Here is a 57,671-nt window from a genome sequence, read left to right as displayed (position 1 = left end):
AAGTATTTTCCACAATGATCTTTATAGCTCATCGGAATGGGCAGAGAAATACCATATATCAGAAAGCACTGTTCTTCGCTATTTACGGAAAGTGCAACCGATTTTTTCTTTCTATCGTTTAGAGATTCAAACCAATCCTATTTGCTTTCTCGGTGAGGAGATCAATATTCGCAAGTTTTTCCATGATTTCTATTATGAATCAGAAATTACTGCCCATACGATCTTTCCGCCGATCGCCATCCAAAATATCACTGCTAGTGCTTTTTCAAGATGTTATCAACTCGACCAACATGCTTGTTCATTTGGTGAATTCAATTATTACTTGTATATCACCTTTGAGCGCCATTGTGCAGGTCAACGTATCGAGTTGCCTAAGCAAATAAAAAAAATATTCGAGCAGTATAATGATTTTCGGCTATTTTCTGAAATCAACGAGGCAATGAGTGAACAATACCAAAAAGAACTTCCCTATGAGGAAGTCCTTTATTTGTTCTTACTAGTGAAAACCCGTCGCTCAATCAGCAACTTGGCGATCGAACAAACCTTTTGCAGAGAGTATAATCATTGGCCTGAAATTAAGCAGCTTGCGGCAGCCTTTGTCAAAGATTGTTTACCGGATACACAAGATAGCGCTCGTGACCGGCTCTTAGTGGAGTCCTTTTTTACGGTAGCAAAAATCAAGCAATTATTATCCCCTTTATTAAACCATATGATTTCTGATACCGTTCAATTTGTCGAAGAGGCATATACGGATGATTACCATCTATTTAAAAACTATCTGTTGACGCAACCATTAGCCAGAGAAATTTGGGACAGTAACACACTGGAACACTTAGGAACGAGTCTTACGATGTATGTTACTTCTATTAAATCTTTGTACTGGCAAGCAAAGAAAAATATCGCTTTTTTATTCGAAGGCCCCTTTTATTTATGCCAATTATTAAAATGCAAATCTGTTCGTTATTTGCGCAGCTCTCGGACCTTTTATTTTCCGGACTCCAATGAATTGTCCGCAGGCTATTTGGAAAAAAATCAAATTGATTTGATCGTTACCAACTATACGGAATATATTACCGAATATGCCCAAGACATTGATTATTTGCTATTCAAAACCTTTCCCGATGAGCACGACTGGGAAGCATTAGAAGAGAAATTGAATGCCAATTTCAATCCTTGATAATCGTGCACCCTCTGTTCTCCTCCTTCTGACCAATCTGTTCAAAAAATGCTCCTGAGAACGATCGTAAGAGCTTGTGAGCAGTTTAACAATAAATCCAGAGCGGTACGTTCGTGTCAGCACTGACGCAGCGACACGCTCTTTTCTTATGCATTCCTCCATTAAAAGCAAAAAAAGAAGCAGCCACTTCATTCAGTGAGCTGCTTCTTGCTAGTTAATTGATTAATCAAGAATCGTTACTTTTACTTGACGACGTCCCCATTGTCTACATTGTGCGACGTTATCAAAGTGAACATCAATGATGTTTCCTTTGATTGCACCACCCGTATCAAGCGCTAGTGCTACGCCATAGCCTTCAACATTGACTAAGGTGCCTAACGGAATCACGCTTGGATCAACGGCAACTGCCATTGGATTTTTACGTAAGTCTGTCCCACTTGCTGTAAAGAAACTAGAGCCAGCTTCTTTATAAGAGTAAGCAGTTGATTCCATCATCAATGTTCGACCACTACTTGTATTGCTGTTGTTGCTATTGTTATTACTGTTGTTAGTTGTATTGCTTGAGCTGCTGTTCGAGCTATTGTTGTTGCTTGAAGAGCTGCTCGATGATGAGCTGCTGCTTTCAGTCGTATTGCTGCTCGATGAAGCAGACGCTTGTGATTCAGAAGCGCTTGAACGTTCGGCAGCCTGGGCTGCTTCTTTTTCAGCTTTTTCTTTCGCTGCTTGTTCCGCCGCTTCTTTGGCTGCTCGTTCTTCTGCTGCTATTTCAGCAGCTAAGCGAGCTGTTTCAGCTTCTTTGCTGGAAGCAATTTGTGCCAAAGTTGCTTCGTTTTCTTTCAATTGGGCTTGTAGATTCGCAATTTTTGAATCCAGTGTTTTGGCTTCTGATTCTAATGCGGTTTGATTTTCTTTCAATGATTGCTGTGTTGACTGTGCTTTTTCTTCTAAAGCTTCCAGCTTTTCTTTTTCTGCTGTCAATGAATCGATCTTTTCTTTTTCCAAGTTTTGTAACATCGTCATCGCATAGGCACGATTGATAAAATCTTGGATGTTGGATGATTCTAACAGTACCGTCCAGTCTCTGGTTGCCCCGCCATTGACTTGGATGTCTTTCATACGTTCCGCAACGACTGCTTCACGCTTTTCAATTGTTTCTTGTGCAGTTTTGATTTCTGCTTTGGTTGTTGCTAATGATTCTTCATTTTCAGCGATTTGAGCTTTTAGCTCTTCTACCTCACTGTATTTCGCATTCACATCAGTCAATGCAATCTGTACTTCCGTACTGATTTCCTGACTTTGCTGCATGACGGCACTTTCTTGCTCTTGCAATGATTCAAGTGACTCAGCCTGCGCAAAGATTGGAGAAACGATTCCTGCCGCAAAGACAGCGACAACGATTGTTCGTAGTTTCTTTGCCTTCAAAAAATTCCCTCACTTCTCACTATGGTTTCCAACATATCCTATTATACAAATTCTTAAGAAGAATTTTATTGCAGGACCTTTACAATTTATTACAAATTATCGTAAAAGTGGGTGTTTTCATCGTCTTTTCCGACTGAAATTAGTCAGAAGTGGGAAGAATCAGCATTGATAAGGGTTTATTATTTGTAATCTAACCGTAACAAACCTATTTTTTCTTACGAATGGCTTCAATAAATCGAGACAATTCCTGACTGCTTTTTATCTGATTGATTTCTAACTTTTGAAAGTTTTTTAAGAGTCTTCTTTGATGGAAATTCAATCTCGGTAGATTTTGTTTTAAAACGCGCCATTCTTCTGGAAACGCTGCGAAGCGCCCTTGCCAATCGTTTTTATATTGCTCAATATTTTCAGCCAATTCTTTTTTGTGCTGTTCAAAGGCTTGATTGACCTGTTGCACCGCTTTCTGAAAGGCAACCAAGTTAGCTAGGGTATAGCCCATATCAAAAGAGAGAACCATTAATAAGAAAACTGGCAATAAGAATCCGACTCGAGCACTCAATGTTTGAACAATCTCCAGCATTTGCGGATGAACAAATCGAACAATCAGCACACAGCACACGCCCCAAAAAAGAGAAATCGGCAATGCCACCCGTCCATTGATATTCAATGGGACTTCTTTATAATCCCACCATGAGGCATGAAAAAAACGCTCAAGTAAATAACTTGTCACATATTCAAGCACGGTAACCAACAACGCTGCCGCAAAGAACAGTGGAATCACTTGCTCATGCAATGGCCGTAAAAAATAGACAACGCCAAGAATCCCAAAGCCGTAGATGGGTGTGATCGGACCAATAAGGAAGCCCCGATACACAAAGTGCTTGGCTTTTAGTGAGCAATAAATGGTTTCCCAAAGCCATCCGATAAATGAGTACAAGAAAAACAATAAAATGATCCGTTCAAATTGAACCATACCTCTCCGCTCCTTTTCAAACTGTTGCAATGATCTGTGCAATCGTACTTGTCATCACAATCATACCACAAATCAATCGGTCTTATTTTGAATCAGTGTAGGAGCTTATTCCTCGTTTGAACGGTCTTTTTTGTTGCTTATTGATCACCAAAAATAATTGATGGGTGCACCTGTTCTTTCAAACTATAGCCACACAGTTCTTTGTTAAAGGTAAAATGATCTTGTTCCACATTGGCAATGATCTCATCTTCGGAAAATCCGTGAAAATCGTAGTCATTGATGTAACTGCGAAGTAATACTAATTTTGCATCGATCAAGAGAACTCGTTGGATGTCCATCCAAAAAGCCATGTCTTTGTTTTTCAATATTTTTTTCAATTCTGCTTCCTGTGCTAACCAGTATGCATAGACTGATGGCATTTCACCTTTAATGGTTTCAGCAGATAATCCTTCTCTCATTTTTACTAGATACTCATTTACTGATTGATAAAACAATTTCCTTCCCCCTAGTTCCATTATTTTTAAACGTTGATCCTATGTTTCTTCTATTTCCTCGCCGCTTTGAGCTATCTTTCTCTATCCGACTGTTGCTGATGTCGCCTTTTTTGTATCGAAAGAAGCCATAGTATTTCGCAACAAAATTCTGACAATTATTCAAAACAAATAGATACATAAAAAACACACTATTATTTTATAGATATAACCGACACAATTTTTAACTTCACTATTCTTTTAATGCTTCCTTTCTTTTCTAAAGCATAGCAAAAGTCGCCCCGTATTTATAATCAACTTTTGCATCAATCTAAGAAAAAAGTGAAAATAAGCGTTAATAGTCAGTTATTTCCGCTTCATTTTTTTAAATTTACTATTTAACATTCCTTTATTTTTTTCGATTCATGCAATAACTGAGAATATTTTATTGCGTTATTTCCTTTCCTATTATACGATTAACTAAATAATGTTGGTTATTTGAAAATAAAAAACAAAGGGGAACGTGAAAATAATGAAAAAAAGTGTTGTTTTTAGTTTATTGGGGTTCACACTTCTTTTTGCTGGCTGCACGCCAAAAGAGGAGAAACCAGCTTCAGAAAGTACGGAAAATGCAAGTGCTACAAGCTTATCTATGACTTCGACAACAGAAGTCGCCCAAGAATCGACGGTCTCTTCGAGCGAAGCGGCTTTACCAAGTTCGGAACAGACCATCACAGGCGTGAGCGGAACAAACTATACCATCGATTTACCTAGCAATTGGCAAGAGGTACCTGATTTCACTTCATTGAATCCTGACAATGATTTCATGTTGTCCGATGCGTTAGAAACAAAATACTTAGCTGCAGTCGTTGAATCGAAACAAGATTTTGCCGATTTAGAAACTTATCTCGGATTGGTTCAAGAAAATTTGGCAACGAGCTTCGATACGACTGCCACCTTTTTACCAATTCCTGACACGAAGGCCTATTTCGTTGATTTCCCAGCGACAGTTGAAGGGCTAAATATCCACTATATTTATTATGTACTTGAAACCGAAAATAATTACGTTCAGTTGTATGGTTGGACGTTAGAAAGCTTATACGACTCTTCAAAAGAGGAACTAACAGCGATCATGAACAGCTTCAAAGAAGAATAAACAAAACATCTGCACCCATTTTGGCAAATAGCCGCAAAAATGGTTGCAGATGTTTTTTCTTTTTATCTACGGACTACAAGTCGTTGCCCTACAAGAATCAATGAGCCAGAAAGATTATTCCACTGCATCAACTGATTGACAGTCACACCATAGCGTTGCGAAATCCCCCATAGAGTGTCTCCCGAACGCACGGTATAGGTGGTGCTGTTTGATGAGGAAGCGTTCGTTTCTTGAACATACGCTGCACTTACCCAGCCACGCCCTTCAATTCGATACCAGACATTGTTACCATTGACGCTGGTTCCGGTCTTTTGCGCAACTGCGCGAAAAGAGGAGTTGTTTAACAAAGATCCAACAATTCTAGCACTGGTAGACGCATCAGAGCGAATATTCAATGTTGCGGTGGTGCGAAACTCTTTATTGATGCTTTGTTCAGAGCTATTACTTCCAGCGGTCACTTCTGTCACGTACGCAGCGCTCACCCAGCCGCGTCCTTGGATTCGATACCACACATTGTTGCCGTTGACACTCGTTCCCGTCTTTTGAGCGACTGCTCGAAATGTTGCATTGCTTGCCAAGGAGCCGACAACAGAAGCGCTAGTCGATGCGTCGGAACGGATGTTCAAGGCGGTGGTGGTGCGAAACTCTTTGTTGATGCTTTGTTCGGCATTGTTGTTATTGTTATTATTATCGTTGTTATTATCATTATTATTGTTGTTATCATTCCCACCCGTATTCGATGAGATCTCCGTCACGTGAGCGGCACTTACCCAACCACGTCCTTGAATTCGATACCACGTCGTATTGCCGTTCACACTGGTGCCGCTTTTTTGCGCTACTGCTTCAAATGTTGCGTTGGCAGCCAATGAACCCACGATCGAGGCGCTGGTGGAAGCATCTGAACGGATATTGAGTGCTGCATTTGTTCTGAATTGCTTATCGATCGCCTGTTCAGAATTGTTATTGTTGTTATCATTGTTATCATTTGAACCGCCACCACTTGATGTATCGTACTGGGTCAAATTGTGCGTTTCAATCAAGTTGTTTAGCTTACTTGCATAAGAAGTATCGGTGGCATAACGTCCTTGCAGCCATTGAGTCGCGTCACGATAAGAATTTGTATTAGACTTCCATGCCCCATGGTAGAAGAAAACACCCGGCGAAAATGAGGTAGTTCTCAAAACATGCGCATTGTCTTGAAAAGATTCTTTTAATGAGGGGTATTTACGAAACCTAGCAATAATCGGATAGAGATTGCCATTCCCGTCATCTTCCATGGTTTGCATCTCTACAAATTGTCCATTGTAAGATCCCTTGATACCAAACATATTATTTGCAAGAGTGGTCAGCGTGGATTGCCCCCAACCCGATTCTAAGATCGCTTGGGCAATCATGACCGAAGCGTAGAGGTCATTTGCCCCGGCAACTTCTTGTGCCATTGGTCCTACTTGCTGAATAAATGCTTGCTGATTGTTGGAACGTGCCATTGGATTGTTATAGTTGGGCATGACCTTCGTTTCAATGGCGATCCGCTCTTCTTCTGACAGAACAGGAATATCACTATCGGTTTCTGCTTCATTCTGTTCAGAAGCATCATCTGCTGGTGCATTTTCGGGTACCTCTTGGATGTCTACTCCATCCGCACTTTCAGCTTCTGATGGATCGGTACTATCTTGAGTTGCTGGTGATCCCTCGTTCACTTCTTGATCTTCTACAATGCTCACTGAATCATGCGTCGATGTGTCTTGGGTTGACTCTGCTGTTTCAACTACTTGAACACCATTTTGGGCTTCTGCTGACTCGAGTGTATCTGCTAAAACATTCATCGGCAAAATATTCACCGTACTAACAAGTGCAGCGGTTGCCGCCGCACTTTTACGGTAAAGAAGCCCTCTTTTTTGTTTCTTCGCACGATAACGAAGTTGTTTTCTTTCTTCCATTTGTCTCTCCTTAAAACTACAGCTAGCTACTTCTTACATTCTTACTGCAAAGCTAGGTGTAAAATGAGCGGTGCTGCCAACAGAAACATTTTGTCCTGGGCGTGGTGCATGAATGTATTGTCCGCCACCTAAAGCAATGGCTACATGATAGGTGCTACCTGATGAACCCCAGAATAAAAGATCTCCTGGTTGTGCTTGGCTAACGGAAATCACTGTACCGGCTGTTTCTTGTGGCACCGTCCATCCACCAATATCTCTCCCTGTTACTTGTAAAAAGACATAGCGAGTAAACCCAGAACAGTCAAAGCTGTCCGGTCCTTTGGCACCCCACACATAGGGTTTTCCGATATGCTTATAGGCTTCTGCCACGATTGCAGCACCATTTGTTGATGCTGGTGCAGAAGGTGCTGGCGGCGTCACGATCGGTGCAGGTGACGGAGCAGGCGTTGGCGCCGGTGTTGGTGTAACTGGCGTCGGTGCTGGCGTTGGTGCAGGAACTGCAGGTGCACTGTCCGCTGGCGTCTCCGGTGCTGCAGGTGTCACTGGTGTTTCTGGCTCATGAATTTCTGGTGTATCTACTGGTGTTTCCTCTGGAACCTCTGGTGTTTCAACCGGTTCAGATTCTTGCGTTTCCTCTGGTTGCGTTTCTGCTGGTGCTTCTGGCTCTTCCACTGGCGCTGGGCTCTCTGTTTCTGCGTCAGGTTCTGTGCTCTCTACTTGAACAGCTGCTTCATTCAAGGCTGCTTCTTCCGCTGCAGCTTGTTCTGCCTGCTGTTGCGCCGCTTGTTCCGCTTGGGCTTGTAAAGCAGCTACTCGGGCAGCTTCTTCACGAATTCTCGCTTGCTCCGCTTCATAGGCTTCTTTTTCCGCACGCAGCTGTTCTTTTTCTTCTTCTTTCGTTGCTTCTTCGTAGGCTAAATTACTAACTAAGACATTTAATTCTGCTTGGCTTGCTTCCAAAACACCTTTTTGTGCTTCCAGATGGCTCTGTGCTGCTTGCAATTCTGCCACTTTTTCTTGTGATTCCGCACGCTTTTGTTCAACAGCTTGTTGGTCGGCTTTTTGCTGTTCGATCACTTCATTATTCGCTCGAATGATCGTCGTCATCGCATGCAAACGACCGACTAGATCACTGACAGAGTCCGCCTCTAGTACCGCTGTTAGAAAATGGTCGCCTTTTCCATTAACTTGTGTTTCTCTGGCTTGCTTTTCAATGTTTTCTGAGCGTTTGGCAATGCGCTCTTCTAACTGACTGATTTCCTGATCCAATCCTTCGATCGCTTGCAACAAATCACTTTGCTGCGCTAAAATGATTGCTGCTTCTTGATTTAACGAATCAATTTCTGCAGACAATCCGTCAATTTCCCCTTGTACGCTTTGACGTTGCTGTCTCAACTGATCAATTTCGTTATTTTTTTGTTCGATCAATTGATCGTGATTCGTAGCAAAAACGGTCACAGGTCCGCCGAATGATGACAATACAATGCCGCACATACACACTGTTGCAAAGATTTTCTTCTTCATCTGATCCTCCAAATTCAATTTTAAAACTTTTTTTTCATTTATTTGACCATTTTCATTTTACCATAGTTCAGCAACAAACCCAATCCGTAAGCGATTTACATTTTAGTTACATAAATAAGCTCTGTTTTTTTATTACATGTTCCCCACTCCTATCCCGCCGACACGCCGAGTGAATCCCTATGTATCAACTGTTCAAGAAAACTTCATAGAAAAAGTCCTTTTTCTTAAGAAAAAATAAATAATGTTGTAGATTTCACTTTTATTACATTAATTTTCTGCAAAATATGCTTGATTCACAAAGTTATAAACAGACGAAAAAAGCTCCTTCCTAGTGTTTTCTAGAAAAGAGCGAGTTTTTTTTGTCTGTGTTATTCACGATAAGGGAGTAGTTGTCTCATTACGGCGATTTGGTCATCAATGGTCTGTTCTGTGATGTGACCGGTCAGAGCCAAAATCCCTAATCCTTCAATCACGAACATATAGTTTTCTGCAATCACTGCCAAGTTTTCATCTTTTAATACACCTTGCTGAACGCCCACTTGAAAAATCTCATGGATCGTCCGTTTCGTCTCAGCGAGTTGAGCTTGCTGCAGTGAACTGGAGGCTTCGGTTTTATGCGTATAGTAATACTCGTAGACGGCTCGCAGCATACCGTCAGAAATGCTGTGGAGTAGACGCTTGCGATGGTCGGAAAAATATTTGTTTAAAATCGTTTCAAAGGGTACTTGCTCCATGATCATCTCTCGTACATCATCAAATTTTCGTTTGGAACGCTGCTCTAACACTGCCAAAAAAATCTCATCCACCGAACGAAAGTACAAATAAATGCCGCCGCGACTAATGCCGCACTCTTCGATAATGTCCTTCATTGTCGCATCAATCAAACCTTTCTTACTAAAGACGACTTTGGCACTTTCAAGAATCAAATCACGCTTTTGTTGTTTTTTCTTTTCCGCTGTAGTCAATTCGCTCTGCTGCTTCTTCGCCATTTTTTTGGCTCCTTTCATCACATTATTAATGACACTCGTGTCATTTTGTTGTATAATCAACCTAACTTAAAAATGACACGAGTGTCATTATAAAAAAAGGAGTTTTTACAATGAATACAAAAAGCAAAACCTATCGCCTTGTCATTCGTGCCATTTTGACTGCTATTATTATTTTACAGACGATGGTACCTTTCCTTGGATTTATTCCGATCGGTATCACTAGTTTAACGATCATCCATATCACGGTGATCGTCGCTGCCATCGTTTTAGGGACAAAAGACGGGATGTTCATCGGCTTAGTCTGGGGTGTTTTTACCATGATCCGTGCGTTTACTTCTCCGACAACGCCCTTGGACATTGCCGTTTTCACCAACCCAATCATCTCGGTGGTTCCCCGTGTGTTGGTTGGCTTAGTGGCTGGTCTCTTGTTTACGATCATTTACAAAAAGACCAAAAAAGTCGTCGCTGCTTCGATTGTTGCAGCAATCTTTGGGACCATCACCAATACAGTTTTGGTCTTAACCCTAATGGGAACCTTATATACTGGCTTAGTTGCCAATACCTATGGTGTCGATGCTTCGGCTTTATTCGTGACCCTCGGTGGAATTGCTATAACGAATGGAATCTCTGAGGTGATCACAGCTGCGATCTTAACACCCATTCTAGTAAAAGCCTTATTTGCGGCAACCAGTTTACGTCCAGAAAATCGTTAGTCCCTTCTCTTATCCTATCATTTTTTTCACGTTCTGAGTACTCTTTGCCCAAACATTAAAAGCCCCCGATTTAAGAAAGCTTCTATTGTATAGAAAGGCTTTCTTAGATTAGGGGGCTTCTTCTTTTATTGGTTAAAAAAAGGTGGACAGCAAGGCAAGGATCGCTAGACCGCCTTGGGTCAAAATAATTTTCTTGTCGCTAGTCACACTGCCATATGCAGCTACTAAGATAATGTAGATCAGCAACAAGCGACTGATTTCCAATGGTGCTGAAGCAAAGGTAATACTATACAGTAACCCCAAACCAATGAGTCCATTGTAAACCCCTTGGTTTTTGAACAAGGTCACAACGATCGGTCGTTCAAGTTCTGCTTTCGTCACGTTGAAGACCCGCGCCGTTGCTTTGGACGTAGTGGCAAATGTTTCTAAATAGAGAATATAGAAAAACTCTAAGGCAACCAGTACAATTAAAATCGTCGATAAAATCGTCATCTTTATTCTCCTTGTTGAGCGACAATGATCTCGCTCGGTTTGGCTGCAAAGTCAGGCATTTGCTGGAATAATTGTTGCAGCAGCGGGTTTTGATTGTGGGCGGTGATCGCTTCTTGATTCGCCCATTTTTCGACCATGACAAACTGATTGTTTTCTTCCAATGATTCATAGAGATGATAGCCGTGGCAGCCATCCTCAGTTCTTGCCGATGCTATTAATGGGGTAACAGCGGCTAAAAAATCTGCCCGCTTTTCTTCTTTGATGTAAAACGTTGCATTGATGATTTCCATCGTTTTCCCTCCTCTTATAGAAATGTCGTAATTTGTTCTGCGTCTAACCGAACGGATTCATAGCCTAATTCTTTGGCTTTTCCGACTGAAAGGATCATGACAGGAACATAACGTTCTTTGTCTAAGCCAAAAGCTTCTGCTAATTGATCTGCTTCAAAGCCGCCGATTGGGTTGGTTTCATAGCCATGCGCCCGCGCAACTAACATAAATTGCATCGCTGCTAAACTAGCGTCGATCTTCACCACATCATTCATTTGTTCTTTTGTAAGATTTTCGTAATGAGGAATGATCGCTGCTAATTGTTGGTCACGTACTTCCGCTGGCATTTTGCCTTCTGCTACTGCTTTGTTATAAATTTCTTCTCCTAGTTCATGACAAAGCATATCGCCAAAAATCAAGACCATTGCAGAAGATGTATCATTTTGTCGGACGTTGAAACGAATCAACGGTTTCAATTTTGCTTTTTGCTCATCGCTTTCCACAACGACAAAGCGCCAAGGCTGCATATTGACTGAGGAAGGTGCTGTCGTTGACTCTTGGATCATGGTCAACATTTCTTCATGGGGGATTTTGTAGGTTTCATCATAGACACGAACCGATTTTCGGCCAAAGGTGATCTCTGAAAAATTGTTATTGCTGTATTCTGTCATGGGTTTGCCTTCTTTCATGGAACTAATTTCATAAGTAATGTTAGAAGCTGGGCTTCTTCTTCTTCGGTCAAATTGATGCCTAACGACTCCTCAGAGCTGGCATGCTTTGAAGCACAACTAGCCAAATCGGCTTGTGCTTTCGGTGTCAAAGAAACAAAAATCTCGCGGTTATTGTCTTTGTTTCGTTCCCGTGTCACAAATTGTTTTTCTTCGAGAATCTTCAAATGCCGAGTGACCGCTGCACTATCGATCTTCAATTCATTCTGTACTTGATTTTGGGTACAGCGTCCTTGCTCATTCAAAAACTGCAGCAACTGATAACGGGTCAGACTAAAGCCAGTCTCTTTTTCAAAGATCGCCGTTAATTCTTGATTCACGATTTTCATCCGATACAGCAATCCGCTTAGCTCACGTAAATTCATTGCATAAACCGCTCCTTTCATCATTGACTTGTCAACTGTTGACTAGTCAAGTATAAATCATTTTCTTTTGCTTGTAAAGAGTAAGCAAAAAAGACCCGCAGCTAGGCGAACTTCATCAAGGATCGAATCAAGAATCCTTTGGCGAAGTTGCGCCATTAGGCTGCGGGTCTTCGTTACTCCGGTATTGAGAAAATACTGGAGAATTTATTTTATTTTAATTGGAAGAGTTTCTTCAAGCCCATCACAATCAGTGTAGAGATCGCTGCAGCAGCGAAGATGATCCCCCACGTGCCGGCTTGAATTGGCATCGTGTCTAATAGCTCATTCATAAACGGTACATAGACTGCTGAAAGCTGTAAACCTACGGAAAGGAGCAATGCCCCCATCAACGGTTTGTTTTTCAAGAGAGTTTTGTCTAAGCCAAAACCGCTGCTCTTACGAACGTTGAAAATATGCATCAATTGTGCTACTGCCATAAAGGTAAAGGTCGCTGTTTGTGCATAAAGCAACTCGTGATCCGTCAACATCAAGAAATTGAAGAAGCCAAACGCCACCAGACCAATCACAACACCACTTAAAATGATGCGTCCTAAGAAGCGTTTGTTGACGAGGCCATCAGCTTTCGACCGTGGCTGACGTTTCATGATATCGTCTTCTGCTGGTTCAAAGGCTAACGCCATTGCTGGCGCAATATCGATGACTAGATTTAAGAAAAGGATATGCAGCGGTTGGATCGGCATTGGCATCAAGAAGATGACACTTAAAAAGATCGTCACGATCTCAACCATATTACATGAGAATAAGAAAGAAACATATTTTTTGATGTTGTCAAAAATGATGCGTCCTTCTTTGATGGCATCGACGATTGTTCCAAAACGGTCATCCGTTAAAATCATATCGGAAGATTCTTTGGCTACTTCTGTCCCACGAATCCCCATGGCGATCCCGATATCGGCGCCGTTGAGTGCCGGCGCATCGTTAACGCCATCGCCAGTCATAGAAACGATATCGCCTTCTTCACGCAAGGCTTCCACAAGTTGTAATTTATTTTTTGGAGAGACTCGAGCAAAGACAGCGACTTCTTCGATTTTTTCGTTAAAGCCTTCCTGCCCTGCCAATTCATCGATCTCGCGACCTGTCATGGTTTTTTCATGATCTTTTAAGCCAATTTCTTTGGCGATCATGGATGCCGTCTTCGGATGGTCCCCCGTGATCATCTTCACTCGGATCCCCGCTTCTTGGGCGACCTTCACTGCCTCTTTGACATCTGTTCGTGGCGGATCGACGATGCCCGCAAAGCCTTGGATCTTGATTTCCTGTAATGCTGCTTTCAGTTCTGCTTCGTCCGTCCCACCTTGATAATCCTTGATGCAACCGACAGCGATCACCCGCTGCCCATGACTGGCTAACGTGTCATTGTATTCATGAAGTTGTTCTTTTTCTGTGGCATCAGCATCAGCTAAATCAATTAAGACATCTGGTGCCCCTTTGATGATCAATGTCCGTTGCTCTCCTTCATACACGGTCACCATGTATTTGTTGTCGGAATCAAAGGGCATTTCTGCGATTTTCTTCAGCCCGCTGTCCTGCTCTTTTTGGCGATCGATGCCGATTTTTTGACCTAAAACGACGAACGCCCCATCTGTTGGATCACCGAGGATCTCGTATTGCCCTTCGTTTTCACGTAAAGTGGCGGTGGTACATAAAGCACCATTTTCGATCATCCCTTGCAGCGCATCATGATTGGCTGCATCGATCTCGGTTTCATCCTCCGAGTCTGCCTTGTAAAATTTCCCGTTGGGTTCATACCCATTTCCTGTCACTTTGAACATTTCTCCTGAACCTAAAATGATCTCAGCAACCGTCATTTGGTTTTCTGTCAGCGTCCCCGTTTTGTCACTGGCAATGATACTGGTGGCGCCCAGGGTCTCAACAGCTGATAACGATTTGACCAGTGCTTTGTGCTCGGCCATCGTCCGCATGCCTCGGGACAATGTGATGGTCGAAACGGCTGGCATTGCCTCAGGTATCGCTGCGACCGCCAAAATAATCGAGATATGGATCATTTCGACAAATGGTTGATTCGTCAAGACCCCAGCGATCAAAACTGCCACCGCAGCAAAAAGCGCGGCAATAATGATTGCTTTTCCTAGCTTGTCCAATTCGATATCTAACGGCGTTTGACGCTTTTTGTCACCCGTCAGCATGTCACTGATTTTTCCGACCTCAGTCTTCATACCGGTTTCTGTCACTACAGCATAGGCATTTCCCCGAGTTGCCGCAGTTCCTGCAAAAACGACATTGCGGCGATCGCCTAGTGGAACATCTTCTTCATAGGTTTCTCGTGCATCTTTTTCAACAGCTTCTGACTCACCGGTCAGCGCTGATTCGATGCAGGCAAAGTTGCTCGTTTCAAGTAAGCGGGCATCTGCCGCAATGGCATCCCCTTCTTCCAGAACGAGAATATCGCCTGGAACGATTTTTGCCGACTCGATCTCCATTACTTCTCCATCACGAATCACTTTTGCGGTAGTGTAAATCATGCTTTGAAGAGAATCAATTGATTTTTGTGCTCGTAATTCTGTGATAAAACCTGTCATTACAGCAATCACCACGGCAATCAATACTGCAATTCCTTCAATCGTTTCCCCCATCGCAAAAGAGAGTAACGCAGCTGCTAGCAATAAATAAACAATCAAGTTGTTCAAGTTATGCCACAGCAATTCCCATACAGAAAGGGATTCTTGTTGCTGGATCGTGTTTTCTCCGTATTTTTCTAAGCGTTTGTCGGCTTCTTTCCCGCTTAGGCCTTGCTTGCGGTCACTTTCAAAATGTTTCAAGGTCTCTTCAGTCTTTTGCTGGAAAAATTTTTCCATCAAATTCCTCCTTTAAATTATAAACTTCTTGCCGAGGGTTTCCACGTTTCTGAAGGGATAAATCGGTACAGATACCTTGCACAGTCATTTTTTGATTTGAATCGGTTCAGGCAATTGCTGAGTGAAGGGAATATAACCAATAAGAAAAGCAAGCGCAGGTTGACTGGCTGAGGGAAAAGGTATGTGTGTTGAGCATCGATCATTTTGCGAGCAATGAAGTCGCTTCTTTTAATCGTCGCAAGTGATCTTTCTATGTACGTACTTTGTGAAAAAACCATCCGGCCTACTTCTAACCTATCATGGATGAAGATGTTCGCAAAGGATTTTGCTTCACAAGTGGTGTAAAAAAACAGTCGTAACAAAATTAGCACCACCGCTTTTGGTGACGATTGGGCAGCATGTCAGCAATGCCAAACAGGTACTCGTTTCGGTGTTTTCTTAATAAACTAAGCTTCTGCTATGTTGTGATTTACAATGTTACAACTCTAGCAAAAAAATAACTTTAAAAAGAGAACGCTTGCTGTCCTTACTTTATTTTAACAAAAAACAACAAACTTTTGAACAAAAAAAGTGTTTATTGCTAAAAAAACAATTGAATTACGACCTCTCGCTGACATTCTCCTTCCTGATCGCCAGAAAAGGTTGAAGCAAAACAAGCCATTGATCCATTGTGTTCATATAAAACAAGCACGCCAATACCCCAAAAAAGCATTCCTCGTTTGAATGATAAATCACCAACCGAGGAATACTTCGTATCTATTCTAATTTAAGAGGGAACTTCCTCACTCTCGATGTAGCAATAGACTCGCAGATCAGGCAAAGCCTGTTTGATCCGCTGTTCGATGGTATCGATAAATACGCTTGGTTCTTCGGGTCCTAGCTTCAAGGTAAGGTCGGCGACGATCAAAAGTTCTTCTGGACTTAGATGGAGGGTTCGCAAATCTTTGATTTGAATGATGGCAGGATCGGCTAAAATTTGTTTGATCGCCATTAAATCAGAAGCAGAAGCGCCTTCACCAATCAAGAGGCTATAAAATTCTTTGGCTAAAAAGACAGCAGCAGCAATCAGCAACAATCCACCTAAAATGCCGCCGAGGGAATCAAATACTGGATTGTCCGTCAATGCGGTCAATAAGATTCCTGCGATGGCGATCGTCACACTACCTAAGGCAAACAAATTTTCCGTGAAGCCTAAAAGCAGATCGGAATCGCGGCTTTCTTTTAAGAAACGGACGAGGGGCTGGTTTTGCTTGTTTTGTTCTTTGACTTCTTGCCAGCCCTCTTGAACAGCCGTTACTTCAATGAACAAACTGACAAATAAGATCGCTGCCACCAGCTGGATCTGCTCCACTTCGTGGGTTGGGTCTAGCAGATCACGGCTGGCTTCAACAACCGCTAAAATCCCACCACCTAAAAAAACTGTCATGGCAACTACAGTACTAAAAAAATAGGTCGCTCGTCCTTCACCAAACTGATGCAGTTCACTGCGTCCTCGCTGTGCTCGGTTTTCACCGATGGCTAGAAGTCCTTGATTGATGCAATCGATCAGACTATGGATACTTTCGTTCATCAAGACAGCACTGCCGCTAAAGAAGTAGCCGATGGATTTCATGATCAACCCTAAGACGTGGGTCAGCAAAACGATTCTACGGGCTTTTTGCTCTTGCTGTTTTTCCATCATGGTTCCTCCTTCGGTGTCGGACTCGCTGCAACAAGCTGTCTCTTTTCATAAGCATAGCACTGCACTTCCTAGATGAAAACGAAAGTGGCTTGTGATAAAGATTTACCATTTACTCCCCTCTTGAACGCAAAAAAACCAGGATTTCTCCTGGCTTGCTTCTGACAATAATACTTCATTAATAATTTGAATCTGATCCATACTCCGTGCCATAGCCCGTTCCGTTGTCAGTACCGTACTCGCTGCCATAGCCTGTGCCTTGAGACCCATCGTCGTACCCTGTCTGAGCATCTGTATTTTGATTTTGGGTACTCTGTTCTTCTGTCTGCTTGCCTAATGCCTTAAGCATGTCGTTTCGGATTTCATTGTAAGAGTAGTCTTGGATGTACACAATGGACTGACCATCGTAAGACTCCCCATCATACCATTCAAAGGTATGACTATTGATTTCAAATCCTGAAATCATATTTCCAGCAAGGGAAACTAAATCTTCAAATTTAAAGTTTGTATTTACGTCATTACTTACAGAATCTAAAATTTCTTGATATTTCGTCACGTTATTAATTTTTAAAGCCTGATGAATTGCTGCTTCAATGACTTCTTGCTGACGATTTCCCCGATCAACATCGGTATCCATTTTTCGAATACGCGCAAAAATCAAAGCTTGCTCACCGTTCAACAACTGACGACCTTCCGGAATCAATGTTTCCCCAGAGTTATCTGCGGCATAATCTTGATTTATGTCGTAAGGGACATTTACAGTTACACCACCAATTGCATCAATAATTTTTTTAAAACTAATAAAATTCACGTTTACGTAGTAATCGATTGGGAGCTGCAAATAATTTTGAACGGTTTCGATTGTTGCATCCTCTTCACCGACTGTATAGGCACTATTGATTTTTGCTGTCGTATAAATTGTACCCGTTCCAGTTCCATCATAGATATTCGTCCAAATATCCCGCGGGATGCTCACCATATCGATTTTTTTGTTTTCGCCATCATAAACCATGTAAATCAAGCTGTCTGTACGTGCACTGTCTAAATGATCTGTTTGTTCACGTTCCTCATCATTATCGACACCCATCAATAAAACTCCGAATTTGGAACTTACATCGGATGTTTTGAGTGATCCATCCTCTTTTTCTTTGTTAGAGGTTATCACAGCGGATTCTTTAAACATTTTATCCACTGAATTTTTTGCTGCATAATACGTATAGCCGGCAAATAAAACGATGCCTGCAATGGCGAAAAGAAAGATTCCTCCAATAATCACGCGTTTGTTGCGCGCTTTGTGGGCTCTTTGCTGTTTATATCTCGTCTTTCTATCCATAGTGCCTCCTTCATTTCTCCTGAATTGCTCTCCCCGATTGTACCAGAATTTTTGCGATCCGCCTATTTTTTTAAGAAGTTTTATTCTTTTTCTGTGAAGTCCTTTAAACATTCCTTAAAAATAATTCTGATGATGAAAGAAAGCTGGATAATTAGTCAACTTCTATGGATATTTTATTAAAAAACGATTTTTTTCATTCACCCTTTTTTGATGGATCAACTTCTTTTTCGACAGTAAGCTGAATAATTACACCAAATGGATCGCGAACACTTGCATAAAAAAACGCAAACGGATTTTCACTAGGTGCCTGGATCACCTGACTGCCCTTTTCCACTAGTCGTTGATAAAGCTTTTGAGCTGTTTTGGTGTCGTCTATCGTCAAACTCAAGGATAAGTGATTCCCTGCTTGAATGGGCTCCCCTTCGATCAATGGATTGTCAGCCAGCTGCAACTGGAAATCTCCGATTTGTAGGATGGAATGAGAAAGATACTGTTCTTGACCTGCAAGAATCTCCAGCGTTGGATCAAGTTTTTTTTGATATTCTTGGTTGGTGATGGCGAATAAGAGGGTCGCGTCTAATGTTTCCTGATAAAAGTGGATGGCTTCTTGGGCTTTGCCGTCTAAGGTCAAAAATAAAGCGATTTTTGGTTCGATCATTTGTTGGTTCCTCCTTTTCTTGTTACCATAAGTGTAACTGTGAATATTGCCAAAACTTGGCACCATTGGAGAAAGAAATGAAAAAAACAGAACGTTTAACTCAGGAGCTATTGTATTTACAAGGAAAAACCACTTTTCATCTAGCTGATTTGATGGAAACCTTTGCGATTTCAAAACGCACAGCCGTCCGCGATGTCCAATCGTTGGAAGAGCTGGGCTTGCCTCTCGTGGTAGAAGCCGGTCGTTATGGCGGCTATCAGATCTTAAAAAATCAACTGACCCCCTTGTACTTTGACAAAAATGAACGTTATACCCTTTTCTTTGCTTTACAGCTCTTACAAAAACTGTCCGATTCTCCTTTTGATCGGAGCTATCAAGGGCTGCGGCGAAAACTTTTGCAGTCTTTTTATCAAGGAGATACCGACTGGTTAGAAAAAATGGAGACGGCGGTTTCGTTTCAAGGGGTGCCTCAATTGACGAGTGCACCGATCCTCTCAGCGCTTTTTTCAGCAATCGTACAAGAACAGGTCATCCAATTTACCTATCAGCGTTATCAAAAAACGAACAAGACCGTACAACCCTATCAGCTGGATTTTCGTGCTGGTTACTGGTATTGTTTGGCCTTTGATTGTCAAAAGCAGGCCTTTCGCCGCTATCGCTGTGATGCAATGCAGGGACTTGCTCCGACTGAAAAAACAGGCTATACCTTGCAGCAGTTAGCTGAAAAACAGCTGCAGCAACAAGTGTTGACACAAACACTGGGCTATCACATCCGCTTTGATCTATCGGCAAAGGAACGCTTGTGGCAAGAAAAATATCCTGATATGGCAGTGGTGGAACGTCCTAGTGAGCTTTGCTTAGAAGGACACATTGCCGACAATGAGCTTGATTTTCTAGCTGACTTTCTCTTGCAATTTGGGCCAACCATCAAAGAAATCGAACCGTTAGCCCTCAAACAGGCGTATACTGAAAAAGTTCGGCGGATGCTGCAGCCATTTACAACTGACTAAGCGTCTTCACGCTGTTCGATGATGGTTGACACTCTGCCTAAAACGATTCTTACTTATAAGGAGTTTTCTACCCATGTTTCTTTTAAATAAAAAAACCTTCCAAGCGTTGGCAGCCCCCTATTTAACGGAAGGAGCTGTGATCGGCTATGCAAAATGGCAGTCCTTCAATGCCATCACCAGCCGTACCCTGCTCGTCTTAGATGATCAGCAATTGACGATTTTGGCATTGAATCTTTTCTCGACAAAAGTCCTGCAGCACAAAAACGTGCCGCTTGCTGAGCTGAAAAAACAGCACAAAGATCCTGTTGTAGGGATGCTCGTCCCGATTCGCTTTACTTATAAAGGGGAAACCTACCGTTTTCAAATGCAGCGAGTGATCTTGCCCTTGGGAGATTGGCAAAAAACCTTTCTTGCCCGCTGGCAGTCGTGGTAAATGAGCAGCAACTGGCAGGGTTCGTTTGCCTAGAAAAAGACTTTTCAAGTGATTTACATTTTTTTTGCAAGAAAATGAATAGATTTTTCAGGGGATGTTTTCGGCTATTTCATTCTATGGTAAGATGTCCCTAAAGAATTGGAGGCTGTTATGGATTTTATTGAAAGCGAACGTTTACTGCTCCGTCCGTTTCAAGAAAGTGATTTTGCCGATACCTTTGCTATTTATCGTCAAGCGGAAGTCTGCCGTTTCTTACTTCATGAGCCTTGGCAGACAGAAACGGCAGTGGCAGCTTTTGCCAAAAAATGCCAACAGCACGCCTTGACGGACCAAGCAGGCCTTTCTTTGGCGGTACTACACGATCAAACGGTCATCGGCGATTTGTCGGTGTGGTTTACTGGTCAGCCGTCTTCCGTTGAAATCGGCTATGCCTTCCATCCGTCATTTGGCGGACAAGGGTTTGCTCAAGAAGCATTGAAGGAATTATTGGACTGGTTGTTTGCCAGTCAGAAGATCCATCGGGTCCAAGCGACGCTAGACGCCCGCAATCAGGCCTCAGCTAAGCTTTGCCAACGCATTGGATTACGCCAAGAAGCACATTTTATCCAAGACTGGTGGAACAAGGGGGAATGGACCGATAGTTTGGTTTTTGCCTGTTTGGCCAGTGAACATCCTGCTCATCCGAAATAATTTAGGAGGTTTTTTATGATTAGCTTGTTACGCTATGCCAAGGATTATCGCAAACAGATTATTCTTGGTCCGTTTTTCAAATTTTTAGAAGCGGTGTTTGAATTGGTCCTGCCTTTGCAGATGGCCGCTTTAGTCGATGAGGGGCTACGGCAAAACAATTGGTCAAAGGTCGTTGAAATGACGATCTGGATGATCGTGATGTCCGTGGTAGGCATGATCTGTGCCGTCATCTGTCAATATTATGCTTCCGTCGCTTCTCAAGGCTTCGGAACAGAATTACGCAATCGCTTGATGAAAAAAATCAACACCCTTTCCCATAGCGAACTGAACTTATTCGGTACAGATACCTTGATCACCCGAATGACCAACGACATCAATCAGATGCAGATTGCTCTGGCGATGCTGATTCGGCTGGTGGTCCGTGCGCCCTTCTTAAGTATCGGTTCGGTGATTATGGCCTTTGTCATTGATTGGCAAGCTGGCTTGATTTTCCTACTCGTCTTACCGCTCTTTTGTATCGTCTTATTCTGGATCATCGCCAAAACCGTGCCATTATATAAGAAAGTTCAAATTCATCTCGACGAATTGAACGAACTAGTGAGTCAAAATTTAAGCGGGATTCGGGTGATTCGTGCCTTTGCCCGCACAAAAACGGAAACGAAACGTTTTGATAAAGCAACTGATGATTTAAGTGATGTCTATTTACGGGTCACAAATCTCTCCGCCTTATTGACGCCTGCCACCACCTTGATCATGAATGTCGGCATTATCGCGTTGTTTTATATCGGTGGATTCAAGGTCAATATTGGCAATTTGCAGCAAGGACAAGTGTTGGCACTGGTCAATTACATGAATCAAATGCTCTTAGCGTTGATCGTGGTTTCCAACTTAGTGATCATCTTTACCCGTGCCGCAGCATCTGGTTCACGGATCAACGAAGTGTTAGCCACTGAGCCATCGATCGGCGACGAACTTTCAGAAGTCTTTATGGATCAGCCGAAAAACAACGTGGGAGCGATTCGCTTTGAGCACGTTGATTTCCGCTTTTCAAAAGAATACGGATTAGCCTTGAAAAACATTGATTTCCAAGTCGCGCCGGGGACTATTTTAGGTATCACTGGACCAACCGGGAGCGGGAAATCTGCCTTGACCCAATTGATCCCCCGCTTCTACGATGTGGCAGATGGCAAAGTGATCGTTGACGGGCACGATGTGCGGAAATGGCCTTTACAGCAATTACGCCAAAAAATCGCCATGGTGCCTCAAACCGCCGTGCTGTTTACGGGAACGATTCGAGAAAACTTGCAATGGGGCAAAAAAGATGCCACCAATGAAGAGTGTTGGCGAGCACTCGAAATCGCTCAAAGCCGCGACTTCGTTGAAGCCTTGCCGCAGCAATTGGATACCCCGATTTTTGAAGGGGGCAAGAACTTTTCTGGAGGACAAAAACAACGGTTAACGATTGCCAGAGCATTGATCGCTAAACCAGATATCTTGATTTTGGATGATTCTTTAAGTGCCCTTGACTATCAAACCGATCTTGATTTGCGGATGGCTTTAAAAGAAAGCATTCGTGGTACGGTCATCATCATCTCCCAACGGGTTCGCTCCATCCAAGATGCGCAGCAGATTTTGGTCTTAGACCAAGGGAATTTGGTAGGCAAAGGGACCCATGAAGACCTACTGGCAACGTCAAAAGAATACCAAGAAATCGTGGCATCACAGGCAGAGGAGGAAGAAGCATGAAAAAGAAATCATTCGATTGGTCGGCCTTTCGTCGCTACCTCCCTTATTTGACTGCCTACGCGAAGGAAACTTGGGCAGCAGTTGTCCTCGGGATCGCTGCTGGTGTTTCATCGGTTTATATGACGTATCAGATCGGTCAAGCCGTCGATCAGCTGATAGGTGCCGATCAAGTGCAGTTCAGCGCCCTCTATCGCATTTTGCTTTTGTTTGCCGGAGTGGTTTTAGTGACTGTGGTCAGTCAATGGTTGATCCAGCGACTAGGCAACCGCGTGGCGTATTTATCTGTCGCCGATTTGCGTAAAAAAGGCTTTGCCCATCTCAATATATTGCCGTTGCGCTATTATGACCAAAACTCCCACGGCAACATCGTCAGTCGTTTTACCAACGATATGGACAATATTTCCATTGCCGTCGCTGCAGTCTTTAACCAATTGTTCTCTGGTATTTCGGTCGTCTTGATCGCCTTAGTCGTCATGCTGCAAATGAGTGTGCCCTTAACGTTGGTCGTATTGGTTTCGACCCCGATCATCTTTTTGGTCAACTGGATCGTGGCACGAACGTCTCAATCGCATTTTGCTCGCCAACAAGAAATCGTCGGCGAAATTTCTGGCTTTGTTACGGAAATGATCGGCAATCAGAAAATCGTCAAAGCCTTTGATCGAGAAACCATCAACCAAAACCGTTTTGAAACGATCAACCAAGAATTGAATGTCCGGGGGCAAAAGGCACAGTTTTCTTCTTCTTTGACCAATCCCCTTTCACGATTCGTCGATCATTTGGCGTATCTGTCAGTCGGCTTTGTCGGCGGTCTGCTTTACTTTTCTGGTACAGGTGCTGTCACGGTTGGGATGATTTCCAGCTTTACGATCTACTCCAGTCAGTTTTCGAAACCATTCATTGAATTGTCAGGAATTACGACCCAGATCCAAACGGCATTGGCTGGACTTTCAAGAACCTTTGAGCTGTTGGATCAAGAGCCAGAAACAGCCGATGATCAAGAATCTCAATCACTGGGAGAGATCAAAGGCGAGATTGCCTTTGAGGAGGTGTCTTTTGCTTATGATCCTGGTCAAAAATTGATCGAAGATTTCACTTTTACTGCAAAACCTGGAGAAACCGTCGCAATCGTCGGAAAAACCGGTGCCGGTAAATCGACGTTGGTCAATTTGTTGATGCGTTTCTATGATGTCGATAAAGGCGCGATCAAGATCGATGGCACCGATATTCGTCAGTTGAAACGAGAAGAATTACGGCAAAGCTTCGGAATGGTCTTGCAAGATACATGGCTCTTTGATGCCTCTTTACGAGAAAACTTGCAATACGGAAATGATACTGCCACAGATGAAGAAATCTATGATGCCCTAAAGCATGCCTATATGTATGAATATGTGATGCGCTTACCAGAAACACTAGATACGCCGATCGGTCATCAAGGCATCAAGATCTCTGACGGACAACGACAGCTATTGACGATTGCCCGCACGATGATCAGTAACCCACCAATGCTGATTTTGGATGAAGCAACCAGTTCGGTTGATACTCTGACTGAGAAAAAAATTCAAGATGCCTTTTTGAAAATGATGGAAGGCAAAACCAGCTTTGTGATCGCCCATCGGTTATCAACGATTCGAGCAGCAGACAAGATCCTTGTAATGGATGCCGGTCAAATCGTGGAGCAAGGAACCCATGAAGAATTACTGGCAGAACAAGGCTATTACTATCGCCTGTACCATGCTCAATTCCAACATTGATCAGTCAACAACAACCCCCATCAGCTCAAAGGTACCTGCTTGAGCTGATGGGGGTCTTTTTTTATTTATTGGTTCCAAACATCGGCATATTCCGGTTTGCGTTCAAATTCTTTTTTGGCAAAGGGACACAAAGGAATGATTTTCTTTTGTTCTTTGCGGGCTTTTTCCACCCCTTTTTCCACTAATTTTTCGGCCAGACCTTGGCCCCGATAAGCGGGATCGACAAAGGTATGGTCAATGATCAAGCGTGTTTCGCCCGCTTCCGACCACGTCATTTCACCGATTTCTTTGTCGCCGTCTTTTAACACAAATCGAGTGTTTTCTTCTAAGATTTCCATGGTTCTTCCTCCTTTAATATGTACTTTAATGCACCGCTGGGGCAAGTGTGGATCACTTGTGCCGCTTGCGCTGCTTCCCCGTTATCAGGAATCACCCATGGGCGCCGTCCAACTTCAAAAATAGCGGGATTGCCCCTCACACAGTTGCCGCTGTGAGGGCAAATTTCTTTGTTGTAATAAATATCGATCGCTTCGCCACGATACTTCCGATATCCTGCAGCAATCAACCCTGCTTCTGTTTCCTTGCCTAGTGGCTGTTCGTCCATGTTGAACACCCTCCTCTTATTGATTGTCAGAAGCAATCTGCCTGCCTCCTCCTTCATCATACGACTTCTCGAGAAAAAAATAAATCATTTGTTCAAAAATAACCTCTCAGTTGCCGATCATTAGCCAAAAGCTTGCGGCAGCACAATAAAGCGTCCCGTCAAAACATGCTGCTTTGACGGGACGCTGATTTTCATTCGTGAGGCGCTTTTGCAACAAAATGGAACCGCTGCGTGGCGTAATCCCCTGCTAAATGAGGATCGATATAGAACCCGAGCTGCATCAATTCATCACCACCGAAGGTCTCTTCCCCACTTTGATAGGTCAGGTCAGGATCTAAGCCAGCCAGCTTTAAAGTAACCAATGGTGCAGAGGCTTCGGCTAAGACTCGGAAGTAAAAGACGATCGCTTCTTTTTTATCTGGGGAAACATACAGCCAGGCGGTGTCATTGCCTTCATAAGGGCTGAGCAGTCGAACAAAGCGACCCAACTGCAGCAGGCGCCGATGTTTTTTATAAAAAGCGATTTGTTCTTTGATCTGCGCTTTTTCCTTTTGTGTCAGCTGTGTCAAGTCAAGCTCATAGCCCAGCAAGCCAGACATCGCAGCATTGCCGCGAATCGCTAGGTCCGTTGCCCGTTGGGTCTGATGGTTCGGGATCGCTGAGACATGGGCACCCATGGTGGATGGCGGATAGACCAGACTGGTTCCGTATTGGATCTTCAGGCGGGCGATGGCATCGGTGTTGTCGCTGGTCCAAATCTGCGGCATATAATACAAGAAGCCAGCATCAAAGCGCCCACCGCCACCAGAACAGCCTTCAAACAGGATCGTCGGATAGGCAGTGGTCAGTTTCTCTAGGAACTCATACAAGCCCAGCAGATAGCGGTGCGCGACCTCCCCTTGCTGGGCAGGATCGAGGAGCAAGGAATAGACATCCGACAGACTGCGGTTCATGTCCCATTTGATATAGTCGATGGCAACCGTATCAAACAGTTGGGTTAACTGGTGATAGAGATGGTCTCTGACATCTTGTCGAGAAAAGTCCAACACATACTGACTGCGGCTAAGCGCTGGCTTGCGATTGGGTACTTGTAACAGCCAATCGGGGTGCTGTCGGTTTAGTTCACTGTCACCAGAAATCATTTCTGGTTCCAGCCAAAGCCCGAATTGCAGCCCTTTGTCATGGACTTTTTGGGCAAATCCTGCCAAGCCAGAAGCTAGCTTGCCTTCGTTTTCAAACCAATCGCCTAATGAGGTTTGGTCATCTTCTCGCTGACCAAACCAGCCGTCATCCAAAACAAACAGTTCGATTCCCAGCTCCTTGGCTTCATCAACAAGGGCATCCAGTTTTTCTTCATTGAAATCAAAGTACGTTGCTTCCCAGTTATTGATCAAGATCGGCCGTTCTTGCTTTTTGTATTTACCCCGAATCAAATGCTCGTCATAAAAATCATGATAGGTGGCTGACAGCTGATTCAAGCCAGCCTCACTATAAGCGATCACGGCTTCTGGGGCTTGAAAGCTTTCAGTTGGCGCCAATTGCCAGGCAAATTGATGGCTGTTGATCCCCATGATCACACGGGTTTGTTGGTAAGGATCTTTTTCGATGATGGTTTCATGATTGCCGCTATATAGCAAGCTAAAACCAAAACACTCCCCAGCAAACTCCGTAGCATTAGGTTCCAGCAAGACGGCAAAGGGATTTTGCTGATGGCTGCTGGAACCCCGCTTGCTGTCTAAACGCTTGATGCCGCGATGGATGGGTTCTCGGGTAATTTGGCGTTCCTTCGCCCACGCCCCCGGCAAGTGGATCAAATCAAAGGGCCGGTTAGGAAAATCCAGCGCTTGACTCGCCAGCTGCTCGATCGTAACAGGCTGGTTACCGTGGTTGATCACTTTGCTTGAGCGGACGATCACTGCCGCATCCTCAAAAATCGTGTAAAACAGCTGCAGTTCGAGTCCCGCCACATCATCTTTTAAGGACAGAATCAGTGTTTCGATGCCGTCGTCGGCCCCATGGGTCTGAGGCAATCCTGCTAAGGCTGGTTTGCCTTGTTGAATCTGGTAATCACTAAAGACAAAATGGCTGACTCGGCTGCCGTCAGACTGGCGAATCGTATAGGCAGCTTCTCGAAAGTCCCCGAAGCCATTACCAGGAAACTCTAGCATCAAGGTGTCTAATGAGAAAAGCCGATCGCTACTGTCTGGGGGATTAGGTGAAAAGGACCGATCAAGGCGTGGGTAGCGATAGCCACCAGAATAATGGGCGATTTTCTTCCCAAAATAAAGGTGCGCCACATTGCCCCCTTCCTCTATCTGTAAGAGATAGCTGATTTGATCGTTGCTTAAATGAAAGACGTTTAGTTGTTTGTCAAAAAGAATCATATCGTACCCTCTACTTTGTATTTGCTTGCTGATGTCCCGCTTATTTCACGGAGCCCAGCATCCCTTGGACGAATTGTTTTTGTAAAACGAAGAAAATGATGGCCGTTGGCAGTGTGGCGATCACGATGCCGCACATCATCATGCCATAATCAGGTGTATAAGAAGCACCCATAGCCGAAAGAACCAGTGGAACGGTCCGTTTGTCTGGTGATTGCAAGGCAACTAATGGCCACAAATAATTGTTCCAGCTGCCCATAAACGTAATGATCGCGGCAGCTGCATAAGTATTTTTAGCCGTCGGCATGTAGACTCTAAAGAAAATACTCAGTTCATTCAAGCCATCGATCCGAGCAGCTTCGACTAATTCTCTAGGGAATGCCTTGATGTTTTGGCGGAAAAAGAAAATCAAAAAGGCGGTACAGATCGAGGGCAAAATCACGACAGCGAAGGTATTGATCCCGATTGGTGTGCCGCTAAGCTTGCTGAACATCCGATAGAGCGGGATCATTAGCGCGGCAAAAGGCACCATCATCGACAGCAGGAGAATATTAAAGATGCAGTCTTTGGTTTTCGTCCGATAGATCTCAAAGCCATACCCTGCCATGGAGGAGAACAACAGCGCAAAGACGGTCGTAATCACGGCAATCACTGCGGAATTGCCTAATGCTCGAGTAAAATTCAAATCAGAAGAAAAGAGATTTTGGAAGTTGATCACCAATTGATCCCCAATCATGATTTTTCCAGCAACGATATCAAAGGTTTGATTGGTCATCCCTAGGATCATCCAGACAAATGGAAAAATAGAGATGAAAGCCAAAATCGCCAGAAAGACGTATTTTAAAGTGAGTGAGATTGTTTTCAATTTTCTTTTCCTCCTATTTTCGTTTGGATGATCGATAAGATCACGATCGCAATCACGATAACAAAGGAGACCGCAGCGGCGTACCCAAAGTTTGGCGTGAATTTGTAACTCAAATTGTAGATATATTGCGACAAGGTCGTCGTAGCATTGGCTGGTCCACCGCCAGTGATATTTTGAACTTCATCGAATAATTGCAGCGTACCGATCGTTGAGGTGATCGTGGTAAATAGGATGATTGGACGCAAGTTGGGAATCGTGATTTTGAAGAACTGATCCCATTTTGAAGCGCCATCGATCTCTGCCGCTTCATAAATACTTGGATCGATATTCTGCATGCCTGAGATGAAAAAGATCATATTGTAGCCAGTCCAACGCCACGTGATGGCAAAAATGATCAGTACTTTTGCCCAAAAAGGATCTGTCAACCATTGGATCGGTGCATCGATCAAGTGTAGCTGTGTCAAAAAGTTATTGACTAACCCATTTGCCGAAAAGAGACTTTTCATGATCAAGGAATAAGAAACCAAAGATGTGATACAGGGTAAAAACAAAGCGGTGCGGAACAGCCCTTTAAATTTCAATTTTTTGTCATTCAATATGTTCGATACGATCAGCGCCAAAAAGAGCATGATCGGAACTTGGACTAATAAGTATAAAAACGTATTGCCAAAGGCTTTTTTAAAGGTTGAGTCGCTCAACATCCGCTGATAGTTGCCAAGACCGTTAAAGGTCATCGCTGTCGGTGGTCCTGATTGGAATGACGTGAACAATGCCGAGACCATCGGGATAAAGACCAGCATCGTGATCAAAATGACGGGTAAGGTAATAAAGGCATTGCCGTTTGCAAACCAATTTTTTGTTTTGTTTTTCATTGTAATTCCCCCTTAACACAGAAACTCGCGATCGCTCACGAGTTTCTGCAAAGTTGTTCGATTAGTTTGCAATTTGTGCTTCCACTTGTGATTGTGCTTCTTCTAATACTTTATCGATGTCTTCGCCGTTGATCACTCGTTGCAAGCTTTCAGTCAAGACAGATTCAATGGCATAGGTGTGATTTCCGTAGTTCACAGCTGGAATTTCTTGTGACCATTGAGAGAAATCTTGGAAGACTTTTTGACCGCCATAGAAATCAAGCCCTGACGTATATTCTTCCGTTTCTTCTGCAGCATTCATGGTTGAAACCAAACCGATCTCGGTAGCTAATGTACCCATCAATTCTTTATTTGAAGCAAAGGTATTGGCTAAAAAGTCTTTGGCATTTTCTTCGCCGTCAACCCCTTTGATCACGTACCAGCCTGCTCCGCCGATGCTGGAAGCATTGACTGAATTGCTGTTGCCAGCGATAGATGGGATTGGAGCGATCGCCCATTTGCCGCTTTGGTCTTCCGCGCCTTGAATCGTGCTGGAATACCACGCACCAGTTGGCGCAGAAGCGACATTGCCTGATTGAACGGCATTGACCCCGCCATCCCAATCAGAAACTTGTTCAACTAAGCCTTCATTCAACAATGTTGCTAAGACAGTTAGACCAGCTTTGAAGGATTCATTGTCTTTGATGGTTACGGTGGAGCCATCTTCACCGGTATACCATTCGCCTGCCGATTGCATAATGATTCGTGCCAAGCCAAGATCGCTTGGGTCTAACGACATCATAGCGTGACCCGTTTTTTCTTTGACGTCTTTGGCGATGCTGATAAAATCATCCCAAGTAATATCTTGGAGATCAGCCTGCTCATAGCCTGCATCGGTTAAATAGTCTGTGCGGTAAAATAGTCCTGCAACGCCACTGTCAAATGGCACCCCATAAATGACATCGTCGACTTTATTGACCGCAAATTTATAGCTGGAGAAATCCTCCTCATTCACGATATCCGTTAGATCACTAAACGCATCTGGATAAGAAGAAAGGTATCCTTGGATGCGGTAGTCTTCGATCAAAACGATATTTGGTAGTCCGTCCGTATTTCCAGATGCCAGACTCGTATTTAATTTTTGGACGATATCATCTTGCGACATCGTCACGACTTCCACATCGACATCTTGATTTTCATATACTTTTTTGGCTTCATTGACTGCCTTGATGTTGAAGGTCTCATCCCATGCCCAGACCGTGACTTTGTTTGAGGACTCGCCAGAATCCCCAGAGCTTGTGTTGCTGTTTCCGCAAGCCGCCAAAGTCAGCACTGCAGCCGCCGTTACCATCGATGCAAGTAGTTTTTTCATTTTTATCCCTCTTTCCTTTTATTTACATGGCTAACTATACACTGACTTTGTAACCGTATTCAACGATTATGAAAGAGCTTACTAAATTTGTCCAAAAATAGAAAAAAGTTACAATACCTTTCTTTTTTGAAAGCGTTTATAATAAAGAAGAGATATAGGGGGGATACCATGACTATTTTACGCACGGTCTTAGTCGTTGATGATGAGGCAACGATCCGAGATGGATTGAAACATATGATACGTTGGGAGCAAGAAGGGTTCCGTCTCTTAGGCGATGCAGCGAACGGGCAAGAAGCATTGGCGCTGATCCATGAACTGAATCCCGACATCGTGATCACAGATTTGAAAATGCCACAAATGGACGGTCTTCAACTCACAACGATCATTCAACAACAATATCCAGAAGTCCATTTTTTGGTCTTGAGCAGCTACGATGATTTCCAATACGTCAGTCAGTCTTTTAGAAATGGTGCCGTAGATTATCTTTTAAAACCGACACTGACACCGATACTCTTGTTGAAGACACTGCACAACATCTCACAAAAGCTGTCACATACAAAAGGCTCCGTGACTGAGGAGACGCAGCTGCAAGAATCGTTGAATCGCTATTTAGCAGGGTATGAAGAACCGTTGGCTCCTTTGGCGGACTACCTTGCATTAGATCAGTCGCAACAGCAAGCCCAAATTTTGACCACCAATTTTAGCGGCTTTCGTGCCAATGATCAGCTGCTGCACGCATTAACGGAATTTACTCAATCACAACCGCAAGTAAAGACGCTCTTTTTTCAAACCAGTAACAAAGATGCCGGCTTAGTGATTAGTTATCCCGAAGGAACGGATGTTTATTCTTCTTTGAAAGAAACGTTGGAACAATTGCGTTTTACCGAGCCAGACGCCTTCTTTACTCTCAGTGTGCCCTTTCAAAAGATTGAACAGTTGCGGGACCATTTTGTGACGCTTAAAGCCAAAAGCCAAGGACAATCGTTTTTTTATAAACGACAACGGCTGGTGCCAGAACAAGAACTCTTTTTGTACATTGAAAGTGATCGCTTTGATACGAAGAAGTTCTTACGGGCTTTGTTAGACAACAACTTTTTGTTAGGAATCACCAGAATCGAGGAATATTTTAATGACATGATCTTATCCAATGTCGATCCGACATTCTTAAAACAGCAGGCCAGCAGTATTTTTTACACGTTACTGTCCCGCTTGGAAGAAGAATTTCCCACTGCGCCACGCTTTAGCCGCTTAAAAGCCGAATTTTTGCATGCCATCGGTCACGTGCAGTATTTGGAAGATTTTTCTGATTTGTTGTTGGCGACCATTGATGATATTCGTCAACAGTTGACGACCTTATCACCGCTGGATGAAGATGATCTACTCGTTGCGATTCAGCGCTTTATTCAAGACAACTACACCAAAAGTCTGTCTTTGTCTGAACTAGCTGAAACCTTTCATTTTAGTTACACCTATCTTTCGGCTTTTCTTTCTGCGAAACTGAAAATGAGCTTTTCTGAGTATGTAAAGAAAACCCGCTTGGATAAAGCCAAAGAACTACTGACACAATCTGATCTGAATCTATCTGAAATCAGTGAAGCGGTCGGGTATTCGGATATCAGCTATTTTTCTCGCATCTTTAAGAAAGAATGCCAAGTCACCCCATCGAAGTATCGGCGGTTGAATCAATTATGAAAATCAACCAATGGATTCAGAAAAATGAATTATTCAGTCGGATCTTCCTCTTTGTTGTCGTCGGGGTCATTAGTGTTTGTCTGCTAACCGTCGTCGTAATCTATGGTCGCTCGAAAGATGCCTATGTTGCTTCGTACCAGAGTTCCAATCAGCTGCTACTGGAAAAAATCCAAGAAGATTATGAGCGTCTGAACGAGAATATCCATCGGATTTTTGATATCGTCGATGAAAGCAAAGCCGTTGAAACATACTTAGAAGGCGACATGAATCAAGGCCGTACGATTTTAGAATTAAACGAGCAATTAAAAGACACCCGCTCTTTGTTTCAAGACATCCCCTCGAATTTAGTGTTGATTGGGGTCAACGGGGGCACTTTCTTTCAAAACGATGCGGTTCGCAATCAATCAGTAGATGATTTTCTCGCCAGTGCCTTTATCCAGCAGATCAATGACAATGACGCCATCAGTCAGTATTATTTCTTGGACCAAGGCTTGAGCACCTCCACCAGCGACTCCCCTGGCTTGATGTACGTGCGCAAATTAATGAAAGAAGAAACGATTTTCGGCTATGCCCTGATTTTCTTAAAAGAATCCGATTTTTCTTCGATCTATCGTCAACTCTTAGATACCAGTCTCCACTCGATCTATATCGTCAATGAACAAAATCAAATTCTTTCTACTTCTGATCCGAGCCTTTTAGGCAAGCCGTTTGAAGATCGTCTCGTCACGGTCAAAAGAGATACTAGCATCAATCAGCTGCCCCTTTATTCGTATCATTTTACTTTTTACGATGTTTTGGATGAATCGCATCTAGTACGCAATATGAATCTGATCAAGCCAGCTCTTTTGATTTCTGTCGTCAGTATTTTACTCTTTAGTCTGCTGGCATTTTGGATCATCCGCAATATCACCCAACCGATTTATCAGCTGATTGCCAAGCTGCCGGCGGTCACACAAGGCGATTTCAGCGACAAGGTCACCATCAACGGGACGTACGAAACGCGAGAATTGGGGCGTGCCTATAACTTGATGCTAGAGGACTTAGAATCTTATGTCGATCATTTAATGGTTACAGAAGCCGAAAAACGCAAGTTCGAGATCCGCTCGTTGCAAATGCAGATCCAACCGCATTTTGTCTACAACACATTGACTGCCATTAAGTTTTTGATCTGGCAAAACGAACAAGAAGCCGCAACCCAAGCGATTGAAAGCTTTGTCCAATTGTTGCGGCACACCTTTAACCGCAAAGAGATCGTCCCCTTAAAAGATGAGCTAGCGATCGTGGAAGAATACCTCGTGTTAATGAACGTACGTTACGGCAATCGCATCCAATCGACGATTTTTTCAGAAGATGGCTGTGAAGATATTCTCGTACCGAAAATGATTTTGCAACCGATTATCGAAAATGCCTACCTGCATGCCTTTCCCGAAGAGGATTCAGGATTGATCCAGATTTTTTCTCGCGTCAGTAAGGAAGGCCTGAAAATTGAGATCATCGATACGGGCATCGGGTTCAATGAAGAGCACCCAACCAGCACCGCCAACCACTTTGAACACTATTCGGGTATTGGTTTAGACAATATTGATCAGCGTATCAAGCTGCTCTATGGGGAAAAATACGGATTGACTGTAGAATCACGCATCAACGAAGGAACCACCGTTCGCTTGCTGCTGCCGATCCAGCGGGAGGAATCAGAGTAATTTCTTTCATTAAATAAGAAAAGCGCCAACAGAACCAGACAGCTTCCAAGAGCAGTTCTGTTCCGTTGGCGTTTCTTTCCTTAAAAATAATCGTTGGTTAACTGGCTTAAGCCAAATCTTCCCCATTTGAGGCAATCACTTTTTTGTACCAATAAAAGGATTGCTTTTTGCTGCGGGCTAATGTGCCATTGCCTTCATTGTCGCGATCGACATAGATATAGCCATAGCGTTTCTTCATTTCTCCGGTTCCTGCAGAAACCAAATCGATACAGCCCCATGAAGTATAGCCCAACAGTTCAACACCGTCTTGGTCAATGGCTTCTTTCATCGCAGCGATATGCGCACGTAAATAGTCGATGCGATACACATCATTGATTTTTCGATCTTCGTTTGGTGTATCCACCGCTCCTAGACCATTTTCGACGATGAAAAGCGGTTTTTGGTAACGATCATAAAGATCATTCATCGTGATCCGCAAACCAAGCGGATCAATCTGCCAGCCCCATTCCGACGCTTCTAAATACGGGTTTTTAATGGTCGGGAACAAGTTGCCTTCCGTTTTTTCAACACCGGAATCTTCTGAAGCAGCGACCCGAGAGGCATAGTAAGAAAAGGAAATAAAATCGACGGTATGGGCTTTTAATAAAGCCGTATCTTCGGCGGTTTGCTCCAAAGTGATTCCTTTTTCCGCTAGCATCTTCAAACCATAATTTGGATATTCTCCTCGCGATTGCACATCGATAAAGAAATAGTTGCCGCGATCGCTTTTTTTGCTTTCCCAGACATCTTTCGGATTGCAGCTGTAAGGATAATAACTAGCCGCTGCCAGCATACAGCCTACTTTGTTTTCTGGATCGATCTCGTGGGCGATTTTTGTTGCCAACGCACTAGCGACTAACTCATGATGAGCAGCTTGGTATTTGATTTGTTCTTCATTTTCGCCCTCAGCAAAGGTCAGCCCTGCACCGAGAAACGGGGCATGCAAGATCATATTGATTTCGTTAAAGGTCAGCCAGTACTTCACCAATCCTTTGTAGCGAGTGAAGATCGCCCGACAAAGGTTTTCGTAAAAGGCAATCATCTTACGGTTGCGCCAACCGCCATATTCTTTGATCAGATGGATCGGACAGTCAAAATGCGTGATCGTCACCAAAGGTTCGATTTGGTATTTTCGACATTCTAAAAACAGTTCTTCATAAAAGCGCAAGCCTTCTTCATTAGGGGTTTCTTCGTCGCCCTTCGGAAAAATTCTTGACCAAGCAATCGATAAACGATAGGTTTTAAAGCCCATCTCCGCAAATAAGGCGATATCTTCTTTGAAATGATGGTACATATCAATCGCTTCTTTTGCTGGATAGAAATACCCTTCTTCAAAGGCAAGCATCTCACGCTTGCCGGTAATGACTGCTCGTCGGTCCTTGCCAGTCGGAATCACATCGACATTGGCAAGTCCACGCCCCCCTTGATCAAAACCGCCTTCACATTGATTGGCGGCTGTAGCGCCGCCCCATAAAAAGTTTTCTGGAAATCCCATGTCTTATTCTCCTTTTTTAGCCGATCACTTTGATGATTTGATCGCCAAACGTAATCGGACCACTGTTTGCCGTCAAAATGTCGCCAACTTCTGCACTGTTGGTGATAACGATCGGCGTGATCACTGGATAACCTTTTTCTTTGATAAACTCGATATCAAACGTAATCAAAGGATCGCCAACTGTCACTTTTTGTCCTTTTTCTACTTGATAGGCATAGCCTTCGCCATTCAATTGCACTGTATCGATCCCCACGTGAATCAGCAGCTCAATGCCTTCCTCACTGGTCAATCCAATGGCATGTTTGGAATCAAAGACTGCTGTGACAGTCCCGTTGACTGGTGCTAGCACTTCTCCAACGGTTGGCTCGATCGCTACCCCTTGTCCAAGAATTTCTTCTGAAAACATGCCGTCATTGACTGCTTGCAGGCTTTTTAGTTCCCCTTTTAAAGGTGCTTTGATCTCCGCGCCGCTGATTTGATGGGTTGGTTCTTGCTCTTTGTCTGCTGGTGTTGCTTCAGGTGCTTCTTCTGTAACAGGGTCTTTGTATAAGAATAATGTCGCAATAAATGTGACCACGATACTGATTGCCGCACCAATGCAGGCATTGGTCAAATGACGTAAGGTGTCATCGCCGATATAGCTTGGCAAAGTCAATAGGCCCGGTGAACCGCCTGAGAAATTGCGGACACGCATGATTCCCATAAACAGACCCCCAAATCCGCCACCGATCATTGCTGCATACAAAGGTGTTTTAAACCGTAAGTTGACCCCATACAACGCTGGTTCAGTGATGCCGAATAGACCTGTCAGACCTGCAGAAAATGCCAATTGTTTGATCGTAGAATCTTTTGATTTGAAACCAACGCCGATAGCTGCAGCTCCCTGACTGACGTTTGAAGCCAGCATGCCAGGATAGATCACTGTATCATAACCTGTGGTCATTCGGTTGTTGATACCGATAGGAACCAATCCATAGTGGGTACCCGTTGCCACGAACAATGGGGTGAAGGCACCGATCAATAACGGAACGATCCATGGGCTGACCGTTTCTAAGGCTTGGATCCCTGCGGAAATCGCTTCACTGATCATATAGCCTAGAGGACCTAAAGCAACTAATGCTACCGTCCCTACGACGAAGATCGTCAGCAACGGTTTGCTAAAGAATTTGATTGCTTTTGGTGAGACCTTATCAGCAATCGGTTCAACGTAAGACATGAACCAGACACTTAAGATGATGGGGATCACCGATGATGAATAGGTCACTGGTGAAATCGGCAAACCGAACAAATGGATGCCGCCACCTGACTCATTGACTGCTGTCACCATACCGATGAAGTTGGGATGCAGTAAAATTCCACCCACCATCATCGCCAGATACATGTTGGCTTTGAACTTTTGCGCAGAAGAAGCAGCCAGTAGAATCGGTAAGAAGTAGAACGCAGCATCTGCCATAAAGTTTAGGATTTGGTAACTTTGACTTTCTGCCGTCAAGACATTGAAGACCACCAACAACGAAAGGACCGCTTTTAACATCCCAGCTGCCGTGATGGCTGGCAAGATCGGGGTGAAGATCCCAGTGATCGTATCGATAATTTTCGCTACACGTCCCCGATCGTCTTCTTCTGTTTCTTGATCACTAGTCAAATTGGTTTGGGCAGTGATTTCGTTGTAGACATTGCCAACATCACTGCCGATGATCACTTGGTACTGTCCGCCCTTGTTGACCACACCCATGATGCCTGGTGTGTGTTTTAAAGTGCTTTCTTGTGGTTTGCTGTCATCTTTCAAGTTGAAGCGCAAGCGGGTCGCACAATGGGTCAAGCTTTGGATATTTTCTTCCCCACCAACATTGGTGATGATCGTTTTTGCTAACTCTTTGTAATTCATGTCGTTCCTCCTATTTTGGTCCTTCGTTTGCTTTTCGTGTGTCAAAACATAAAAAAATACCTAAACGAACCCCTTGGGAGTTCATTTAGGTATAGCCTGCCAATCCAGTAACAATCCTAAGCACTTGTTATTCGTTTGATGTGTATAGTTAAATAGATCAATTCGTCTTCTTCTAACGGTCTACCGAATTCTTTGTTGATGTAGTCGCTGATTTTCAGCGCACACGCATATTCCTTCATATAGCGGTCTTTCAACATAAAAATAAAACTGCCGGTTCCTGCATCATCGAGCTTTGTTCCGCTGAATAAGCGCTGGACAAAAAATTTCAAATGGGTCACAAAGCGTTCGTAGTTCAATGAATACTCATCAAGCTCCATTGAAAAATGATATTTAACGATGTTTAGGATATGCTGAATGATCTTCGCCATTTCCGATACTTGACTGACCTGCGCCATATCCAACTCCGCATTGACGATGTGCAATGCTATGAAGCCGGCTTCATCTTCTGGCAGCTCGATCGCCAAGCGATTTTTGATGATCGATAACGCTTCTTTGCCAATGAGGTATTCATGGTTATAAAACCGCTTGATTTCCCATAGCAAGGCATTTTTGATTTCCATGCCATTTTGATAGCGCTCGATAGCATAATTGATATGATCGGTCAGCGTCAGAAATAATTTTTCGCTCAATTTTTTCCCAAGGGAAACTTTTGCAAAACTGATGATCTCATTCGCTACTTGAATATGTTCGATAGGGATAGAAGAAAGTAATTGGGTTAGTTTTGTGACATTCCACTCTTGTGTACTGAGATAGACTTTTTCAATCTTGGTATCGTCGATCACATCGCCTGGCTTTTTCTTAAAGCCTAAGCCTTTGCCCATGACGACCAATTCTTGTTTTTCCTCATTCTCAGAAATCACAATGTTGTTATTGATCACTTTTGTTACGTTCATTTTAACGACCCTATTCTTCTTTAGATTTCTTCACACAAACAAATAGGTATAGCCCGCCTAAAGCGGTAACAATCCTCAGAGCCAGTGTAGCATGAGAAAAATCACTCGTCAATGGGGATTTTTAACCGCTTGTTTAAAAGCAGAAAACAGCGCTGCTGCCATTTGAGTCTTTGGCAGAACGCTGTTCACTGGTTTATGGCTCACTAACTCTCTTTGTGAGAGATGAATTAGATACGATTTTCGTGGTCAGCAGTTTTGACTAAGTTTGCACCCACCATACCACCGATTGACGTAAGAACGAGTCCTAAGACCATTGCCACAAAGCCCCAAATGGATGCTTTGGCTGTTGCATCACTTGCTTCTTCCGCTTTTTGACGAGCGTCTTCCACTGCTTGGTCAATGTCTTGTTTGGCTTGTTCAAGATTTTGTTGCGCATTTTCGATTTGTTTTTGCGCTTCATCAGAAGCATCTTGTAAGCCGTTCACGATATTGTTCGTTGCTTCTTCTGCTTCTTGTTGGCTTAGATCTGTGTTTTGAGCCACTGCATTTGAGATTGCTTCTTTATCGACTGAATCACCGATCGTTGTAGCACGATCTTGTAATTTGCTTGCTAAATCATCAATGATTTTATCAGCATCATTTGGATTCGTTGCAATGTCTTTGCCGGCATCTTTGATGTCGTTCGTCGCATCAGACAATTGATTTTGCAAGTAGTCTGGTTGTAATTCAGGAACATCGGTATCTTGTAAAACATCATTGACATTCGCTTGTAATTCATCTGTATTGACGTCTTCCATGTTTCCTGTTATTTCATCGAAGGCTTTTGAAGCGACATCGCCAGCACCTGAGGCAACTGTTTCAACGCCACTGCCAACAGCAGAAGCAACGTTCCCTAAAAGTGAACCGACTACAGAAAATGCACCGATCGTTAAGTAAGAGAGCATAACCATCATCACGATCATACTAGTTGCCCATGTTAAGAAACCATGAACCAATCCAACACGTCGAGCCGCCACACCTGAAACAAAACCAGCACCGAATAATGCCAAGACAAAGGTAATGACTGTCCAAATCAATAATCCTGTCCCAACACCATCTAATGGATTATTTGATGTTGGTTCCACCAAACCAAAACCGATTGCTGAGCCGATCATTGACAGTGTCATGAACAATGCGATAAATGTTACGACCCCTGCAAAGATAGACCCCCAAGACAAATTGTAGCCTGCCTCCCGCTCATCTGAACCTAAATAATTTCTGAATCCTCTTTTCATCATTACATCCCCTTTTTGTTTTTTTAACCTGTATTCAGTCTAACAACTGATTGTTTTTTTATCAATCAACTCGACTTGCGCTATCTTTTTGTAAGAAAAATGAATGAATCTGAATTGTTTGACTATTTATTAAAATAATGCCTCTCAAGGCAATTGTTTTTTATCTGAGGAAAGCTATTTCACCCCCTGCGTCAAGCCTTCCCCAACCTTATGGAAAAGTAGCCAAGCTGGTTATTGCTACTTATAGTTTCAAAGAACCGGTCATGCCTTTCACAAAGCCTTTTTGCATAAACAAAAACAATACCAACGTTGGGATCGTTGCAATCACGATCGCCAGCATTTGAACGCCATAATTTGGTACGTAACTGGCTGACGATAAATTGGAAATCAGCAATGTCATGGTTTGACGACTTTCCGTTTGCAAAAAGACCAGTGGTAGCAAATAGCTGTTCCATGCGTTCATAAAGGCATAGATGGCAGCGGCAGCATAGGTCGAGCGCATCATAGGGAAAACGATCCGGAAAAATATCGTGTACTCTGTTGCCCCCTCGATGCGACTCGCATCTAAAATACCGTCAGGAAAAGACTTGAAGTTCTGGCGAAAAAAGAAAATCAGAAACAGGTTATTGACCAATGGCAAAATGACCGCCACGTGCTGATTGACTAGCTGCATTCCTGCCATCATTTTAAACAACGGGATCACCAAAGTTGCCAGTGGCACCATCATACATAGCAGAAAAACCGCATAAATCCCTTCACTCGCCCGCGTTCGAAACTTCTCAAATCCAAAGGCAGCCAAAGAAGTGACCAGTAGACTGACAAGGACGGTGATCAATGAAATCTTGATGGAATTCCACATGATCAATGGGATGTCGTAATTGCTGAACAGCACCTGAAAATTGCTTGCTAGCTGATTCCCAAAAGTCAGCTTCCCTTCGGCAACTTGATTGGCGGTATTGGTAGAGCCCACCATCATCCAGTAAAACGGAAAAATCGAAAAAAACGAGACGATCAGTAAAAAACCATATTTTATGCATCCACTTAAAGTAACTTTCATAGCTGCTCCTTTCTATCGCTTTTATTGATTCGTTTTCGAGAGTTTCAACTGGATCACAGATAAAAGAGCGATGATGATCACTAAGACCCACGACAGCGTAGCCGAATACCCAAAATTTGACGTATAGACAAAGGAGTGATTATAGATCAGTTGGGCGACAGTCAACGTCTCATTGGATGGGCCACCACCTGTTAGATTCACCACTTCATCAAAGAGCTGGATCGTCCCAATGGTGGAGGTGATGGTTGTAAAAACGATCACCGGCTTCAGCTGCGGGATCACTACGAAAAAGAACTTTTGAAACCCATTCGCCCCATCGATCGCAGCAGCTTCTAAAGTGTCATCCGAGATATTTTGCAATCCTGCCAAATAAAAAATCATGTTATAGCCTGTCCAACGCCAGCACAGGGCAATAATAACGGTCAGTTTTGCTAAAAACGGATTATTTAGCCAATCTAGCGGTTGCGTGATCAAGCCAATGTTCAGCAGCCCTTGATTAACGATCCCGCCAATTTGAAACATCATTTTAAATAAAACTGCATAGGAAACCAGCGAGGTGACACAGGGTAGAAACAACGCCAATTTAAAGAAGGAGCGTCCTACAAGCTTCGGCGTGTTCAAAACAAACGCTAGCAGAAGACCCAATAACACCATGATTGGTACTTGAAAGATCAGAAAGATAAAATTATTAAGTAAAGCTTTTTGAAAAATCGTATCCTGCAGCATGCGCAGGTAATTGCCGAAACCGACAAAAACCGATTGCAGTCCCTGCATCCGATGCAGGGAAAGGTATAAGGAATAAACGATGGGATACAGCAAAAAGACACTACTGAATACTAAAGAAAGGCCAATAAATCCCCAGACTTGTTGGTTTTTGGGGCGCTTTTTTCTGATCGTATTTTGCATATTCATCACTCCTTAAGCAACACAAGTCGGCTATTCGCCGACTTGCATCTTGTAGGTGTTTTCTGCTTCCGTCAACATATCATCTAAGGACATGGCACCATCAAAATAGCTTTGCATTCCCCCACGCAAGGCATCCACTGCCGCTTGGGTATTTACCCCGTAATCAACGGCGGGGATGTCCGCCATCCAACTGGAAAAATCTTTATAGATCGGGGCGTCATTAAAGAAAGGATCTTCATATTGATAAGCTTCTCCTTCTTGTGAGGGTAGGTAAGTCCCCACTGCCCCATTTTCTACTAAAATCTCTTGATAGAATTCATCATTCCCAGCAAATTCTTGTTTGAGAAAATCAATGGCCAACGCTTTATTTGGTGAGTCATTAAGCACCAACCAGCTAGAGCCACCCAAGTTCGAGTAAGGTGTCGCTCCAGACACTGTCTCTAATTGGGGAAGATTCGTATAGCCCCATTTTCCTTTTTGATCTTCTGCGGATCGGATCGTCGCTGAAAACCAGATGGCTGAATTGACTGCCGCCACTTCTCCACTCGTCACTGCACCGATCCCTTCTGGCGCAAAATAATCTACTGGTTTTGCCAACTCTTTTTCTTCGATCTTCTTCAGGATTGGCAGCATTTCACGAATAGCAGGATTGTCTTTCAAGAATATGTTTCCGTCTTCATCAAAATACCATAATCCGGCTGACTGCATTGCCATCTGGATATAATGAGTGCCGCGATTTGGAATAAACGCGACGAACCATTTCCCCGTTTTTTCTTTGACTGTCTCACCAATCTCCACAAATTTAGACCAGGTTAGATTGGTGAGTTCCCTTTCATCAATCCCCGCTTCACTTAAATAATCTTTGCGGTAGTAGAGTCCAGCAGAACCTGAATCAAAGGGAACCGCATAAACGCCTTCTTGATAGGTCGCATTCGTTACTTTGTAAGGAGCAAATTGGTCAAAGTCCATGTCTTCCGATAATTCTGCAAATTTTCCTTCGTAGTTTAGCAAATAGTTCTGCACATCATAGTCATCCATCAAAACGATGTCTGGCAAACCTTCGGAGACCCCTGAAGTAAAGGATGAAACCATTTTTTGCTTGGTATCCTCGTTGGACATCTCGACGACATTAAGGTCGATTGCATCATTGTCCGCATTGTAATATTCCCCGGCTTTTTCCATAATTGGAATATTAAAATTTGTGTCCCAAGCCCAAACAGTCAGCGTATTCTCATCTGTACTGGCAAAATCTTGTGAATCTGCTGTTTCTTGATTTCCTCCACAACCAGCAAATAACAACCCTGTGAAAAATACTAGCAAGAACAAGCCACTTTTTTTCATTTTTCTCCCTCCAATATGATTCTCTCCTCATCCCCATCAGCATAAAAATAAAGTAAGCGCTTTCCGTTACACCAATTATAAAGAATGATGGTCATAATTGAAAATAATCGGATCGTTCCTCTCGTTTTACCAAAAAACCACCTTCGCCCAAGGCGAAGGTGGTTGTCTGCTTATTTTTCTTCATTTAGTCGATCTGGCATCATGTTTTCCATAAAACCCCAAACGCCGTTTTGTAATACGAGTTCCTCACGTTCGTAAGTAGAAACCGTGGTGCGGATCAACTCATCTTGACCGTCTAAGACTTTTTGTCCCCAATGAGGATCGATCAACAATGCCCGGCCCACTGCTACAAAGTCTGCATGTTCTAGCAAGCCCGCGGCATCTTTCGATGTTCGGACATCCCCTACACCAATCAAAGGAACCCGCTGAGCGATTTTTTCATAGACATACGCCAACATCGATTTTTCTTGGTACGTTTTTGAAATCGATTTGCGGGTATAATCCGCAAGGGAGATGTGCAGATAGTCTAATCCTTTTTCTGCCAGTTGGTCCACTAAGAACAACGTATCTTCAAAGCGAATCCCTGGTTCTTCGAATTCTTCCGGTGAAAAACGATAACCGACGATAAACTCCTTCACACCTGATTGGTCCACTGTTTCCAATACTTCATCGACGAGCTTCTCAATAAAACGATAACGGTTCTCTAGTGAGCCACCCCATTCATCGGATCGACGATTTGAGTGCGGAGAAAAGAATTGTTGGATCAAATACGTATTGGCTCCGTGGAGTTCTACGCCATCAAACCCCGCCTTGATCGCCCGTTCGGTAGCTTTTTTAAAGTTTTCAATAATCGTTAAAATCTCATCTACTGTGACTTCTCGGGGAACCTGGGCATTTGGTCGTTCGGCAGCAACTGCGCTGGCAGAAATCGGTTGTGTTCCTCGTAGGACCGAGTCATCCGTCATCCGACCGGCATGAAAAATCTGTAAAATAGCTTTGGTCCCATTGGTTTTGATGGTGCTGGCTAATTTACTTAATCCAGGTAAAAAGGCATCGTCGTAAGCGCCTAATTCCCCTTCCCAGCCCTTGCCATCTTCTTGGACATTGGCTGCCGCTGTGATGACTGCTCCGACTTCCCCAGAGCGTAAGCCATAGTAAGCCAACTCATCTTTCGTAATCACCCCATCAAAGAAGGACATCTTGGTCGTCATTGGTGCCATAATGATTCGATTTTTCAACTGCAATCCGCGCTTAAATGTTGCTTTGTCTGTTACATTTCGCATGGGTTTCCCACCTTTTCCATTGGATTCATTTCGCTTTGTAGATCTGACTGGCTTAGTTGCCCAAGGAGATCCTTAAAACAAATCGGTGCATCTTTTTTCTTTTTATCAAAATATACATGCACATGCATCTATATTACAAAAGAATCAAGGAGAAAACAAGTGAAAAACATCATTAGTCCAGCATTTCCTCCAAGACTTTTTCAAAAACGACTTTTGAACGCTGCAGTTTCTTTTCACCTGATTGGGTCAAATCAATATAGATTCCCCGCTTATCATCTTGACAAGAATGCCGTTCGATCACACCGCACAGCTTGTCTTCCATGCGCATGATCATACGTGACATCGCACTTTGACTAAGATCAAAATGGGCGATCAAATCATTGAGGCGCATGCTATGATTGGGGGTCTTTTCTAAGTAATAAAGCACGTAATACTCATTCAAAGACAGATTGCTTTCTGCTTTGAGGGCTTGCTCCAAACGAGCCTCGATCGCTTGATGCTGATTCGTAAAGGCTAACCATTGCCCCATCCGTTCTTTTTCCATCCTCTTCACCACCCATTCTTCTATACCAAGGTATTTTAATCTAGATCCCTGCGTTACGCAAGTGGTCAGAAAAGGCTAACACTTTATTATACAAAATTAGCCAGCTACTGCGGGCGTTCATGAATGTTTTATGATAGAATTGACGAAAAATTCAGCAAAAACTTCCTGTTCTTTCTCAATATTCTATACTACAATAGCTTTAACACCAAAGAATATTTAAGCACTATATCAGCAAAATTGTGCATTCCGACACAATAATTTGCTTGTTTTAGATGTTCTAATATTCTAAGGAAAGGATGAAGCAAACGATGAAAAAAACATTTTCTTTGATTGGGGCACTAACACTCGTCAGTTTGGGGCTTTTGACAGGTTGTAACAACGAAAAAGATACTGCTCAGTCAACCAGCGAGCTAAGCCAGAGTCGTGTGTCTACTGAAAGCAAACAAAGTACGTCGACGCAAACGACTGAAAGCAGCTCCTTAGCGTCAACCTCTACTTCAAAAACTTCGACCACAAGCCAGCAATCGACGGACCACTCTGACACAATGCAAACGACAGCAAGCTCAGCTTCCAACGAGTTTCCATATGCCGTTGATCTTTCCCAATATGGCCCTACACTGACTTTTCACTTCAACGGTTTCAATGTACCAGATACTGTCACGATTCAAAATACGACTCCAATGATCATTTCGATTCCCGACAGAATTAGTTATGAAGCACAAGTCGATACGATCGCGACAAAGGAGATTCGCATCTTTTCAGCAAATGACAATGGGATTCGCACCGTAAAAGTGAATACCCAGTTGACCTTTGCAAAAGAGATCACACCCAATAGCAATCCTGATTTTAACCAAAACCTGTACCTATTTACAAATAAGGAGGGTGGTCTATCTTTGATCACGCCGAACTATGCGGGAAATGTCAGCGATGACCAACGAGATGTGATGTTAGAAGTACTTCAATAAACGAAAAACAGGGAAACGAAGCGTGCTTCGTTTCCCTGTTTCGTTACCCGATCATCACGGTTTCATCAGGATATTTGTAGCCAGCTTCTTGTTTGTTGGCTTTTTTCATCAATGAAAAAGCAACGGTCATGATGCCGACTCGACCAATGAACATCAAAAAAATGATCAAAAGTTTGCCAAAAACCGACAAGTAAGGCGTCAACCCCATGGTCAACCCCACCGTTCCAAAAGCGGAAAAAACTTCAAAGGCAATGGTTGGCAACCCAAAGTTTGGGGTTTGCGGCATACTCTCAGTGATCGACAACAAGAAAATCGCTACGAAGCATAACGTCAAGGTAAGGAAGAACAACGTAAAGGCACGCGATACAGCAGATTCTTTGATCGTGCGACCAAAAACTTCCGCTCGACTGCGCCCTTTCAATAAGCTGCGGATCTTGATGATCAAGACCGCAAATGTCGTTGTCTTCAATCCCCCAGCAGTTGATCCAGAGGTCCCGCCGATATACATTAAAATCATCGTTAGCATCAAGCCTGCTTGACTCATTTGTCCGTAATCAATACTGAAAAATCCAGCGGTTCTTGGGGTGACCGCTAAGAAGAGGTATTGGAAAAAACGTTCGATGACCGAATCACCCGTGATCAACTGTGAATTGGCTTCGGTCAAAAAGAACCCTGCCGTTCCAAAAACCACCAAAACGATCATAGCGATCCATGCCAAGCGGCTATGCAGGGACCTTTTTTTGGACGCCGTATGCAGGAGATCGAACCAAACGAGAAACCCCAGACCACCGGCGATGATCAAGAAACTGATGACCCCCAGCACAAATGGGTCGTTTTGAAACCCTACCATGCTGTTGCCGAACAAATCAAACCCAGCATTACAAAAGGCCGAGATCGCATGAAAAACACTGTACCAAAGGCCTTGCTCCCAACCAAAACGGGGCACGAATGCAAAAGCCAGCAAGATGATCCCACTGACTTGGATCAAAAAGGCGATCCGAATCAGGTACCATGCCAAATGGATCTCTCCAGACATTCGGTCCAGATTCAATGATTCCCGCAAAATCATCCGAGTACTAAGATGGACTCTTTTTCTCGCCAAGATGTAAAAGAAGACGGGAATCGACATAAAGCCGATCCCACCGATCTCAATCAGCATCAGCAAGATCCCTTGGCCCCACAGGTTGTAATGATCGGCTACGGTCAAGGTCGAAAGACCCGTCACGCAAACAGCCGATGTGGCAGTAAACAGCGCATCTAAAAAGTTGGTGCCTTCACCACTTTGGGTGACAGCCGGCAGCATTAGCAAGCCAGTTCCTGCCAATATCAGCAAAACGAAGACCAGAGTGACGATCTGCGGAATCAAAAAGCGTTGCGATGCCAGCTTTTTTTTCAAACGATTTCTTTTTTTCATTTTCATTTCCTTTGACCTTTTGCAAAAACCAATGTCTTAGTAATCCAAGTTTAATGCATTGGTTTTTTCTCTTATCATACCATTTTATTTTGATTTATTCTTCACTTTGATCATTCTTGTTACGTTTGCTCGTTCATTTTCTTCCAGCCGCATTTTGATTCCATAAATGGCTTCTTCCAGCTCGGGAATCGTCAAATATTCTAGGGCATTGACGCGTCGGCGCGTCCGTTCGATTTCCCCTGCCATCAATTGACAGGTCTTTTCGATTTCCGTTAGCTCCAGCAGCTTTGGCATGACGTCGGTAAAACGGGCGACCGCATTATCTAACGGAACATTGGAATTCAAAAAGCCGTACTCGATCGGCGCTTGCATCACCGTATCGTCATAATCAAAATGCATCACTGGCACTTCCACACTCATGATGTATTTCGTGGATAATTCAAGGGAGACCTCAGTTGCTGGTAAAATAAACATTTCTTCAATGTATTTTTCATTGATCGTAGCATTGGCTAAGCGAAATGCCTTCATGGCACGCTGCAATTGTTCTTCGACTTCTTTACGCAAGCGGTCATTCTTTTTGATCAATTCAATAAATTGACGCATGAGTTCGTCTTGTTTGTCTTTTAATAATTTGTGTCCGCGTTTGGCTGTCGCCAATTGTTTGCTGAGGCGCGACAGCTCCATGCGGGTTGGATTAACGGTTTTTTGCGCCATTGTTCTCCTCTCCCGGTAAGTATTCTGCCAATAAGGCATCGCTGATCCGCTTCAGCTCGACTTTTGGCAGCATCGCCAATAATTCCCAGCCTAATTCCAAGGTTTCGATAATCGAGCGGTTGGTGCGATACCCTTGGTTCAAGTATTCATTTTCGAAGCGTTCCGCAAATTTGGCATAGGTTTTATCTACTTCCGACAATGCCGATTCTCCTAAAACGACCGCCAATTCCTTGGCTTGCTTTCCTTGAGCATACGCAGAAAACAACTGGTTCATCGTTGCGGCATGGTCTTTACGGGTTTTGCCTTCACCGGTCCCTTTATCTTTTAACCGTGACAATGACGGCAAGACATCGATGGGTGGCTGGATGCCGTTTTTATACAAATCACGAGACAAGATGATTTGTCCTTCGGTGATATAGCCGGTCAAATCGGGAATCGGATGGGTTTTGTCATCTTCTGGCATGGTCAAAATCGGCAGCTGGGTCACTGAACCTTTCAAGCCGCGAATCCGTCCCGCACGTTCATATAACGTTGATAGATTGGTATAAAGATACCCAGGATAGCCCCGACGTCCTGGCACTTCACGACGAGCAGAGGAGATCTCCCGCAAAGCTTCACAGTAGTTGGTCATATCCGTCATGATCACCAAGACATGCATGCCCTTTTCGTAAGCCAAGTATTCGGCTGCCGTCAGTGCCATTCGGGGAGTAGCGATCCGCTCGATCGCTGGGTCATTGGCTAGATTCATAAAGACGACAGAATGGTCGATGGCGCCAGTTTGACGAAAATCTTCCATGAAATATTCTGCTTCTTCAAAGGTGATCCCGATGCCAGCAAATACAACAGCGAAATCATCTTCTGAATTCAGCACTTGTGCTTGACGCGCAATTTGCGAAGCCAATTCTTTATGAGGCAGGCCAGAACCAGAAAAAATCGGTAGCTTTTGTCCCCGAACGAGCGTATTCAAGTGGTCGATCGATGAGATCCCCGTTTGAATAAACTCATCAGGATAATCCCGCGCTGCTGGATTGATCACTTCGCCGTTGATGTCCATAAATTTTTCTGGGACGATCTCTACTCCGCCATCTTTGACCCGACCTAAACCGTCAAAGACTCGCCCGATCATTTGCTCGGAAACGCCTAATTCCAAAGGATGTCCTAAGAAACGCACCGCAGATTCCCGCAAATTGATCCCGCCGGTTCCTTCAAAAATTTGGACCAACGCTTTGTCTTCTTGGATCTCCAGTACTTGTCCTTGCCGCGTTTCGCCGTTTTGCATGCGGACTTCGATCAACTCTTCGTATTTGACACCGGAGACGCGATCGACGGCCATCAATGGTCCGACAACTTCTCCAATCGTTTTATATTCCTTGATCATCGGTGCGGTCTCCTTTCTGTAAAATTTCTTTCATCGTTGCTTTGATCTCTTGATGCAAAGCAGGAATTTTTGCTAATTCCGTTTCAGGCAGGTACTTCATACGTGCCACTTTGTCTCGCAATTCTTCGGTTCCTGCATAGATTTCTGAAAGATACGCACCTAGTGTCAACGCATCTTCCGCTTCTTTGTGGAGCAGCAAGATCGTCTCCAGCATTTTGAACTGCTTTTCACGAGAGGTAAACGTATCGACGTCGTCAAAAGCGTTTTGTTGCAAGAAATCTTCTCGCAATGATTTGGTGGTTTCCAGCAATAACTGATCTTTTTCGGACAAAGCGTCGATGCCGACAAGTCGAACGATCTCTGACAACTCAGATTCTTTTTGCAGCATCCGCATGGCTTCTGTTACTTGTTTGGACCAATCCACTTGCATTTGTTGGTCCAAAAAGGCACCCAATTCGTTTTCGTATAAAGAGTAGCTCTTCAACCAATCGATCGATGGAAAATGACGCTTTTGCGCTAAGGTGGCATCTAAGCCCCAAAAGACTTTAACGACCCGCAACGTATTTTGGGTAACTGGTTCTGAAATATCGCCGCCTGATGGTGAAACGGCGCTGATGGCAGTGATACTGCCTTCTTGATCAGAACCTAAGCAAATCGCTTTTCCAGAACGCTCATAATACTCTGCCAAGCGGCTGCCTAAGTAAGCTGGATACCCTTCATCCCCAGGCATTTCTTCCAGACGACCAGACATTTCTCGCAGTGCTTCTGCCCAACGTGAGGTGGAATCCGCCATGATCGCCACTGAATACCCCATGTCTCGGAAGTATTCCGCAATCGTGATCCCAGTATAAATCGACGCTTCCCGAGCGGCTACCGGCATATTGGAGGTGTTAGCGATCAACACGGTTCTCGCCATTAAAGATTCACCACTACGAGGGTCGATCAACTCTGGAAACTCGTTCATTACATCGGTCATTTCATTGCCGCGTTCGCCGCAGCCGACATAGACGACCAGGTCGACATCCGCCCATTTGGCGATTTGGTGCTGAACGACAGTTTTCCCTGCACCAAAAGGTCCTGGAACGGCTGACGCCCCGCCTTTAGCGATTGGAAAGAAGGTGTCGATCACTCGCTGGCCAGTAATCATTGGTTCGACTGGATTCAGTTTTTGCTTTACTGGACGGCTATGACGAACGGGCCATTTTTGCAGCATCGTGAAAGACCGTTCTCCTTTGGGTGTATCTAAAACATAAATCGTTTCATCGATGGTAAATTCCCCCGCATAAACAGCCTTGACTGTTCCTGAAACGCCATGAGGAACCATGATCTTGTGATTGATCAACGGTGTTTCTTGCACGGTGCCGATGACCATCCCGGTACTGACTACTGCGCCGACTTCGACTGTCGGTACAAAGGGCCACTTTTTCTCATGATCCAACGCAGGCAATTGCACCCCACGCGTCAAGAAGTTGCTTTGGGTGACAGACATGAAGGTTTCTAAGGGACGTTGGATGCCATCAAACATTTGTGACATGATCCCAGGCGCCAATTCGACGGATAGCGGTTCACCGGTGGTTTCGACTGGTTCACCAGGTCCGATCCCAGACGTTTCTTCATAGACTTGGATCGAAGCGACGTCGCCGCGCATTTCGATGATCTCACCGACCACGCCTAAATCTCCTACATAACAGATATCTTCTAAACTTGCATGGCCCATATTTTTGGCTAACACCAATGGACCAGATACTTTAATAATTGTTCCTTTTTCCACAACATCGGCTCCTCTCTATAGTATGTTTTGTCCAACTGCTTTTTCGACATTTTCTTGAATCATTCGCTTGCCGATTCCTCGGGAACCATCATAATCAGGAATCAAGATGACTGCAGGTGTCATTTTTTGTTGGACTTTTGCTAATTCATCGGGAATCAGCTCAGCACATTTTTCAGTCAGGTAGATGATCGTACTGTTCTTTATTAATTTTGCCAGCGCCTGCTTCACTTCTTTTTCTTCCGAGGCATAGCAGACCTGAAAGCCAAATAGTTGAAAAGGAATGACGGATTCTTTCTCGCCGATTACGCCGATTTTATGAGTCATAGTGCCGCATCCTTTCTCTGAGTTGTTCTTCCGTAAAGCCACTGCGTTTGCCTACTAGCAAGATACGCAGATTTTGTAGTTCCAAAACCTTAGCATTCAAAAATGCGAGTAAAGGCAATGGTCCTAAAGCATCCGTTTGGGCTTGGCCATAGCTTTCTGTGATCAAATTGTCTTGCAAAAGTGCCAAGCCAGCAAAGTCGATCACCTGTTCATGAATCAAAGGCCGCAACACTTCCTGATAATCACTTTCTAATAAGAAGGCTAAAAAGTCACTATAGGACGCATTCGCAAACGCTAAAAATTCTTCTTTCGGGATACTGCCGACACTCACTAAGACTGCCTCCATAAAACTACGCGATCGTTTTTGAAGTACACAACGAGCGGCAATCGTTAGATTGGTCAGATCGATCATCTTGATGACAGCTTCTTGTAGCTCAGGGATCTTGATTTCATCTGCCAGTCGCCGTTGTTCATGTAAATACCGGCGATCGTAAATGATATCGATGCCTTGCAACACGGCGCCGCCTTCTAAGTACTCCCGCACTTCTTGGATCGTAGTCACGATTTTCTCAGGCAATACCTCTGAGGTTCCCGTTTTGATGGCGGTCCGACACTCATCGATCGTGTAAAAACCATCTTCGATCAGTAGATGATCATAATCTTTTCCAGTGACTGACTCTTTGGTCAAGACTTTTAGATTATGGAAAGTAAAAGGCATCATATACAGTCGGAGGATCTCTTGATCAGGAACCAGCTCGGCCAATTCTTTGATTGTCTTTAACAATTCTTCATCGAGATAGGTTTCGAATCGTTCATGAAAATCTGGCTTTAAATAGCGTTGATAATGGGTCTGCTGCAAGACAGCTTCGACTTCAGCAAACCCTTTTGCCGCAATCATTTGTTCGACTTCTTGCGGCTTTAGCAACGTCATCTCTTTCAGCCGAATGATTGGATTCAATTGATGATAGTTCCTCATGGATCAACCTCCTTGTTGTATGATCTGCAACCACCGTTCTCGGGTTTCTTTCTTGTATTCATCAAGCAGTACCTGATAGGTAAAATTGTATTGAATGCCGTTGTCATCCACCAAAAAGCCTGCTTCTGTCAATGGTGCGCCTGCTTTGATTTGATACGGTAGTTTTGATTGACAAGACGTAAGCCAAGCGGCATCTAGATGGGCTGCTTGCTCAGGACCAGCGTGGAAGGTCACCGTCCCACTGATCGGCAGCTGTTGCAGCACATTTTCAGCAAATGACTGCAGCTCTTCTGGCGTCCAGGCAACCATTTGTTGATACGCTTGCTCAAAAAGTTGTGTCAGGTATTCGTTTTGTTTCACCATTTGCTGCTGCTTAGCGGCACTTGCTTGGCGATTCAGCGCTTGCTGATAATTTTTTTCGGCTTGCTTTTTTGCTTGCTGGGCACGAAGCTGCAAGTCCGACTCTTTTTTCGCCCAGTCACGTGCCATCGTTTCACTGATCCTAGCACGTTCAGCGGCAGCCAAACGTTCCCGTTTTGTCTGCGCTTCTTGGTCTAGTTCAGCAATCATTTTGTCGATTGCATCCATACCTTCGCCCCCTTTAAATCGTTCCTAAAAGTAAGAAAGAAATAACAAAGCCCAAGATGGCATACATCTCAACCATTACTGAGAACATGACCCCTTTAAAGAAATGCTCTGGTTTCTTCGCTAAAATTTGAATCCCAGCTGCAGCGACCTTCCCTTGGGCCATTCCTGAGAATAAGCCAGTAAAGGCAACTGGCAGTGAGGCCATCAAGTACGCCATACCAGTCACTGTCGACATTTCACCACTTAAGCTACCATAGATCATAAACGCAATAACGAATCCGTAAAGTCCTTGCGTTCCGGGAAGCAATTGTAAAATCAAGGCTTGTCCAAACTTCTCCGGCTGATTCGTCGTTAAGGCTGCCGCTGCTTCACCAGTTTGGCCCACCCCTTTGGCTGAACCGATCCCAGAAAAGATCGTAGCGATCCCCATTCCGATAATTGCAAACACCATACCACCATTATTATTAATTAAGTAATCAATCATTTATTGTCTCCTCCATTTTCTTTATCAAAATCAACGTATTTCTCACTTGGCTTAAAGGTTTCAAATTGGCGCCCCCCACCAGTGAAAAATTTTCCGAAAAACTCTACATATTGTAAACGAGCGGCATGCACATACGCACTCAGTAACGATAAAAAGATGTTTAAAGCTTGTAGGACAACCAATAAGAGAATGCCTACAGAAAAACGAGCGGCTGGCGGCAAATAGCCCACCAATAAGTTGAAGGCTGCTGCGATACTCCCACCAGAGATCCCTAATGCCATCAAGCGGCTATAGCTGACAAAGTCGCCGATGTAACTGGTCACACCGTATAAGTCATACAAGCCTAAAAAGAAGCCGCCCACTTTGGTTTTCCCTTTCAGAATCGGTACCACGATGATCAATAAGGCACTAAAGCCTGCTAAAATCAAGCCGACGGTTGTTAGTGCTGGGACATCGATCAAAAGATTGCCTGCGGCTGCCACTAAAAGACCACTCAAAAGTCCTAGCCACGCAAAGCCTTCGTTGACTGCACCTAAAAGATCCTTTTTGCGGATATTTTCTTTGGCTGCTAAATAAAGGCCTGTAAACAGTTGGATCCCACCAAAAATCATGGATAGACCAAAGATCGCCATAAAATCTTCGGAGGGCGATAAAAGTTGGAAGGGCAATGTAGCACCAAAGAAGGAGCCGTAGATTGCGCCCCAAATCATAGTTGGCACAGACAAAATCTGGAACAATTTCAGAAACCGTTTGGTCCCTTTGGGCAAACGCAAGGCGTGTAGCCCAATCGTGGTCGCGACAGCCATTAATGCACCATAACCTAAGTCAGCCACCATCATACCAAAGAAAACATAGTAAAAAGGCGTCATCCATGGGGTTGGATCGATCTCATCGTATTTTGGCAAGCTGTACATTTCCGTCAACATTTCAAAGGGTTGAATAAACGAGGCGTTTTTTAGTTTCGTTGGCACTTGATTGGCAGCGATCTCCTCTGCAGTGGGTTCTTCAAATGAATAGTAAATCTCGTTGGCAAAGGATTCTTGGACCATTTCCGCCACTAACGGCTGATCCTTTTCTTCGATCCAGCCGCGCAAGAGGGCAAAGGTCTGACCAGCTGCTAAGCGCTGTTGCATCATTGCCCGATTCTCACGAGTCAAAAACAGTTCTTCCGCTTGCTGCAGCAGGATCAGCCGTTGTTTGTGCTGACTAATTTCTGTAATCAGTTCTTTGCGCTGCTGCGTCAAGGAAGTCAAGGCTTGTTTCGCATTTTGCAAAACCACTTTTGGTGATTCGGATGTCAGGCCAGTTTCTTTCTTCACCCCATATCGGTGAAACAATTGGAACACTTGCTCTTCGATCGCTGTTAAAAACAGGCAGCTGAAATTGACTTTTTTGGGTTCAGAATAGATCACTTCGATATGAACCTCTTCCAATTGACGCAAGGCTTCAGCTAGATCTTCCCAGCGTGGACCTTCGACACTCCCAGCAAAAAAACTTGTATGTGCAGGCGCTTCGATCTCCAAGGGTACGTCAAGATTTTGCCATTGTGTCGCCCATTCTTCCGACTGCGTCGCTGCTTCGATCGCTTCGATCGTCTCTACCCAGCGCTCCTGCAAATTCTCGACTTCAACCAGCTCCGTTAATGCTGCTGCTTCATCGAAGCTTGTTTCAAAGTCCGACAGCCGCAAGGCATCTCGTTGCCATTCCGTGCCTTTTTTCGCATCACCATTTTGACGAATAAAGCGGATCGCTTCTTGCAGTCGACGAATCATTGGTTGATGAGAAGCACCTTCTGGGGTGGCTCCTGCAAAAAATTCCCGCAGCCAAGTTTCGTTCGCTTCCTGCTCAAATACGTTCTCGATTTCAACAAACTGCATCGTTTGCAGCTTCGTCAATAACCTTTCTTGGTAGTGCTTCGGGGTGATCAACGTTAGTTTATTTAGTTTGGTTACTGCCATAAGTCCCGATCACTCCTTCAACGATCTGTTGAACCGCTTGTTCTTGGAAGCTTTGCATATTTTTTTGGTAACGATCTAACACTTGCTGGTTCTCTTTTGCCAGCTGCTGCTTTTGTGCTGCTAGTGACTGTTGCAACTGCTCTTCGATTGTTGCTTGTTCTTGAGCAAGCGCCTCTTCCAAAGCGGCTGATCGCTCTTGCAATGCTTGTTGCTGCTGCGCTTCTTCCGACTGCAATTCTTTTTTCAAAGCGCGCAATTGCTGTTCATTGGCTTCTTCTGCTTCTCGTAAACGAGTCAAAGCTTCTCTCATCGATTCCCCTCCTATAATGATTTGTATTCTCAACTGAAAAATAAACAAAAAAAGCATACCTCACGAAGAAGTATGCTGATATGAAAAAAGGCCAGCATTCCTCCAAGAATGTTTGCCTCACCCCTTGGCAAACCTGATCCTTGAAGCATAAAAAATGCTCAACCTTTGTCTATTTTATTTTTCAATTCCTGAACTATTATAGCAAAAAACGGCGTTCTATTCAAGTGAAATCATCTTCTGTGAGAAAAAAGCCAGTGTCTACTATTGTATGTTCGCTCGTAATTCCATTGCTATGGGCTGTTCAAATGACCATTACTATTCGTTCAGTCTCTTAGAGATTTTCCACCTAACATTTGCCAGGGATCGGATTGTTCTTACTAAATTGAAATCGGTCAAAATCAATTTAAGACTTAGAATGGTATGAATGAAGAACGTTGAGATTTTTTGAAAATGCTAGACATCATTTGATTGGTACCCAAAAGGAGATAACAGTTCCAACAACCCATTCGATCCCTGACAAATCTTAAGTGAGAAGTTCGCTTATTTCGCTTCTCTTTTTGTCGGTGGCAGCGGTTGGCCCTTTTCTTCACAAATGAAATAACCGCCTCGATAAAGGCATGTGTAAATTTTACCCGGTTCCATTGTTAAAGGAAGCCCATTTTTTAAATACATCGGTTTTCTTTCCATTGTGCTCACCTTGTCTTTCGTGGGAAAATCAGTCAAAATAAAAAACAACAGCTATTTCTAATCTTATCTTCAAGATTACCAAAAAATAAATCAATTTTCTAGTTTTTTAATCAAAATATAGAAACTCTATCGATTATTTTATATAAAGATGGAGATTTAACGAAGTGTGTGTGTAAAGAATGAACAGGAGGAAAAATGGATGTCAGATGAACGTTGGTTTCAAATTAGAAGAAAGCGAAACATCGAATTGGGAATTTGTTTGCTCGTCGTCCTGCCAATGGTCTATGGCTTATGGTTTCAGCTCGCTTTTTTGATCCACTACATGTCGTTTTTGTTTCTGGTGGCTGTCTTCACTGCAATCTACGAAGGAGTTCGTTGGATCTGGGCTATCGTTAGAAAAAAACGATCTTGAAAAAGCTTGGCTCTGCTATAATAAATGAAACGAGCAGAGAGGAGTGCTTTTATGAAACGAATCATTATGGCTTATGACTTACAACATGCCCCCAAAGCTTTACAAGAATCCGCCCTTTCTTTTGAGCCTTTTCTCCCGGAATCTCGAAGCGTTGCAGAACTTTTTTATTCCGCCTATCATGAAACGACGGATGACGAAGGGGAATCGCTTGCTGATTGGCAAAAAGAGCTGAGAGAGACTGCTGACGGAAAATACGGTCCCTTGATTCCAGAGCTTTCTTTTCAGTTACAAAAGGATGATCATCCTATCGGTGCCGTAGTAACCAGCACGTTTCAAGAGCTTCCCCTGCTATTATTTGTCGTTATGGACGCAGCCTTTAAAGGCAAAGGCTTATCCAAGCTGCTGATGAAGGAAGTGATCCAACGAGCAAAAGGCATGGGACTCATTCACCTTTACTTGGTAGTGACGGTTGAAAACCAGCCAGCCTACAAGCTGTATGAAGCATGCGGTTTTTCTTTTGCAGGTGAAAGCTGGGCTGATCTTTCTCCTTAGCTAAGCTTGCAAGTTATCTAAGTCATTTTCTACTATTTGAAAAGGAGCTTCCAACCAATGAATGAACGAGTAGCTGCTGCGATCCAACTGCGGACTGAAAAAAAACTGCAACAATCAAATGAACAATTGATTCAATTAGCTGCCGAAAATCCCCAAGATGCCTTTGTCCACTACCAAACGGCTTGGAGTTATGATATTTTAGGGGAAGAACAACAGGCAATTCCTTATTATGAACAAGCAATCGCGTTAGGTTTATCAGAAAATGACTTGCCAGATGCCTACCTAGGTCTAGGCAGCACCTATCGTGCCCTCGGCAATTATCAAAAAGCCGAAGACGTGTTTTTACAAGCGATGAAGCAGTTTCCAAAAAATCATGCTTTGCAAACCTTCTATGCCATGACACTGTTTAATCTCGCCGAGTATGAGCAAGCCACTAAACGATTATTGACCCTGCTTGCCGAAACCTCTAGCGATCCAGACATCCAGTCTTACCGACAGGC

At 43.7% G+C, this 57,671-nt stretch carries 52 protein-coding genes, 1 pseudogene and 1 other annotated feature (2 of these 54 only partly in view); of the genes and pseudogenes, 14 read left to right on the top strand and 39 right to left on the bottom strand.

Going from position 1 to position 57,671, the window contains the following annotated elements; translation table 11 throughout:
* Positions 1 to 1,177 carry the 3' portion of a helix-turn-helix domain-containing protein gene (locus A5878_RS06030; RefSeq protein WP_086294930.1) on the top strand. It extends 293 nt beyond the left edge of the window, so 1,177 of the gene's 1,470 nt are visible here — the last part of the coding sequence; the start codon falls outside the window, past its left edge; the stop codon is at positions 1,175 to 1,177.
* A gap of 222 nt (positions 1,178 to 1,399) precedes the next feature.
* Here the strand turns inward: A5878_RS06030 and A5878_RS06025 are convergent, their stop codons facing one another.
* The 3 genes from A5878_RS06025 to A5878_RS06015 all read right to left on the bottom strand — a co-directional run bounded on the left by A5878_RS06025 (position 1,400) and on the right by A5878_RS06015 (position 4,087).
* Positions 1,400 to 2,599, bottom strand: a complete 1,200-nt coding sequence (locus A5878_RS06025; protein ID WP_086294929.1) for a 3D domain-containing protein — start codon at positions 2,597 to 2,599, stop codon at positions 1,400 to 1,402.
* 205 nt (positions 2,600 to 2,804) lie between these two features.
* A complete protein-coding gene (locus A5878_RS06020) occupies positions 2,805 to 3,572 on the bottom strand; it encodes a putative ABC transporter permease (RefSeq protein WP_086294928.1) in 768 nt (255 codons plus the stop codon).
* Between the two features lie 137 nt (positions 3,573 to 3,709).
* Positions 3,710 to 4,087, bottom strand: coding sequence for a hypothetical protein (locus A5878_RS06015; RefSeq protein ID WP_005234961.1), 378 nt, complete (start codon positions 4,085 to 4,087; stop codon positions 3,710 to 3,712).
* 487 nt (positions 4,088 to 4,574) lie between these two features.
* Here A5878_RS06015 and A5878_RS06005 point away from each other — a divergent pair, with 487 nt between their 5' ends.
* A complete protein-coding gene (locus A5878_RS06005; RefSeq protein WP_086294927.1) occupies positions 4,575 to 5,198 on the top strand; it encodes a hypothetical protein in 624 nt (207 codons plus the stop codon).
* A gap of 62 nt (positions 5,199 to 5,260) precedes the next feature.
* On the opposite strand, the gene A5878_RS06000 is transcribed toward A5878_RS06005, so the two are convergent.
* The 3 genes from A5878_RS06000 to A5878_RS05990 form a co-directional block, all read right to left on the bottom strand.
* Positions 5,261 to 7,138 (bottom strand): glucosaminidase domain-containing protein, encoded by a 1,878-nt coding sequence (locus tag A5878_RS06000; RefSeq protein WP_086294926.1) that lies wholly within the window; start codon positions 7,136 to 7,138, stop codon positions 5,261 to 5,263.
* Positions 7,139 to 7,171: 33 nt separating this feature from the next.
* Positions 7,172 to 8,662 (bottom strand): NlpC/P60 family protein, encoded by a 1,491-nt coding sequence (locus A5878_RS05995; RefSeq protein ID WP_086294925.1) that lies wholly within the window; start codon positions 8,660 to 8,662, stop codon positions 7,172 to 7,174.
* A 368-nt stretch (positions 8,663 to 9,030) separates the two neighbouring features.
* Positions 9,031 to 9,651: a TetR/AcrR family transcriptional regulator gene (locus tag A5878_RS05990; RefSeq protein ID WP_005225615.1), complete on the bottom strand. Its 621-nt coding sequence runs from the start codon at positions 9,649 to 9,651 to the stop codon at positions 9,031 to 9,033.
* Positions 9,652 to 9,761: 110 nt separating this feature from the next.
* Here A5878_RS05990 and A5878_RS05985 point away from each other — a divergent pair, with 110 nt between their 5' ends.
* The gene (locus A5878_RS05985; RefSeq protein ID WP_016613515.1) at positions 9,762 to 10,364 is read left to right on the top strand and encodes an ECF transporter S component; all 603 of its coding nucleotides are present in this window, start codon (positions 9,762 to 9,764) and stop codon (positions 10,362 to 10,364) included.
* Positions 10,365 to 10,496: 132 nt separating this feature from the next.
* On the opposite strand, the gene A5878_RS05980 is transcribed toward A5878_RS05985, so the two are convergent.
* From A5878_RS05980 to A5878_RS05945, 8 genes are all read right to left on the bottom strand, one after another.
* Positions 10,497 to 10,856 carry a DUF1304 domain-containing protein gene (locus A5878_RS05980; RefSeq protein ID WP_016613516.1) on the bottom strand — a complete coding sequence of 120 codons (360 nt, stop codon included), beginning with the start codon at positions 10,854 to 10,856 and terminating at the stop codon, positions 10,497 to 10,499.
* Positions 10,857 to 10,858: 2 nt separating this feature from the next.
* Positions 10,859 to 11,146 (bottom strand): putative quinol monooxygenase, encoded by a 288-nt coding sequence (locus A5878_RS05975; RefSeq protein WP_086294924.1) that lies wholly within the window; start codon positions 11,144 to 11,146, stop codon positions 10,859 to 10,861.
* Between the two features lie 14 nt (positions 11,147 to 11,160).
* Positions 11,161 to 11,796 carry a nitroreductase family protein gene (locus tag A5878_RS05970; protein ID WP_008378805.1) on the bottom strand — a complete coding sequence of 212 codons (636 nt, stop codon included), beginning with the start codon at positions 11,794 to 11,796 and terminating at the stop codon, positions 11,161 to 11,163.
* 14 nt (positions 11,797 to 11,810) lie between these two features.
* Positions 11,811 to 12,218, bottom strand: a complete 408-nt coding sequence (locus A5878_RS05965) for a MarR family winged helix-turn-helix transcriptional regulator (RefSeq protein WP_008378808.1) — start codon at positions 12,216 to 12,218, stop codon at positions 11,811 to 11,813.
* Between the two features lie 209 nt (positions 12,219 to 12,427).
* On the bottom strand, positions 12,428 to 15,094 hold the full coding sequence (locus A5878_RS05960; protein ID WP_086294923.1) for an HAD-IC family P-type ATPase: 2,667 nt from the start codon (positions 15,092 to 15,094) through the stop codon (positions 12,428 to 12,430).
* Between the two features lie 766 nt (positions 15,095 to 15,860).
* Positions 15,861 to 16,775, bottom strand: coding sequence for a cation diffusion facilitator family transporter (locus A5878_RS05955; protein WP_086294922.1), 915 nt, complete (start codon positions 16,773 to 16,775; stop codon positions 15,861 to 15,863).
* Positions 16,776 to 16,950: 175 nt separating this feature from the next.
* Positions 16,951 to 18,105, bottom strand: coding sequence for an LCP family protein (locus A5878_RS05950; protein ID WP_034868433.1), 1,155 nt, complete (start codon positions 18,103 to 18,105; stop codon positions 16,951 to 16,953).
* A gap of 193 nt (positions 18,106 to 18,298) precedes the next feature.
* Positions 18,299 to 18,763, bottom strand: a complete 465-nt coding sequence (locus tag A5878_RS05945) for a VOC family protein (protein ID WP_042890471.1) — start codon at positions 18,761 to 18,763, stop codon at positions 18,299 to 18,301.
* Between the two features lie 77 nt (positions 18,764 to 18,840).
* On the opposite strand from A5878_RS05945, the gene A5878_RS05940 reads away from it, so the two are divergent.
* The 5 genes from A5878_RS05940 (at position 18,841) to A5878_RS05920 (ending at position 24,393) form a co-directional block, all read left to right on the top strand.
* Positions 18,841 to 19,773, top strand: coding sequence for a YafY family protein (locus A5878_RS05940; protein WP_086294921.1), 933 nt, complete (start codon positions 18,841 to 18,843; stop codon positions 19,771 to 19,773).
* A 73-nt stretch (positions 19,774 to 19,846) separates the two neighbouring features.
* Entirely contained in the window at positions 19,847 to 20,206 is a 360-nt protein-coding gene (locus A5878_RS05935; protein ID WP_086294920.1) for a hypothetical protein, read from the top strand.
* 150 nt (positions 20,207 to 20,356) lie between these two features.
* Positions 20,357 to 20,896: a GNAT family N-acetyltransferase gene (locus tag A5878_RS05930; protein ID WP_086294919.1), complete on the top strand. Its 540-nt coding sequence runs from the start codon at positions 20,357 to 20,359 to the stop codon at positions 20,894 to 20,896.
* Between the two features lie 15 nt (positions 20,897 to 20,911).
* Entirely contained in the window at positions 20,912 to 22,642 is a 1,731-nt protein-coding gene (locus A5878_RS05925) for an ABC transporter ATP-binding protein (protein ID WP_086294918.1), read from the top strand.
* Complete coding sequence (locus A5878_RS05920; RefSeq protein WP_086294917.1) at positions 22,639 to 24,393, top strand: ABC transporter ATP-binding protein; 1,755 nt, start codon at positions 22,639 to 22,641, stop codon at positions 24,391 to 24,393. The genes A5878_RS05925 and A5878_RS05920 overlap by 4 nt, the downstream gene beginning before the upstream one ends.
* 65 nt (positions 24,394 to 24,458) lie before the next feature.
* Here A5878_RS05920 and A5878_RS05915 read toward each other — a convergent pair whose 3' ends face one another.
* The 6 genes and pseudogenes from A5878_RS05915 to A5878_RS05890 form a co-directional block, all read right to left on the bottom strand.
* A complete protein-coding gene (locus A5878_RS05915) occupies positions 24,459 to 24,731 on the bottom strand; it encodes a GNAT family N-acetyltransferase (RefSeq protein WP_086294916.1) in 273 nt (90 codons plus the stop codon).
* A complete protein-coding gene (locus A5878_RS05910) occupies positions 24,719 to 24,997 on the bottom strand; it encodes a (4Fe-4S)-binding protein (protein ID WP_142967784.1) in 279 nt (92 codons plus the stop codon). Before A5878_RS05910 ends, A5878_RS05915 begins: the two co-directional genes overlap by 13 nt.
* Positions 24,998 to 25,188: 191 nt before the next feature.
* Positions 25,189 to 27,381: an alpha-galactosidase gene (locus A5878_RS05905; protein ID WP_086294914.1), complete on the bottom strand. Its 2,193-nt coding sequence runs from the start codon at positions 27,379 to 27,381 to the stop codon at positions 25,189 to 25,191.
* Positions 27,382 to 27,421: 40 nt separating this feature from the next.
* Positions 27,422 to 28,237, bottom strand: a pseudogene (locus A5878_RS05900) (carbohydrate ABC transporter permease); the annotation flags it as partial.
* 2 nt (positions 28,238 to 28,239) lie between these two features.
* Entirely contained in the window at positions 28,240 to 29,115 is an 876-nt protein-coding gene (locus A5878_RS05895; RefSeq protein ID WP_005225588.1) for a carbohydrate ABC transporter permease, read from the bottom strand.
* A gap of 61 nt (positions 29,116 to 29,176) precedes the next feature.
* Entirely contained in the window at positions 29,177 to 30,466 is a 1,290-nt protein-coding gene (locus tag A5878_RS05890; protein ID WP_016608159.1) for an ABC transporter substrate-binding protein, read from the bottom strand.
* Between the two features lie 168 nt (positions 30,467 to 30,634).
* Between A5878_RS05890 and A5878_RS05885 the strand changes: the two genes are divergently transcribed.
* The gene (locus A5878_RS05885; RefSeq protein ID WP_086294912.1) at positions 30,635 to 32,158 is read left to right on the top strand and encodes a response regulator; all 1,524 of its coding nucleotides are present in this window, start codon (positions 30,635 to 30,637) and stop codon (positions 32,156 to 32,158) included.
* A complete protein-coding gene (locus A5878_RS05880) occupies positions 32,155 to 33,858 on the top strand; it encodes a sensor histidine kinase (RefSeq protein ID WP_086294911.1) in 1,704 nt (567 codons plus the stop codon). The genes A5878_RS05885 and A5878_RS05880 overlap by 4 nt, the downstream gene beginning before the upstream one ends.
* Positions 33,859 to 33,964: 106 nt before the next feature.
* On the opposite strand, the gene A5878_RS05875 is transcribed toward A5878_RS05880, so the two are convergent.
* The 9 genes from A5878_RS05875 to A5878_RS05835 all read right to left on the bottom strand — a co-directional run bounded on the left by A5878_RS05875 (position 33,965) and on the right by A5878_RS05835 (position 44,638).
* Positions 33,965 to 35,392, bottom strand: coding sequence for a 6-phospho-beta-glucosidase (locus A5878_RS05875; RefSeq protein WP_086294910.1), 1,428 nt, complete (start codon positions 35,390 to 35,392; stop codon positions 33,965 to 33,967).
* A gap of 16 nt (positions 35,393 to 35,408) precedes the next feature.
* A complete protein-coding gene (locus tag A5878_RS05870) occupies positions 35,409 to 37,280 on the bottom strand; it encodes a beta-glucoside-specific PTS transporter subunit IIABC (protein WP_086294909.1) in 1,872 nt (623 codons plus the stop codon).
* A 116-nt stretch (positions 37,281 to 37,396) separates the two neighbouring features.
* A complete protein-coding gene (gene licT, locus A5878_RS05865; RefSeq protein WP_074535051.1) occupies positions 37,397 to 38,233 on the bottom strand; it encodes a BglG family transcription antiterminator LicT in 837 nt (278 codons plus the stop codon).
* Positions 38,234 to 38,460: 227 nt separating this feature from the next.
* Complete coding sequence (locus tag A5878_RS05860) at positions 38,461 to 39,507, bottom strand: hypothetical protein (protein ID WP_179190655.1); 1,047 nt, start codon at positions 39,505 to 39,507, stop codon at positions 38,461 to 38,463.
* A 241-nt stretch (positions 39,508 to 39,748) separates the two neighbouring features.
* On the bottom strand, positions 39,749 to 40,564 hold the full coding sequence (locus A5878_RS05855; protein WP_015509354.1) for a carbohydrate ABC transporter permease: 816 nt from the start codon (positions 40,562 to 40,564) through the stop codon (positions 39,749 to 39,751).
* A gap of 21 nt (positions 40,565 to 40,585) precedes the next feature.
* The gene (locus tag A5878_RS05850; RefSeq protein ID WP_074535050.1) at positions 40,586 to 41,470 is read right to left on the bottom strand and encodes a carbohydrate ABC transporter permease; all 885 of its coding nucleotides are present in this window, start codon (positions 41,468 to 41,470) and stop codon (positions 40,586 to 40,588) included.
* Between the two features lie 30 nt (positions 41,471 to 41,500).
* Positions 41,501 to 42,811, bottom strand: coding sequence for an ABC transporter substrate-binding protein (locus tag A5878_RS05845; RefSeq protein WP_086294907.1), 1,311 nt, complete (start codon positions 42,809 to 42,811; stop codon positions 41,501 to 41,503).
* A gap of 170 nt (positions 42,812 to 42,981) precedes the next feature.
* On the bottom strand, positions 42,982 to 44,094 hold the full coding sequence (locus tag A5878_RS05840; protein WP_086294906.1) for an NADH-dependent flavin oxidoreductase: 1,113 nt from the start codon (positions 44,092 to 44,094) through the stop codon (positions 42,982 to 42,984).
* Between the two features lie 172 nt (positions 44,095 to 44,266).
* Positions 44,267 to 44,638 carry a MarR family winged helix-turn-helix transcriptional regulator gene (locus A5878_RS05835; RefSeq protein WP_010747832.1) on the bottom strand — a complete coding sequence of 124 codons (372 nt, stop codon included), beginning with the start codon at positions 44,636 to 44,638 and terminating at the stop codon, positions 44,267 to 44,269.
* Positions 44,639 to 44,946: 308 nt separating this feature from the next.
* On the opposite strand from A5878_RS05835, the gene A5878_RS05830 reads away from it, so the two are divergent.
* Complete coding sequence (locus tag A5878_RS05830; protein WP_034868420.1) at positions 44,947 to 45,603, top strand: hypothetical protein; 657 nt, start codon at positions 44,947 to 44,949, stop codon at positions 45,601 to 45,603.
* 43 nt (positions 45,604 to 45,646) lie between these two features.
* Here the strand turns inward: A5878_RS05830 and A5878_RS05825 are convergent, their stop codons facing one another.
* The 10 genes from A5878_RS05825 to A5878_RS05780 form a co-directional block, all read right to left on the bottom strand.
* Entirely contained in the window at positions 45,647 to 47,023 is a 1,377-nt protein-coding gene (locus A5878_RS05825) for a TrkH family potassium uptake protein (RefSeq protein ID WP_034869953.1), read from the bottom strand.
* A 78-nt stretch (positions 47,024 to 47,101) separates the two neighbouring features.
* Positions 47,102 to 47,731 (bottom strand): V-type ATP synthase subunit D, encoded by a 630-nt coding sequence (locus tag A5878_RS05820; RefSeq protein WP_086294905.1) that lies wholly within the window; start codon positions 47,729 to 47,731, stop codon positions 47,102 to 47,104.
* Entirely contained in the window at positions 47,712 to 49,109 is a 1,398-nt protein-coding gene (locus A5878_RS05815; RefSeq protein WP_010747828.1) for a V-type ATP synthase subunit B, read from the bottom strand. Before A5878_RS05815 ends, A5878_RS05820 begins: the two co-directional genes overlap by 20 nt.
* Positions 49,093 to 50,880 (bottom strand): V-type ATP synthase subunit A, encoded by a 1,788-nt coding sequence (locus tag A5878_RS05810; RefSeq protein ID WP_016608179.1) that lies wholly within the window; start codon positions 50,878 to 50,880, stop codon positions 49,093 to 49,095. Before A5878_RS05810 ends, A5878_RS05815 begins: the two co-directional genes overlap by 17 nt.
* A gap of 15 nt (positions 50,881 to 50,895) precedes the next feature.
* On the bottom strand, positions 50,896 to 51,204 hold the full coding sequence (locus tag A5878_RS05805; RefSeq protein ID WP_005234891.1) for a V-type ATP synthase subunit F: 309 nt from the start codon (positions 51,202 to 51,204) through the stop codon (positions 50,896 to 50,898).
* A complete protein-coding gene (locus A5878_RS05800) occupies positions 51,194 to 52,180 on the bottom strand; it encodes a V-type ATPase subunit (protein WP_086294904.1) in 987 nt (328 codons plus the stop codon). Before A5878_RS05800 ends, A5878_RS05805 begins: the two co-directional genes overlap by 11 nt.
* 3 nt (positions 52,181 to 52,183) lie before the next feature.
* A complete protein-coding gene (locus tag A5878_RS05795) occupies positions 52,184 to 52,768 on the bottom strand; it encodes a hypothetical protein (protein WP_005225568.1) in 585 nt (194 codons plus the stop codon).
* A 13-nt stretch (positions 52,769 to 52,781) separates the two neighbouring features.
* The gene (locus A5878_RS05790) at positions 52,782 to 53,252 is read right to left on the bottom strand and encodes a V-type ATP synthase subunit K (protein ID WP_005225567.1); all 471 of its coding nucleotides are present in this window, start codon (positions 53,250 to 53,252) and stop codon (positions 52,782 to 52,784) included.
* The gene (locus A5878_RS05785) at positions 53,249 to 55,210 is read right to left on the bottom strand and encodes a V-type ATP synthase subunit I (RefSeq protein ID WP_086294903.1); all 1,962 of its coding nucleotides are present in this window, start codon (positions 55,208 to 55,210) and stop codon (positions 53,249 to 53,251) included. Before A5878_RS05785 ends, A5878_RS05790 begins: the two co-directional genes overlap by 4 nt.
* Positions 55,188 to 55,520: a hypothetical protein gene (locus tag A5878_RS05780; RefSeq protein WP_015509344.1), complete on the bottom strand. Its 333-nt coding sequence runs from the start codon at positions 55,518 to 55,520 to the stop codon at positions 55,188 to 55,190. The genes A5878_RS05785 and A5878_RS05780 overlap by 23 nt, the downstream gene beginning before the upstream one ends.
* 110 nt (positions 55,521 to 55,630) lie before the next feature.
* Positions 55,631 to 55,684, bottom strand: a sequence feature (sodium ion sensor (DUF1646 type); this cis-regulatory element may regulate processes involved in with the transportation of sodium ions).
* A gap of 722 nt (positions 55,685 to 56,406) precedes the next feature.
* Between A5878_RS05780 and A5878_RS05775 the strand changes: the two genes are divergently transcribed.
* The 3 genes in view from A5878_RS05775 to A5878_RS05765 are tightly spaced (at most 57 nt apart) and all read left to right on the top strand, a layout consistent with a single transcriptional unit that may run on beyond the window.
* A complete protein-coding gene (locus A5878_RS05775) occupies positions 56,407 to 56,619 on the top strand; it encodes a hypothetical protein (RefSeq protein ID WP_086294902.1) in 213 nt (70 codons plus the stop codon).
* Between the two features lie 24 nt (positions 56,620 to 56,643).
* A complete protein-coding gene (locus A5878_RS05770) occupies positions 56,644 to 57,171 on the top strand; it encodes a GNAT family N-acetyltransferase (protein WP_086294901.1) in 528 nt (175 codons plus the stop codon).
* Positions 57,172 to 57,228: 57 nt separating this feature from the next.
* Positions 57,229 to 57,671, top strand: partial view of a tetratricopeptide repeat protein gene (locus A5878_RS05765; RefSeq protein WP_086294900.1) — the 5' portion only. It continues 43 nt past the right edge of the window; 443 of the gene's 486 nt are visible here — the first part of the coding sequence; it begins with the start codon at positions 57,229 to 57,231; its stop codon lies beyond the right edge, outside the window.

Origin of the sequence: Enterococcus sp. 3G6_DIV0642 (genome assembly GCF_002140635.1) — a bacterium.
GTDB classification, from domain to species: Bacteria; Bacillota; Bacilli; order Lactobacillales; family Enterococcaceae; genus Enterococcus_D; species Enterococcus_D casseliflavus.
Note: the sequence above shows the minus strand (reverse complement) of the source record. Positions and strands in the feature narration are given on the sequence as shown.

What these genes read in the sequence shown, in the direction of transcription:
- A5878_RS05820 (WP_086294905.1), bottom strand. Translation starts at nt 47,731, where the DNA reads ATGGCGCAAAAAACCGTTAATCCAACCCGCATGGAGCTGTCGCGCCTC.
- A5878_RS05940 (WP_086294921.1), top strand. Translation starts at nt 18,841, where the DNA reads ATGAAAAAAACAGAACGTTTAACTCAGGAGCTATTGTATTTACAAGGA.
- A5878_RS05950 (WP_034868433.1), bottom strand. Translation starts at nt 18,105, where the DNA reads ATGGATAGAAAGACGAGATATAAACAGCAAAGAGCCCACAAAGCGCGC.
- A5878_RS05785 (WP_086294903.1), bottom strand. Translation starts at nt 55,210, where the DNA reads ATGGCAGTAACCAAACTAAATAAACTAACGTTGATCACCCCGAAGCAC.
- A5878_RS05965 (WP_008378808.1), bottom strand. Translation starts at nt 12,218, where the DNA reads ATGAATTTACGTGAGCTAAGCGGATTGCTGTATCGGATGAAAATCGTG.
- A5878_RS05875 (WP_086294910.1), bottom strand. Translation starts at nt 35,392, where the DNA reads ATGGGATTTCCAGAAAACTTTTTATGGGGCGGCGCTACAGCCGCCAAT.
- A5878_RS05920 (WP_086294917.1), top strand. Translation starts at nt 22,639, where the DNA reads ATGAAAAAGAAATCATTCGATTGGTCGGCCTTTCGTCGCTACCTCCCT.
- A5878_RS06020 (WP_086294928.1), bottom strand. Translation starts at nt 3,572, where the DNA reads ATGGTTCAATTTGAACGGATCATTTTATTGTTTTTCTTGTACTCATTT.
- A5878_RS05935 (WP_086294920.1), top strand. Translation starts at nt 19,847, where the DNA reads ATGTTTCTTTTAAATAAAAAAACCTTCCAAGCGTTGGCAGCCCCCTAT.
- A5878_RS05845 (WP_086294907.1), bottom strand. Translation starts at nt 42,811, where the DNA reads ATGAAAAAAAGTGGCTTGTTCTTGCTAGTATTTTTCACAGGGTTGTTA.
- A5878_RS05815 (WP_010747828.1), bottom strand. Translation starts at nt 49,109, where the DNA reads ATGATCAAGGAATATAAAACGATTGGAGAAGTTGTCGGACCATTGATG.
- A5878_RS05975 (WP_086294924.1), bottom strand. Translation starts at nt 11,146, where the DNA reads ATGGAAATCATCAATGCAACGTTTTACATCAAAGAAGAAAAGCGGGCA.
- A5878_RS06015 (WP_005234961.1), bottom strand. Translation starts at nt 4,087, where the DNA reads ATGGAACTAGGGGGAAGGAAATTGTTTTATCAATCAGTAAATGAGTAT.
- A5878_RS06000 (WP_086294926.1), bottom strand. Translation starts at nt 7,138, where the DNA reads ATGGAAGAAAGAAAACAACTTCGTTATCGTGCGAAGAAACAAAAAAGA.
- A5878_RS05930 (WP_086294919.1), top strand. Translation starts at nt 20,357, where the DNA reads ATGGATTTTATTGAAAGCGAACGTTTACTGCTCCGTCCGTTTCAAGAA.
- A5878_RS05885 (WP_086294912.1), top strand. Translation starts at nt 30,635, where the DNA reads ATGACTATTTTACGCACGGTCTTAGTCGTTGATGATGAGGCAACGATC.
- A5878_RS05795 (WP_005225568.1), bottom strand. Translation starts at nt 52,768, where the DNA reads ATGGATGCAATCGACAAAATGATTGCTGAACTAGACCAAGAAGCGCAG.
- A5878_RS05825 (WP_034869953.1), bottom strand. Translation starts at nt 47,023, where the DNA reads ATGAAAATGAAAAAAAGAAATCGTTTGAAAAAAAAGCTGGCATCGCAA.
- A5878_RS05770 (WP_086294901.1), top strand. Translation starts at nt 56,644, where the DNA reads ATGAAACGAGCAGAGAGGAGTGCTTTTATGAAACGAATCATTATGGCT.
- A5878_RS05925 (WP_086294918.1), top strand. Translation starts at nt 20,912, where the DNA reads ATGATTAGCTTGTTACGCTATGCCAAGGATTATCGCAAACAGATTATT.
- A5878_RS05915 (WP_086294916.1), bottom strand. Translation starts at nt 24,731, where the DNA reads ATGGAAATCTTAGAAGAAAACACTCGATTTGTGTTAAAAGACGGCGAC.
- A5878_RS05980 (WP_016613516.1), bottom strand. Translation starts at nt 10,856, where the DNA reads ATGACGATTTTATCGACGATTTTAATTGTACTGGTTGCCTTAGAGTTT.
- A5878_RS05850 (WP_074535050.1), bottom strand. Translation starts at nt 41,470, where the DNA reads ATGCAAAATACGATCAGAAAAAAGCGCCCCAAAAACCAACAAGTCTGG.
- A5878_RS05775 (WP_086294902.1), top strand. Translation starts at nt 56,407, where the DNA reads ATGTCAGATGAACGTTGGTTTCAAATTAGAAGAAAGCGAAACATCGAA.
- A5878_RS05840 (WP_086294906.1), bottom strand. Translation starts at nt 44,094, where the DNA reads ATGCGAAATGTAACAGACAAAGCAACATTTAAGCGCGGATTGCAGTTG.
- licT (WP_074535051.1), bottom strand. Translation starts at nt 38,233, where the DNA reads ATGAACGTAACAAAAGTGATCAATAACAACATTGTGATTTCTGAGAAT.
- A5878_RS05945 (WP_042890471.1), bottom strand. Translation starts at nt 18,763, where the DNA reads ATGATCGAACCAAAAATCGCTTTATTTTTGACCTTAGACGGCAAAGCC.
- A5878_RS05860 (WP_179190655.1), bottom strand. Translation starts at nt 39,507, where the DNA reads ATGAAAAGAGGATTCAGAAATTATTTAGGTTCAGATGAGCGGGAGGCA.
- A5878_RS05955 (WP_086294922.1), bottom strand. Translation starts at nt 16,775, where the DNA reads ATGATGGAAAAACAGCAAGAGCAAAAAGCCCGTAGAATCGTTTTGCTG.
- A5878_RS05790 (WP_005225567.1), bottom strand. Translation starts at nt 53,252, where the DNA reads ATGATTGATTACTTAATTAATAATAATGGTGGTATGGTGTTTGCAATT.
- A5878_RS05880 (WP_086294911.1), top strand. Translation starts at nt 32,155, where the DNA reads ATGAAAATCAACCAATGGATTCAGAAAAATGAATTATTCAGTCGGATC.
- A5878_RS05910 (WP_142967784.1), bottom strand. Translation starts at nt 24,997, where the DNA reads ATGGACGAACAGCCACTAGGCAAGGAAACAGAAGCAGGGTTGATTGCT.
- A5878_RS05960 (WP_086294923.1), bottom strand. Translation starts at nt 15,094, where the DNA reads ATGGAAAAATTTTTCCAGCAAAAGACTGAAGAGACCTTGAAACATTTT.
- A5878_RS05830 (WP_034868420.1), top strand. Translation starts at nt 44,947, where the DNA reads ATGAAAAAAACATTTTCTTTGATTGGGGCACTAACACTCGTCAGTTTG.
- A5878_RS05835 (WP_010747832.1), bottom strand. Translation starts at nt 44,638, where the DNA reads ATGGAAAAAGAACGGATGGGGCAATGGTTAGCCTTTACGAATCAGCAT.
- A5878_RS06005 (WP_086294927.1), top strand. Translation starts at nt 4,575, where the DNA reads ATGAAAAAAAGTGTTGTTTTTAGTTTATTGGGGTTCACACTTCTTTTT.
- A5878_RS05995 (WP_086294925.1), bottom strand. Translation starts at nt 8,662, where the DNA reads ATGAAGAAGAAAATCTTTGCAACAGTGTGTATGTGCGGCATTGTATTG.
- A5878_RS05800 (WP_086294904.1), bottom strand. Translation starts at nt 52,180, where the DNA reads ATGAGGAACTATCATCAATTGAATCCAATCATTCGGCTGAAAGAGATG.
- A5878_RS05890 (WP_016608159.1), bottom strand. Translation starts at nt 30,466, where the DNA reads ATGAAAAAACTACTTGCATCGATGGTAACGGCGGCTGCAGTGCTGACT.
- A5878_RS05905 (WP_086294914.1), bottom strand. Translation starts at nt 27,381, where the DNA reads ATGATTCTTTTTGACAAACAACTAAACGTCTTTCATTTAAGCAACGAT.
- A5878_RS05855 (WP_015509354.1), bottom strand. Translation starts at nt 40,564, where the DNA reads ATGAAAGTTACTTTAAGTGGATGCATAAAATATGGTTTTTTACTGATC.
- A5878_RS05970 (WP_008378805.1), bottom strand. Translation starts at nt 11,796, where the DNA reads ATGACAGAATACAGCAATAACAATTTTTCAGAGATCACCTTTGGCCGA.
- A5878_RS05870 (WP_086294909.1), bottom strand. Translation starts at nt 37,280, where the DNA reads ATGAATTACAAAGAGTTAGCAAAAACGATCATCACCAATGTTGGTGGG.
- A5878_RS05985 (WP_016613515.1), top strand. Translation starts at nt 9,762, where the DNA reads ATGAATACAAAAAGCAAAACCTATCGCCTTGTCATTCGTGCCATTTTG.
- A5878_RS05780 (WP_015509344.1), bottom strand. Translation starts at nt 55,520, where the DNA reads ATGAGAGAAGCTTTGACTCGTTTACGAGAAGCAGAAGAAGCCAATGAA.
- A5878_RS05895 (WP_005225588.1), bottom strand. Translation starts at nt 29,115, where the DNA reads ATGAAAAACAAAACAAAAAATTGGTTTGCAAACGGCAATGCCTTTATT.
- A5878_RS05990 (WP_005225615.1), bottom strand. Translation starts at nt 9,651, where the DNA reads ATGGCGAAGAAGCAGCAGAGCGAATTGACTACAGCGGAAAAGAAAAAA.
- A5878_RS05805 (WP_005234891.1), bottom strand. Translation starts at nt 51,204, where the DNA reads ATGACTCATAAAATCGGCGTAATCGGCGAGAAAGAATCCGTCATTCCT.